This window comes from Parazoarcus communis SWub3 = DSM 12120 (assembly GCF_003226565.1).
Taxonomy (GTDB): Bacteria; Pseudomonadota; Gammaproteobacteria; order Burkholderiales; family Rhodocyclaceae; genus Parazoarcus; species Parazoarcus communis.
This window is the reverse complement of record NZ_QKOE01000006.1, coordinates 169026-226240: the sequence shown is the minus strand read 5'-3', so window position 1 is coordinate 226240 and position 57215 is coordinate 169026. Positions and strand designations below refer to the sequence as shown.

The following is a 57215-nucleotide window of genomic DNA, read 5'->3' as shown; positions in this document are numbered from 1 at the left end:
GGGCGATCAGTGCGCGCGGACGGTCCGAGTTCGAGTTCAATCGGGACTTCGCCCGGGTCTTGGTGCCGGCCTTGAATGCCCTGGGTGTCCCGACCGTGTTGATCAATCCGGACGGCGACATCGCCAGCCTGCGGGATCGGCCGCAACAGGCGGCCGCGATGGGGGCCGACCTGCTGATCTCGATCCATCATGATTCGGTTTCGGCTTTCGAACTGACACCATGGATCTGGGCTGGGCAGGTGCTGGACTACAGCGACACCTTTGCCGGCCATTCGATCTTCGTATCGCGCGAGAACCCCCAGTTGCCGGCCAGCCTGCTGTGCGCCCGGGTGATTGGCGCCCGCTTGCAGCGTCTGGGTTTCGAACCCACGCACAAGAATGCCCGCCGTCGTGCCTATGCGGATGAAACGCATGCCGTGCATTACTACGACGGACTGGCCGTGTTGCGGCACGCGCGGATTCCCGCCCTGTTGTTCGAGGCCGGTGTGATCAAGAACCGGGACGAAGAGTTGTTGCTGCGGGATCCCTTGCGTCAGGCCAGGATGGCCGATGGCATTGCTACCGCGATTGCAGCCTGTCTGCGTAACGGGGCGCCGGCGGGGTCTTGAGTGTTTCGATAGGCTAACTTTTGGCTTAGCGGCTGGATGAGTTAGCAACGCCAGGCCGGTCTTTGGGGTAGTATCTCTTCATCATGATCATCCACCAAAGACAGACGTTTTCAGGTCATCTCCGGCGGCTTGCTTAGGGTTTTCATGTTTGTCGTCGGCGTGGTGCGGGTGCATACTGAGCGCCTTGCATCGACGGGCATGAAGTCGTGCATAAACGTTTCTACATCCTCTCTGCTTTGGTCATTGGTAGCGCCGCGCTGATCGCGCAGTGGTTGCCGCAGGGGTTTTCTCAAACCTCTGCCTTGTCGCGGCTGCAGAATGGCGGCCGTTTCGTCGTGGGCTATGCGCTTGAACCGCCGTTTGTGTTCATTGATGCCGAGGGTCGTGTTTCGGGCCAGGCGCCCGCTGTGTTTCGTCACATTGCAGCAGAAATCGGTCCGGCCAGACTGCAGTGGGTGCATGCGGATTTCGGCAGCCTGATCCATGAGCTCGAAGCGGGCCGGATCGATGCGATTGCGGCAGGCATGTTCGTGACACCGGAGCGTGCACAGCGCGTCCTGTTCTCCCGGCCAACTGCGCAGGTCTGTCCCGCCTTGCTGGTTCGTCGGAATGAGGCCGGCGTGTCGTTACGCCTGCAGGACTTCCTTTCATCGCCCGCGCTGAGGCTGGGGGTCATCGCTGGTGCGGTTGAGCGGCAACTGGCTGGGCAGGCGGGGCTGCCTGCTTCGCAAGTGATCGACTTCCCGGATACGACGAGCGCAATGGATGCGTTGATGATGGGCAGGATCGATGCATTCATGCTGTCGGTGGTGTCCTTGCGCGATACGCTGGCACGTGTTTCGCACGACAGCTCCATGCTGGAGGTGGTGGAGCCCGGGGCGACTGTTGCCCTTCCTGCAGGTTTGCCGGCCTTTGTCTTCAGACGCCAGGATCACAAGTTGCGCGACGCGGTTGACCGACGCCTGGGACGTTTTCTGGGCAGCCCGATTCATCTGGAAATGGTGGCGCCCTTTGGCTTCACTCCGGCAGAGATGCCTGGACAAAACGACGTGCCGGAGTGCGGACCATGACTGGAGAGGTGGTCTGGCGCCGCCTGATTGGCCGTGGCCTGCTCCTGGCCGTGGTGGGTCTGGCGGCGTCGGTGTTGCTGTTGATGGCATGGTCGTCGATGCGCTGGGATGCGGCACTACGCGAATCGGTCGTGCCGCTGGACCGTCTGGCGCAGTCGCGTTATCACGCCAGCGAGGCGCAGGTGTTTACCGAACGCTTGTTGCGAGGTGACCGCAGTGTGTCAGTCGAGCTGGTTCTCGCCTCCCTGCAGCGCGCGCGGCATGCCGGTCGCAGCATCATCGAGCCGGAGACGGCCCTTGCCGGCATGAGTCTGGGGCGTACACCTTCGGAGAAGCTGATGCGGTCGGTCGGCGAGTATCTCGCTGCACTCGATCAGGTGACTGCCGAGGTTGAAACACGTGTCAGGCTGACGGCGGCGGAGGGACTCAGCCTGAGGCAGATCCACGCCCCATTGCAGCAGGCCAGCCTGGCCGTTGAGAGAGTACTGCTGGCCGAGCTGGCGCACCGGCGTGCGACCTTGCGCGAGATTGACATGCTCAACACCTTGCTGGTTGCCGCGCTGGCCTTGTTGCTGATCCTGCTGCGTTATCGTGCAGATGTGCTGGAAACGACCGCAAAAAGGGAGCAGGAGCGGTCCGATCAGCGCATTCGCCTGCATGCACGAGCGCTCGAGGGTACGCGCGATGGCGTCATGGTGACGGATGCGGCCGAGCGCATCCTGTCGGTCAATCGTGCCTTCCTGAACATTACGGGTTATACAGAAGATGCATTGATTGGGGCGTCTTCCCACGTGCTGCGTTCGGGGCATCACGATGCGGCCTTCTACCGAGCAATGCGCGCAGCGCTTGTGCGTGACGGCCACTGGCAAGGCGAGGTGTGGTGCCGTTTGCGCAATGGTGAGATGTGTCCGCAGTGGGTGTCGGTCAGCGCAGTTGATGACGATGACGGCAGGACGTCCCATTATGTTGCGGTGTTCACCGATATGTCGCAGGTCCATCAGTTCGAGGCACGGGTGGAGCACCTTGCGCAGTACGACCCTTTGACCGACCTGCCCAACCGCCTGTTGATCGGACATCGGCTGGCGCACTCGATCGAAGCGGCGCGACGTGATGGTACCGGGGTTGCGGTTCTGTTCATCGATCTGGACCGTTTCAAGCACATCAACGATGCCCTCGGACACGATTGTGGCGATCTGCTGCTGACCGAGGTTGCGCGGCGTCTGCAAGGGCGCATCCGTCGCGAGGACACGCTGGGGCGCTATGGCGCGGACGAGTTCGTACTGTTGATTGAACAGGTGCACGACGCGAGCGAGGCGGCGACCGTCGCCCGTGACATCCTTGCCATGTTCAACGAGCCGTTTGCACTGAGCAATGGTGAGGTGTTGTACGCCAAGGCGAGTATCGGCATCAGCGTGTATCCCGGTGACGGTGAGACGGCCGCTGAGTTGCTGCGCGATGCCGACGCTGCGATGGACCGTGCCAAACGCGACGGACGGAGCATCTTCCGCTACTACAGCGAGGACCTGACCCGCGCGGCCAACACCCGCCTGGCACTCGAGTCCCGTTTGCGTCGCGCGCTTGATGAAGGGGGGTTTCGCATGCATTACCAGCCCCTGGTGTGTCTGCGTACAGGCAGGATTCTGGGTGCCGAGGCGCTGGTGCGCCTGGCGGTAACCAATGGGCCACCCGTCGGGCCGGGGGAGTTCATTCCGGTCATGGAGGACAATGGCATGATCGTCGAGCTCGGGCGCTGGGTGCAGCGCGAAGTCTGCCGACAAGGCAAGGCCTGGCTTGACGCGGGTTACCAGTTCGATCTGCTGGCAGTCAATCTGTCACCGGAGGAGGTTCGCCGCGGCGGTGTGGTCGAGCAGTTGCGCGATGTACTGGCAGAGACCGGTTTCCCGCCCGAGCGTTTCGAGATCGAGATTACCGAGTCGGGTCTGATGCAGCGGGGTGAGGATGCGGTCGAGTTCATGCATCAGCTCAAGTCTCTCGGCATCCGTCTGGCGATTGACGACTTCGGCACCGGCTATTCGTCCTTGTCTTACCTGAAGCGCTTTCCGGTCAACAAGCTGAAGATCGACCGCAGCTTCATCATGGCCTTGCCGCAGGACCAGAGTGACGCGCAGCTGACGACCACCATCATCGAGTTGGCGCGCAACCTGGGTTTGCGGGTGCTGGCCGAAGGGGTGGAGACTGCTGAGCAGCAGCGTTTTCTGGCTGCACGTGGCTGCGACGTGTATCAGGGCTATCTATGCAGTCCGCCGGTGCCGCCAGAGCGGTTCGAACAGGCTTTCCTGGCGAGCCCGAGGGCGGCCGCCACGGGCTAGCCAGGGATCGCCTGGTTCAGGCTGCCACGGTCACCGAACCGACAAAGTTGGCCAGCTCCGGTGTCTGCGGGTTCGCGAATACGGTTCGTGGATCACCGCTTTCGTGGATGCGGCCGTGGTGCATGAAGATCAACTTGTTGCCCACATCGCGGGCAAAGCGCATCTCATGTGTCACCATGATCAGCGTCATGCCCTCGGTGGCCAGTTGGCGCACCACAGCCAGTACTTCATTGACCAGTTCGGGGTCGAGCGCCGAGGTGATCTCGTCACATAGCAGCACCTTGGGCTGCATGGCCAGCGCGCGCGCAATGGCGACCCGTTGCTGTTGCCCGCCGGACAGCTGGTCGGGAAAACTGTCGAACTTTTCCGCCAGGCCGACCTTGAGCAACATTTCCTTGGCAATGTCCTCGGCGTCACGCTTGCTCATGCCCTTGACCACGGTGGGGGCCAGCATCACGTTCTGGCCCGCTGTCAGGTGCGGAAACAGGTTGAACTGCTGGAACACCATGCCGACCTTCTGGCGCAGCGCGCGCAGGTCGCCCTTGCCGTCATGCAAGGCCGTACCGTCCACCCTCAGTTCGCCCTTGTCGATGGTTTCCAGACCATTGATGGTGCGCAGCAGCGTGCTCTTGCCCGAGCCGCTACGGCCGATGAGTGCGACCACATCGCCCTGTGCGACGTCGAGGTCGATGCCCTTGAGGACGTGGTTGCTGCCGAAGTGCTTGTGCAGGCCGGCAATCTTAACGAGCGACATGGAATTTTCTCTCCAGACTTTTCGCATATAGCGAAAGGGGATAACACAGGGCGAAGTAGCCGGCCGCAACCAGGCCGAATACCAGGAAAGGCTGAAAGGTCGCATTCGCCAGCATCGAGCCGGTCTTGGTCAGCTCGGCGAAGCCGATGATCGAAGTCACCGCGGTGCCCTTGACCACCTGCACCGAGAAGCCTACCGTGGGGGCGACGGCGATACGCAGGGCTTGCGGCAGGATCACGTGACGCATCTGCTGTGCATAGGACAAGGCAAGGCTGGACGACGCCTCCCATTGGCCTTTGGGCACTGCTTCGACACAGCCGCGCCAGATCTCGGCTAGATAGGCACTGGTGAACAGTGTCAGGCCGAGTGCTGCCGCCAGCCAGGGCGACACATCCACGCCGACCAGTGACAGCCCGAAGAACACGATGAATAGCTGCATCAGCAGCGGCGTCCCTTGAAAGACCTCGATATAGGTCTTGGCGAAAGCCTGCAGCAGCCGGTTGCGGGCAATGCGCGCAAACAGGATGGCAAGGCCGACGCCACCGCCGAGGATGAAGGCGATCAGCGACAAGGCCAGCGTCCACTTGCCGCCCTCGAGCAGGTTGCGGACGATGTCCCAGGTGGAGAACTGGACGAACATCAGCCGGCCCTCCCGACCACGTAACGCTGGCCGATCTGCATCAGCAACTGGCGGATCAGCAAGGCCATGACGAAGTACAACGCCGTGGTGACGAAGTAGGTTTCAAAAGCGCGGAAATTGCGCGACTGGATGAAGTTGGCGGCAAAGGTCAGCTCTTCGGTGGCGATTTGCGAGCACACCGCCGAGCCCAGCATGACGATGATCACCTGGCTGGTCAGTGCTGGCCACACCTTGGCCAGTGCCGGGCGCAGCACCACATGGCGGAAGATCTGGAAGCGGCTCAGCGCCAGTGAGGCGGCGGCTTCCAGCTGGCCGCGCGGGGTTGCCTGGATGCCGGCGCGGATGATCTCGGTCGAGTAGGCGCCGAGATTGATCACCATGGCCAGCACCGCAGCCTGCCACTCGGTCATCTTGATGCCCAGTGCCGGCAGGCCGAAGAAGATGAAGAACAATTGAACCAGGAAGGGGGTGTTGCGGATGATCTCTACATACACCCCGAACACGCTGTCAAAGGGGCGGATTCGCCAGGCGCGACAGATCGCGCCGACAATGCCCAGACCAATGCCGAGCACCGCACCTACCGCCGTCAGTGCCAGGGTGAAGCCGGCGCCAGACAGCAGCAGGTTGGTGTGCTCGAACACCGGAGCGAAATCGAACTGATAGGCCATGGAGCCTCCGTGGAGTCGAAGCGAAGTGCGATCTAAGCTCGTGCGCGGATCTCGGGTACCGATCGACCCGAGTCCGCGCCGGGTGGCTTACAGATCCTTCGGCAGCGGCGCGTTGAGCCAGCGCTGGGCAATGGCGTCGAGGCTGCCGTCCTGCTTGGCCTTGGCGATGATGGCGTTCAGCTTGGCGCCCAGTGCGGCCTCACCCTTGGCATAGCCGACGTAGCAGGGCGAGTTCTTGATCAGGAACTTGGCACCGAGGCGGCGCAGCTTGGTCATGTCGTTGACTGCAGCTGCAACGACGTTGCCGGTGGCGACGAACTGCACCTGGCCGGTCAGGTAGGCGGAGATGGTGGCGTTGTTGTCCTCAAAGCGCTTGATGGTGACCTTGGGCGAGGCGATTTTGGTCAGCTCGAGATCTTCCACCGAGCCGCGGGTCACGCCAACGGTCTTGCCGTCGAGTTCCTCGACCTTGGACAGGGCGACGTCCTCCGGCCCGAACACGCCATTGAAGAAGGGCGCATAGGCGTCGGAGAAGTCGATCACCTTTTCACGGTCGGGGTTCTTGCCCAGGCTGGAGATCACCAGGTCGGCCTTGCCGGTCGTGAGATAGGGAATGCGGTTGGTGCTGGTGACCGGGATCAGCTCGACCTTCACCCCCAACTCCTTGCCGATCAGGTTGGCCATGTCGATATCGTAGCCACGGGGCTTCAGGTCGGTGCCGACGCTGCCGAACGGCGGGAAGTCCTGCGGCACGGCGACGCGCAGGGTGCCGGTCTTCTGGACGTTTGCCAGGACATCGGCGTGGGCATCGGTACTGCCGATCACGCCAGCGACGGCAACGCCGGCAACAAGGCCACACAGGCTGCGGAGGAAGGGGCGGCGGGTCATGGTCATTTGAAGCTCCTGCAAGGTGAGGTCAGAGGGGAGGAAAATCGATGCCGACGCGGTTCGCCGCGGCGGCCAAATGGGAACGCATGGCCCGGTTTGCCGATGAGGCGTCACCGGAGACAATGGCGTCGATGATCAGACGGTGCTCGTCGGCCGGTTCCCAGATGCCGGCCGGATTGGAAAAAGGCAGGCGCAGGCTGTGGCCGATCTGCTCGCTGAACTGGCTGGCGATGCTCATCAGGCCGGGGTTGTCGGAGAGTTCTGCGATCAGCAGGTGAAACTGCAGGTCCCAGTCGGCCGCCATCACCAGGTCGCAGTGTTTGAGCGCGGCCTCCATGCCGTGCTGGATGGCCTCCAGGCGCTGGCGGCCGTCATCGTCGATACGCAGCGCGGCCAGCGCGGCCCAGGCGGGTTCGAGGACGGCGCGGAACTCGATCAGGGCCTGTGGGCTCATCGCCGCTGTGCCGCGCAGGGGGCGTGCAGGGTCGGGGCGCTGACCGGCGGTCACGAACACGCCCTTGCCCGGTTGCGAGCGAACCATGCCCAAGGCCTCCAGCGTCGAGATCGCTTCGCGCAGCGAGGCTCGGCTGATCGACAGTTGTTCGGACAACTCGCGCTGCGAAGGCAGGGCCGAGCCGGCGGGAAACTCCCCCTGGGTGATTCGGCGTTGCAGGGCCTGGGCGGCAATGTTGGCGATGCTGGGCATGACGCGTCCTGGTGGGTAGTGTTCTGACTGGTCAGACCAGTCAGAACACTGTTAGCAGGTGTCGTGCCAGCTCGCCGGGTTTGCCAAAATGGGCTATATCGCCCGGATCTGTGTGGAGGTGACGGGCTGCAGGCGCGTATCCGGAAACAACAACGCCCCGATCAGGGGCGTATGGTGCGGTGCATGAACCAAGCTAGTGCGTCGAGTCTGAGGCTAGTCGATCCGGTGGCCTGCATTGCGCAGGGTTTCCGAGGGGAGCTCGCCGAACATGGATTTGTAGTCCGCGGCAAAGTGGGACAGGTGCCAGAAGCCCCAGCGGGCAGCAATGTCCGCAACCGAGGCCGAGTGATCGGCCGCGCGCTTGAGGTCGCGCCGCACACCGTTCAGACGCAGTGCCCGCAGGAAGCTGACCGGATTCAGGTTGAGCACATCCTGGAAGCTGTACTGTAGCGTCCGGCGTGAGACGCGTAACTCTGCGCACAGGTCCGCCACGGTGATGGGCTCCTCGATATGCGCATTCATGTACTCGCGTGCGCGTTCCACTACCAGACGGCGGGCGTGGCCGGATGGGGTCGGACGATGTTCGGTATCCGGGTTGATCGAGGCGATCAGGCTGCCGTAGATGGCCTGCTCCAGCGCCTTGCGCATTGCAGCGTGGCGCAGCATTTCCGGCGTGGCCCGCAGGCTGGCCATTACCGTACCGAGAAAATCGCGCAGGGTGGCAGCCTGTTCGGCAGAGGCGGGCAGTACCCGCTTGCCGGCCAGTTCGGCCTCGATGTCGCGATGTTCCACCTGCAGTGCGTAGTCGTTGAGTGCCGCCGCATCGGTGGTGACAGCGAGGATCTCCTGCACCTTGGGGGTACGGAAGTCCATTTCCTCGCCACCTTTGAGCGTGATGATCGAGTTCAGGTCGAGAATCTGGCCGCAGTACCAGCCCTTGCCATCGATCTCGACCGGCACACCAAAGGTGCGGGATCCTTCCCAGGATTGCCCTGCCTCATGCACTGACTGATTGGTGCGCTCACGGAATACCTGCAGGTTGTCGAACCAGAACTCCTCGAAGTTTCCCGAGAACAGGCCTGCGGTGAGTTGGTCGTAGCGCTGCTTCCAGTGCTGCAGGCAGGACGCATGGTCGTCGGCGTCATGAGTGGTGCGCCAGCTGGCGCTGAATGCCTGGTCCTCATCTGAAGAGGTAAAGGCGGTCATGTTGGCGATGCTCCGGAAAGAGAGGTTTCCGGAAGAGTGAAGCATTGCGCATGCCAGCATGCCCAGTGAATGTTCGGTGGGGGTGCGGCAGGTGCGTAGGCGTGGGCGCCAGCAGGGGAATTGCCGCTGTTGCGGCAGCATGGCTGTTTGGCCAGGTGTACGGCATACGCCGCGTGCATTGCTGCCGCGTGCAGTGGACCTTTCATTTTCCGTCTGTCTCCCGATCGGAAATGGATTCTTGTCGTTTTGGGTTTATCCCTTTCTTTTCAGACTAATACCAAACCTCTGGTGGTGCCAACTGTTTTTTTAGGGGGGGCGCCTTGGGAGAGGCGTGCGCCGCAATGGTGCGTTGCGGCAATGGTTGAGGCGCGTTCTGCGAACGTTTTAATCGAGTCCGCGGCTTGCCGATTTCGGATAACGCCCGATTGCGCCTCCATCCCAGAATCCGCTCACCCCGTCGTTTGATCTGGATCAATTCCACAGACGACGAGCGCGCATCCCCCGGGCACGAGAGCGGGGGTCATAACAGGAACATCCCACCCATCGCCCCCGGTCCTGCCGGTGGCGGCTGCGGCCGGGGATACAAGGAGGTCAGTCGTGGTTCGACATCGCGCCCTGAAAAACTGTGTGGCTGCGCTGCTGATTGCCCTGGGTGGGGCAACTGCACACGCCGAGCTGCCAGTCGAAATCGTTACCGTGGAGCAGCTTGCTCCGCCCAACCCCTATCGCATTTACCTTTCCGATGTTTCCATCGGCCACATCGTCGATGGTCGGCTGCATGTGCTCGACGGTGAGAACATGAAGTATCTTGGTGTGGTTTCCACTGCCTACGCGGGCCAGGCCACGCTGTCACCCGACCGCAAGCAGATCTACGTTGCCACCACCTACTACTCGCGTCTGTCCTCGGGCGAGCGTACGGACACGGTCGATATCCACGACGCCCAGACCCTGACCAAGACCGGTGAGATCATCATCCCGCCGATTCACGCCCAGGCCCTGCACTACAAGGGCACGATCCGCACGTCGGCCGATGGTCGCTGGCTGTACGTGCTCAATGCCACCCCGGCGATTTCGGTGACGGTGGTCGATCTTCAGGCCAGGGCGGTTGCCTCGCAGATCGATATTCCGGGGTGCTGGATCCTGTTGCCAGCGCAGTCGGTATCGAACCGGTTCTCCACCGTCTGTGGCGACGGCACCATGCTGACCGTGAGCCTGGACGACAAGGGGCAGGTGGTCGATCAGCAGCGCAGCGCCAAATTCTTCGACCCCGACGTCGATCCGATCTTCATTCATGGCGAGCAGGACGGTGACACCTATCGCTTCGTCTCCTACGGGGGAGATCTGTACACCGCTCACCTTGGTGGCGCGGTGGCGAGCTTTGAGCCCAAGTGGTCGCTGCTGACCGACAAGGAACGCAAGGCTGGCTGGCGCCCCGGGGGTTACCAGTTGCTGGCCCAGCACAATGCCAGTGGTCGGGTATTCGTCGCGATGCACGATGGGGCCAAGGACGGTAGTCACAAGTTTCCGGCGAAGGAAATCTGGGGCTTCGATCTGAAGACACAGAAGCGGGTCACCCGCGCACCGGGCAGCAATGCCATTGCGCTGGCGGTCAGCCAGGGCGACAAGCCACGCCTGTTTGCCTATGACGGCATCAAGGGGGGAATTGCCGCCTACGACGCGAGTGCCGCGCTGAAGCTGGTCAGGCGCATGGAGGGGGTTGGCGAAACCCCGTCGCTGATGGAGCTGCACTGATGGACGCCCTGGTCATCGACCCGGTGCTGGCGCGTGCCTGTGGCGCCGCACTGGCGGTCATCCTGATTGTGGGGGCGTGGCAGAAGCTGCGCGATCTGGCGGTGTTCGAGGCTTCGGTCGAGCTCTACCGCTTGTTGCCCGAGGCCCTGGTGCCGTTGTTTGCCCGTCTGTTTCCCGTGCTGGAGGCAATGGCGGGCGTTGCGCTGCTGTTCGATGCCTCCCGTTCCCTTGGTCTGGCACTTGGACTGCTGGTGCTCGGTGCCGCAACCCTTGGCGTGGCGATCAACGTCAGCCGTGGCCATACCGAGATCGATTGCGGATGTGGTGGCGCTGAAGGTCACACCCGGCTGTCATTGGCGCTGGTCGCACGCAATCTGGTGTTGCTGGGGATGCTCGTTGCCGGTGCCCAGTTCGGTAGCGAGCGCGCCTTGGTGTGGATCGACTACCTCTCCGTTGCCGGCGGCACCTTGATGCTGCTCACCCTTTATGCGGCGGCTAACCAGCTGATCGCCAATCACCCCCATCTCGCCCAAATGAGGAGCGGATCATGAACGAAGCCCTGATGATTTCGAATGTGTTGCTATGGATCGCGGTGCTTGCCGCACTGCTTGGCCTGTTCGCTCTGGCGCGTCAGATTGGCGTCCTGTACGAGCGGGTTGCCCCGATGGGGGCGTTGATGCTCGATACCGGACCGCAAGTCGGCGAGGCCGCGCCGGTGTTCGACCTGCCGCACCTGGTCAGCAGTCGTGAGCGCGTGTCGCTGGGTCTGCCGGGCGACAAGAGCACCTTGCTGTTCTTCCTGTCGCCGACCTGCCCGGTGTGCAAGAAGCTGTTGCCCATCCTGCGTTCGGCCAACCAGTCCGAGCGTGGCTGGTTGCGCGTGGTGCTGACCTCCGACGGCGAGCAGCCCGAGCATCTCGCCTTCTATGACAAGGCTGGCCTGCAGGACTTTCCCTATGTGCTGTCGCGTGAGCTTGGTATCGCCTATCGCGTGGCCAAGCTGCCTTATGCCGTGTTGATCAACGAGCATGGTCGTGTTGCCGCCAAGGGGCTGGTGAATTCCCGCGAACAGCTCGAGAGCCTGTTCACTGCCAAGGAGCTGGGCGTGGCTTCGGTACAGGCTTATCTCGATCAGCCCGGCAAGGCCTGATTCCGACCGACAAGGAGATCTCAAGATGAAATGGCTGGATGAATTCTTCGAACGCAAGACGCGCAATGTGGCACAGCGCGCGTCGCGACGTAGTGCGCTGATCGGCATCGGCAAGTTGCTGGTGGGCTCGGCCTTCGTGTTGCCTGTGCTGCCCTTCGACCGTACCGCGCAGGCTGCGGGTGCCGCAGCGGCCAAGAAGGCGTCGGGCAAGGCGCCGACCGACCAGGACTGCGAGTACTGGCGCTACTGCGCGCAGGACGGTTTCCTGTGCAATTGCTGTGGCGGGACAGCGAGCAGCTGCCCACCGGGTACCGAGGCGTCCAAAGTGTCGTGGATCGGAACCTGCCACAACCCGGAAGACGGCAAGGACTATCTCATCAGCTACAACGATTGCTGCGGCAAGACTGCCTGCGGGCGCTGTTTCTGCAACACCAACGAGCGTGAGATGCCGGGTTACCGCATGGGGCTGCACAACGACATCAACTGGTGCATGGCCAATGACTCGACGATGTTCCACTGCACCCTGGCCACCGTCGTCGGCCTGGCCGAAACCAAGCACTGAGGCCGGCGGCGATGAGGAGGCTTGCTTCGGGGCTGGTGGTGGCAGTGTTGATGACGGCAGGCGCGGCAGCCCCCCCCGCGCTGGCGGCAGACGCAGCCTCGGGCAAGGCGCGCTACCAATACATCCTGAACTGTGCCGGCTGCCATCAGCCCGATGGCAGCGGCGCGAAGTCGGGTGGTGTGCCGACGATGCGTGGCCAGCTCGGCCACTTCGTCAGTCTGCCGGAGGGGCGCGAGTTTCTCGTCAAGGTGCCCGGTACCTCCAACTCGCCGCTCAGTGATGCGGATGTCGCACGGATGCTGAACTGGATGCTGCATGCCTTTTCCGCCGAGACCCTGCCGGCGGGTCTCGAGCCCTATTCCGAGGCAGAGGTCAGCCGCTTGCGCAGCCAGCCACTGACCGACGTCACCGCGGCCCGGCGCGCGATTGTCGCCCGTCTGGCCGAGCGTGGGGTGAAGGTCGAGTAGGTGCCTGTCAGCGTCGAATTTTTTCTGTTTCAACTGTTGAGGACACAAGCAAATGGACAAAACGACAAGAAAACTCTTCCGCCCCGCCTTGCTGGTACTGGCCGTGTCTGCCGTGCTCGGCAGTTCGTTTGCGCGCGCGGCGGCCAGTGAGGCCGAGCTTGCCAGCCTGGGCAAGACGCTGACGCCGATCGGCGCCGAAGCGGGAAAGAACGCCGATGGCAGCATCCCGGCGTGGAGCGGGGGGATGACTCAGGCGCCTGCGGGTTGGAAACCGGGCCGGCTTGACCCGTTCAAGGACGACAAGCCCTTGTTCTCGATAGACGCCAGCAATGTCGACCAGCATGCCGACAAGTTGCCGCCTGGGCAGGTCGCCCTGATCAAGGCCTACAAGGGCTACCGTATGGACGTGTATCCGACCCGGCGCAGTTGTCCGGTGCCCGAGGTGGTGGCAGAACAGACGAAAAAGAACGCGACGCTTGCCAAGCTGGGCGCCGACGGCTGGCAACTCGAGCAGGTGCTCGGGGCGGGGATTCCTTTCCCGATACCCAAGAACGGCGCCGAGGCGATGTGGAACTACAAGCTGCGTTATACCGGCATGGGCCGGCGGGCTCAGATCTCGGCGCTGATGCCGGACAAGGACGGTTCCTACACTGAAAACAAGCAGTGGGCCTATGAGATCTATCCGTTCAATGACCCCAAGGTGACCGGGCCCGCGGATGTCGGCGGGGTCGAGTCCAAGTTGCTCTATGACGTGCTGTCGCCGGCTTCGCGCACCGGTGAGGGATACCTGATCCACGCTTACCTCGACAAGCCTCAGGATGCTTGGATCTATTTCCCCGGCCAGCGTCGTGTGCGCCGCTCCCCGACCTTTGCTTATGACAATCCGATTGCCGGCTTCGACAATCTCTATTTCGTCGATCAGATCAATGTGTTTACCGGGGCGCTTGACCGTTATGACTACACGCTGGTCGGCAAGAAGGAGATGGTGGTTCCCTACAACAACTACAAGCTGATCGACAAGAGCAACAAGTTCAAGGACATGGTGGGACCGGAATACGTTAATCGCGATTTCATGCGTTACGAGAAGCACCGGGTATGGGTGGTCGAGGCGACCGTCAAGGCTGACAAGCGCCATTCCTTTGCCAAGCGTGTGTTCCACTTTGACGAGGACTCCTGGGCGCTGCTGCACGTCGACATGTATGACGCCAAGGGCAATCTGTGGCGGGTGCAGGAAGGCAGCCTGTGGGCCGCACCGGATGTCGGTGCCTGCATCACCTATGAAACCCAGATGTACGACCTGGTGGCGCGTCGCTACGTCGTGGATAACTGGACGGCAGAGGGCGAGGTCATCGACCTGAGCGCGGTCAAGGAGGGGCGCGTCAGCAACGCGACCTTCAGCCCTGACGAGATGCGCCGCCGCGGCGAACGCTGATTTCCACCCGAATCCCAGGAGAATTCCATGAATGCAAAGACGATTGCGCATCGTCGGGCGCGTGTCGCCCTGGCGCCGGCGACGCTGGCAGTTGCAGTAGCCGCAACCTTGTGGGCACCCAGCAGTCACGCCTTCCGCTTTGGCTCCGAGGAGGGGCTGTCGGGCAGCTTCGACTCGACCGTATCCTTTGGCATGAGCGCCCGCACCGGTTCGGCGGGGTGTTCGACGATCGGCAATGACAGCGGGGGGTGCAACAACGGTACCGACAATGATCTGTCGCGGGTATACAACCTGGGCAATGGTCTGGGGTATGCCAATGCCGACTTCAACTTCACCAACTTTGATGATGGCAATCTCAACTACAAGAAGGGTGATGTGTTCTCGGCAGCGCTCAAGGGCACGCACGATCTGTCCTTGAAGTATCCGGGTGGCTGGAGTGCGCTGGCCCGCGTCACCTGGTTCAAGGATTTCAAGGCCAAGGATACCCGCCGTACCGATGTGGCAAGCGAGGCCGAGGGCGACGTCACCCTGCTGGACGCCTGGGTCGCGAAGAGTTTCTCCATTGGAGAGCAGTACGGCAAGATCAAGCTCGGTAACCAGGTCATCTCCTGGGGCGAGGACATCTTCATTCTGGGCGGGGTCAATCAGATCAACGCCATCGACTTGCAGAAGTTCCATATCCCCGGCACGCAGTTGAAGGAGATCTTCATTCCCGCGCCGATGTTGTCGGGGTCCTTTGGGCTGACCGAGAAGCTGGGCATGGAGGCTTACTACCAGTTTGCCTGGAACAGCTTCAAGTTCGATCCTTCGGGTACCTTTTTCTCGACGGCGGATGTACTTGGCAAGGGCCGCCGCGTCGCCTACCTGCCGGGATCGATCTGTAACGACTTCGGCTTGTCCGGTCCGTGCGGTGACCAGACCGCGCTGACGGACCCGGAGCGCATCGCGCTGGGGACGGCGGTGCCGTATCTGGGCAGTGAAAAGCCCAAGCGCGGTGGGCAGTATGGGGTGAACTTCCGCTACACCGCAGACGAGATCGATACCGAGTTCGCCTTCACCTACCAGCGCTACCACGACAAGTTGCCCTTCCTGGGTTTCACCGGCAACAGCGCTGGCGCCGTCACCGGCTACTACGTGGCCTACGGCGAGAACAAGGATCTATACGCCATCTCTGCCAATACCAAGCTGTTCAACGTGGCGGTGGGGGCGGAGCTGTCCTACCGGCCGAACGACAGCGTTGGCATCGATCCCACGGTTCCTTTCGGTTCGATCTTCGGTGGGTCCTTCGACAAGAACAGCGTGTATGACGTGGGGCGTCATCCGGGCTATGTCGAGGAGGAGAAGTACCAGTTCCACCTGACCGGTTTTTATACCTTCTCGCACAATGATCCGCTGGGCGGGCTGGCGAAGGCGGTGGGGGCAAGCGATGGCTTCATCCTGACCGAGGCTGCGGTCACGCATTACCCCGGGCTCGATACCAGCGGGCGTACGCCTTACTTCCTGCCGGACTATTCCCTGCCGGACAAGACCTCGTGGGGTTATGTGTTCGAGATGGGCCTGAACTACCCCAATGCCTTCGGCAGCGGCGTCACCCTGACCCCGCAGATCGACTGGTACCACGATGTCTCCGGCACCAGCCCGAATGCGATTCCCTTCGTCCAGGGGCGCAAGGCACTGACCTTGTCACTGTTCGCCAACTATCGCGACAGCTGGAAGGCGGCGATTCAGTGGGTGAACTTCCACGGTGGCGGAGCCAACAACCTGATGCGCGATCGCGACTTCATCGCCGCCAGTGTTTCCTACTCGTTCTGATGCATGACCAGGGGGCCGGGTAGCGCCTGGCCCCCGGCTCCCGAGACTTTCCAACATGATCGAGAAATCGGTGCTCGCCCTGCAGCGTTTCTGCTTCAGGTTCCGCCTGCCCATCCTGCTGGCGCTGCTCGCCTTCACCGCACTGATGGCGGTGTTTGCGGCCCGCCTGCACATGAGTGCTGGCTTCGACAAGCAGTTGCCGCAGGACCACGAATACATCCAGACCTTCAACCAGTACCGCGATGTGCTGTTTGGCGCCAATCGCATCATCGTCACCGTCGAAGCCAGCAAGGGTGATATCTGGAACGAGAAAGCCCTGACCCGGCTGTACGACGTCACCCAGGCCCTGTTCTTCATGAAAGGCGTGGACCGGCGCACGGTGACCTCACTGTGGACGCCGAACACCCGGGCGGTGCAGATCACGGAAGAGGGCATGAAGGCCGAAGACGTGATCGGGGGGGACGTGACCGTCAAGGCACTGACGCCCGACAACATCGCCGCAATCCGCGAACGCACCATCGTCGGCGGCTTCATCGGCAGCCTGGTGGCCAATGACTCCTCATCGGCGATGGTGGTGGCCGAGCTGGCCGACCCCGATCCGCAGACCGGAGAACGCCTCGACTACTTCGAATTCAGCCAGCGCCTGGAAAAAGAGCTGCGTGCAGCATTCTCCGACGAGGACATCCGCATTCGCATCATCGGTTTCGCCAAGCAGATGGGCGACATCTCGGAGGGGGCGACCAGCGTCATCGAGTTCTTTGCGCTGGCCTTCCTGCTGACCACCGCGGCCGTTTATTGGTATACCCGTTCGTGGGTGCTGACCTTCCTGCCGCTGGCCTGTTCATTGGTGTCGGTGGTGTGGCAGTTCGGCACCATCACCCTGCTGGGTTTCGGGCTGGACCCGCTTGCCATCCTGGTGCCATTTCTGGTGTTTGCCATCGGCGTGTCGCATGGCATCCAGCAGGTGAACTACATCGCCAAGGAGGTGATCAACGGTGCCGACGGTTACACCGCGGCCAGCCGCAGCTTCACCGGTCTGCTGGTGCCGGGTACGCTGGCGCTGATCACCGCCTTCGTCGGCTTCGCCACCCTGGTGCTGGTACCAATTCCGATGATCCGCGAGCTGGCGATCACGGCATCGGTCGGTGTGGCCTACAAGATTGTCACCAACCTGATCATGCTGCCGGTACTGGCCAGCTATTTCCGGTTTGACGATGCTTTCGTGTTGCGGGCGAGCAAGGTCGAACATCTGCGTAACCGGATGATGGCGGCCCTTGGTGTGCATATTGCCAGCCCGCGCAATGCGGCCATCGGTACCCTGGTGTGCATTGTGCTGATGGCGGTGGCCGTGTGGCAAAGCCAGGGGCGCCATGTGGGCCATGTGCTGCCGGGTGCGCCCGAACTGCACGACGACTCACGTTACAACCGCGATGTGGAAGCGGTGGTCGAGCACTACAGCCTGGGCCTGGACCTGCTGACGGTGGTGGTGGAAACGCCGGCCGATGGCTGCTACCGACAGGACGTCATGAGCCACGTCGATCGCCTGACCTGGTATCTGGCCAATGTACCCGGGGTGCTTTCGGCACAGTCCTTGCCGACACTGACCAAACTGGCCGCCTCCGGCGTGAACGAGGGCAATCCCAAATGGGCAGCGCTGCCACAGGATGAGCTGACCCTGGGTGAAGCGGTGCGGCAGGTTCCGGAGGGGCTCCGCCTGTTCAATGCCGACTGCACCTTGCTGCCGGTCAACCTGTATCTGTCGGACCACAAGGCCTCGACCATCGAGGGGGTGGTTGCGGCGGTCAAGGAGTTCCGCAGCAAGGAGCCCTTCGACGGCGTCACGATCCGTCTGGCAAGCGGCAATGCCGGGGTGCAAGCGGCCACTAATGAGATCGTCGAGCATTCCGAGCTGCCGATGATGCTGTATGTGTACGCCACCATCCTGGTGCTGGTATTCCTCGTCTATCGCGACTGGCGGGCGATGCTGGCCTGCTGCGTACCGCTGACCCTGGCAACCTTCCTCGGCTATTGGTTCATGAAGGAGCTCGACATCGGCCTGACCGTTGCCACCTTGCCGGTCATGGTACTGGCGGTCGGCATCGGCGTGGATTACGCCTTCTACATCTACAACCGCTTGCAGATGCATATGGCGCACGGCGAGGACATCGTCACCGCGTTCAAGCAGGCCTTGCGCGAGATTGGCGTGGCGACCGTGTTCACCGCGGTGACGCTGTCGATCGGGGTGGCGACCTGGTCATTCTCCGCGCTCAAGTTCCAGGCGGACATGGGCATGCTGCTGACCTTCATGTTCATGATGAACATGATCATGGCCATTACCTTGCTGCCTGCGCTGGCAGTGACCATCGACATGCTGATTCCACGTCGCGGCCCGGTACGGGCGCCGCTGATGGCGCACTGAGGAGAAGCGACATGATGAAACGAAGCCTGGCTGGTGCGTGCTGCACGCTGATTGCAAGTTGTATGGCGGCCACACTGAGCGTGCCGGTCCTTGCCGCAGGCCCGGCCGCAGTGCCGGCAATGAAGGCGCGGCTGGCCGCCAAGGTGCCCATGACCGGTCTGGTCAGGGCGGGAGACGCACTGCTCGCCCTGGGCGACTACGGTACCGTCGTGCGCTCGATCGATCACGGCCGGAGTTGGCAACAGGCTGTGGTGCCGGTGAATACCTTGCTGACGTCCGCACATTTCATTGACAGCCAGCGTGGCTGGGCAGTGGGGCATGGGGGCACCGTGCTGGCAACGACCGATGGGGGGCTGAACTGGGTTCTGCAGCAGATCCTGGAGGACAAGCCTGTGTTGCTGTCGGTGTATTTCGCATCGGCGGATGTCGGTTATGCGGTCGGTGCCTATGGTTCGGCCTGGCGAACCGGCGATGGCGGACGCTCGTGGTCTGCGATGACGGTGGGTGAAGGCGACGACGCTGACATGCACCTGAATCAGCTTTTCGCCACGCGTGATGGAACCTTGTTCATTGCCGCGGAGATGGGGCTGGCCTTCCGCTCGGAAGACGGTGGCACGCGCTGGCAAAGGCTTGAGACCGGCGTATCCGGGTCGCTGTGGAGTGGGCTCGAAGGTGCTGGAGGCGAGGTGGTTCTGCTGGGCATGAGCGGTCGGGTACTGGTCAGTCAGGACCGGGGCGACAGCTGGCAGGTGCATGAGGATGCAAGTGGTCAGTCGCTGACCGGTGCGGTGCAGGCCGCAGATGGCAGTTTGCTGGTTGTGGGCGCGGGTGGGCTGGTGCTTCGGGGGCGTGAGCGCTTTACCGCGGAGATTCGCGCCGATCGCCAGAACCTTGCCGCCGTCCAGCGTACGGCCGACGGTGCGGTGGTGGTGGCGGGGCAGCTCGGCGTCGAGCGTCTTACGACCGATCGATGACTAGGAGAGAGAAAGGATGCTGACCCGACTGATTGCGCTGTTACGCGGAGAGCTTCAAGCCGAAGCCAACGAGACCGGGCCGTTCGAGCGTCGCCATATCGCAGTGGCTGCCTTGCTGCTGGAGGCGATGTACGTCGACCATCAGGCTACGCCCGCCGAGCATGGGGCGGTCATCCGCCTGTTGCGCGACCATTTTCACCTCCCCGAGGAGACAGCCCGCCAACTGGTGCAGGTTGCCGAGGAGCGCTTTGCCGAAGTGCTGGACGACTGGGAGTTCGCCGAGGCGGTACGTGCGGGATTCAATCCGGCCGAGCGTCAGGAGATCCTCACCATGCTGTGGGAGGTGGCCTATGCCGATGGCGCACTCGTACAGATGGAACACCGTCTGCTGAACCGCCTTGCACGTCATCTGGATCTCGACATGGCCGTCATCGAGCAGGCACGTGCAACGGCTGCCGCGCGCAGTGGCCTGATCCGCAAGGCCGCGGACGATAGTTGACTCGCAATCATCATAAAAGAACGACACAGGAGACACCCGCATGACACACCCTTACGACGCTCTGATCAGTACGTCCACCCAGCCGTTGCAGGGTGGCTCCGGCGTTGTTGTCACGCAGGTCTCCAGTTACGTACACGGGGCATCAGCACAGCCCCTGATCGGTGAGACCATCGGTCGCTTTTTCGACGACGCCTGCCGTCGCCATGCTGATCGCGAAGCCCTGGTGGTTCGCCACCAGGGGGTGCGACTGACCTATGCCGCGCTGCGGCAACGGGTCGATGCGCTGGCTTGTGGCCTGAGGCGCCTGGGTCTGGAGAAGGGCGACCGGATCGGAATCTGGTCGCAGAACACGCTTGAATGGGCCTTGACCCAGTTTGCTACCGCCAAGGCCGGCCTGGTGCTGGTGAACATCAACCCGGCCTATCGCCGCGCTGAGCTGGCGTATGCCGTGAACAAGGTAGGCTGCCGGGCGCTGATCCTGTCGCCATCATTCAAGGCCAGCGACTATCTGGCCATGCTGGCCGATCTGGCGCCTGAACTTGCGTCCTGTCGTCCCGGTGCCTTGCAGGCAGCCAGTCTGCCAACCCTGGAGATGGTCATCCGCATGGGCAAGGAGAGGACGCCCGGCATGCTGAACTTTGACGATCTGATGCGAACGCCGGATGCCACGGAGCTTGACCTGCTGGCAGGCCGGGGCGACGTGTTGCAGTTCGATGATCCGATCAACATCCAGTTTACTTCAGGCACGACCGGGCAGCCAAAAGGCGCGACACTGTCGCATCACAACATCCTGAACAACGGATTTTTCGTCGGTGAGGCCATCCGCCTTCAGGCGGGGGACCGTCTGTGCATTCCCGTGCCGCTCTATCACTGCTTCGGCATGGTGATGGGGAATCTGGGCTGTCTCACGCACGGCGCCACCATGGTCTATCCGGCAGAGGCCTTTGACCCGCTCGCGGTGCTCGAGACCATGGCGGCGGAGCGATGCACCGCGCTTTACGGGGTGCCGACGATGTTCATTGCCGTGCTTGATCATCCACGGTTTGCCGAATTCGACCTGTCGTCGCTGCGCACCGGCATCATGGCCGGCAGCCCGTGTCCGATCGAGGTCATGAAGCGGGTCATCGGGCAGATGAACATGCGCGAGGTAACGATTGCCTATGGCATGACGGAGACTTCGCCAGTCAGCTTCCAGAGTGCCACGGACGATCCGGTGGAGCGTCGCGTGTCCACGGTGGGTCGGGTGCAGCCTCATTGCGAGGTGAAGATCATCGACGGTGAAGGGCGCATCGTGCCGCGCGGCACGCCCGGCGAATTGTGCACCCGGGGTTACTCGGTGATGCTCGGTTACTGGGGCGATGAGGCTCGAACCCGGGAGGCCATTGACCCTGCAGGCTGGATGCGGACCGGTGATCTCGCCACGCTCGATGAGGAAGGGTTCTGCAGGATCGTCGGCCGGATCAAGGACATGGTGATCCGCGGTGGTGAGAATATCTATCCGCGTGAGATCGAGGAGTTCCTCTACCGTCATCCACAAGTACTGGATGTGCAGGTCGTCGGGGTACCCGATCCAAAGTACGGGGAGGAGTTGTGCGCCTGGATCATTGCACGGAGCGATGATCTGACCGAGACGGAGATCCGGGCCTTCTGCCACGGGCAGATTGCACACTACAAGATTCCCCGCTACATCCGCTTTGTCGAGGTCTTTCCGATGACCGTGACCGGCAAGATCCAGAAGTACCTGATCCGGGAGCAGATGAAGCGGGAACTTGAGGGGGACACGGACCTGCCCGGTTGATCATCGTGTCAGGTTGCACGTGGGGGATGCGGTCGCCGGTTCCAAACCGGTACGGGTGGCTGTTATCCTCAACAACACAACCAATCAGGTGCGACACGATTCGATGGACAAGAACCCGCCAGCCTGCAACCGGTGCAGAGACAATGCACCACTCGATTTTTCCTTTTCGATGGCATTCCAGCCCATTGTCGATATCGCTGCGGGCGAGGTCTGGGGCTGGGAGGCGCTGGTGCGGGGAGAGCATGGCGAAGGGGCGCATTCGGTGCTGTCGCGGATCACCGACGACAACCGTTATGCCTTCGACCAGCAATGCCGGATACGGGCGATCGAGCTGGCTCATCGGCTCGGCATGCCGGGGCGTCTGAGCATCAATTTTCTGCCCAATGCAGTCTACGAGCCCAAGGCCTGCATCCGTGCGACGGTGGAGGCGGCAAGCCGGGTGGGCTTTCCGCTCGAGCGCATCCAGTTCGAGATTACCGAGGTTGAGGAAGTCGGCACCGACGGTCATCTACGACGTATTGTCGATGAGTACCGTGCAATGGGGCTGGGTACCGCAATCGATGATTTCGGCGCAGGCTATGCCGGACTGAACCTGCTGGTGCGTATCCAGCCCGATGTGCTCAAGCTCGACATGGACCTGATCCGCAACATCGATCAGGACAGGGTGCGTCGCCTGATTGTCGGCCAGATGGCTGCGCTTGCACGCGAGCTGCCCTGCCTGCTGATTGCCGAGGGGATCGAAACGCTGGAGGAGGCGCATTGCCTGCGTGAGCTCGGCATCACCCTGCATCAGGGCTATCTGTACGCCAGACCCGCATTCGAGGCGCTGCCGCAGCCTGCGGCCGAGGTGATGACCGCGTTGCGTGCGGCGTGAGTTGGATGCCGGCGTAGTCGATTGTCGATGATCCGACGCCCGGATGAAAACTCGGGCGCGTCCCGTGTCCGTCTCGATTGAATCGACCGCCGGTCCGAACGTGATTCAGCCCTGAAGCAAGGTTGGGGCGAAGCCGACGCGGAAGATGCCCCACTGCTTGCCGTTGACCTGGATCGGCATCGACAGGTCGCACAGCACCTCTCCGGTATCGCGGACGTAGGTCTGCAGCAGCGCATGACCACGGTTCTTGAGTGCCCGGCGGCAGGTGGGATCGTCGTAAATCCGTTTCTGGCGGCTGAACGCCAGATCGTGCTGAGGGTCGCCGTTGGGCTCGGCAGAAAATCGCTTGTTATGCACCGGCATGTAGCAATTGACGTCGAAGCCGCCGCAGAAGGCGACGCCGGGCACTTCGGTCAGCATACCTTCGTAAATGTCCTGCAGATCCTTTTCCACTGCCTTGTCGTAGCTGGTGCTGTATTTCTGTGGCACGGTGCCCGGAATCGGCTGGTAGCGGGTATCGAACACATTGAGCGCACCGGCACGGCTTTCCAGGTAGCGTGCAGTCTGGTCACGGTATTTCTCGGCAAAACCGATCAGCCGGTCGTAGGCGGATTCGCCGATGCGGAAGCGCGAGGACAGGGCGTGCAATGATTCGGTGTGGTCACGAAGCGCCTCGGACATCCGCCCGGATTCCACCATCTGTGACGAGACCTGCTCCGACAGGCTGGTGATCTCGCCCACCAGCCCATGCACTTCCACATTGCTGTCGTGGATGTGATGGATGGAGTCGGTGATGTCGATCAACTGTGCGCTCATCTGCTGCAACTCGCCGACCATCTTGGCGAAGTTCGAGGATGAGCGCTGCACCACCTCCCGGGCCAGCGAGGCGTCTTCGGTCACCCGCCGGGTTTCGCTCTCGGTGGTGGCGACCAGGGCGAGCATCTTGTCCGAGTTGCGGGTGATCACGCCGGTGGCGGTCTTGACCTTTTCAGCCAGTTTGCGCACCTCGTCGGCGACCACGGCGAAGCCGCGCCCGGCTTCGCCCGCACGGGCGGCCTCGATGGCGGCATTGAGGGCGAGCAGGTTGGTCTGGTCCGAGATGTCATTGATCAGCAGCCCGATGTCGCGAATCTGCACCGAGTTCTCGCTCAGTTCCGCAACTGTGCCGGCAAAGGCCTGTACCTTGTCGCTGACGTTGCGGATACGCTCGGTGACGTCCATCAACTCCTGCTGACTGGTACTCACGGCGGCCAGGTTGCTGGTGGTTGCGCTGCGCACGCCATCGGCATTGACCATGACCCGGTCGACCGCCGCGCTGGCGGTCTGACTGGCACTGAAGATGGAGGCGGCGAGTTCGCGCTGGCGGCTCGCACTGGTCGCGGTCTGCTGGATGCGCTGATTAAGCCGGGCGGCGTTGACTGCGATGCCGGTTCCGGTGCTGCGCAGTTCGGTCACGACTTGACGGACGCGACCGGCGAAGCGCTGACGGCCCAGTTCGGTCTGGGTGCCGATGTCCGGACGATCCGCGTCTGTATCAGGCTCGCCCGTCTGTGGTGGTGGTGCCGTCTTGTCGCCAAAACCGGTCAGCGTGGCCAGCGCGGCCAGCACGAGACCACTTGCGGCGAGCGTGATCGCGACCCCACCCTGCATGTTGCCCGAGGCCGCCTGCCAGGCGAGCACCCCGTTGATCGGCACGATGGCAGCAGGCAGCCACCTCCGTGCGCTGCCCTTGCGAACCGCGTCAGTCATCCTCTTCTCTCCTTTCTTGTGCGCGATGTGGCAGCTCTCTGGGGCCGCCTGATCGCGTTTGTTGCAGCTACCGGATCATATCGGCAGCGTCGGCTGATTCTTCAACTTTTTTCAACGCCGTCCGTGATGCAGGTGTTTGAGTGGTAACTGGGTGGTGTGCTTGACACCTGACAGCACGATGTTCGATTTGACGTTGCGCACGCCCGGCAGGCGCATCAACTGGTGCAGCAAGAAGTCCGACAGGGCGGGCAGGCTGGGGGTGAGCACGCGCAGCAGGTAGTCTGCATCGCCACTGACTGCAAAGCATTCGAGCACTTCGTCCATGGTGCCGACCTGCTCATCGAAAGTGCCGGTTTGCTGTTCGCCGTGACGCTCGAGGGACACGCTGACGAATGCGGTGACGCCCAGTCCCAGTGCTTCTGCCCGTAGCAGGGCGACATAGCGTTCGATCAGGCCTTCCTGTTCAAGGCGCTGGATGCGGCGGCTGACCTGGGAGGCAGACAGGTGGATGCGCTCTGCAAGCTGCGCGTTGGAGGCCCGCCCATTGGCCTGGAGTTCAGCCAGCAGCTGGAGGTCGAAACGGTCGAGTTCGATCATGAGGTTCAGGTGTGCGTGGTTGGTCTGAATCATGCACGATATGTGCATTTTATGGTGGATTTGTGCTGAATTTTGCACGCATCGTGGGGTCTGGGAGGCATAGCATGTGCGTTTGTTTGTGCGTCCCGGGAGCCTTTCCTGACGCCGACGATCGAAAGCACAAGGCCGGTCGCTGTGGGCAGCGTGCCGGACTAAAACAGGAGACATGCCCATGACTGCGCTCGCCTCGACCAAGGCTGCCGTGCCTGCCATCCGTAGTGACTATCGCCTGACCGACAACTATGCCGCGACCACGGGCCAGGTGTTCCTGACCGGTACCCAGGCCTTGGTCCGGTTGCCGCTGATGCAGGCGGCGCGGGATGCAGCAGCTGGATTGAATACAGGGGGCTTCATCAGTGGCTACCGCGGGTCGCCGCTGGGGGCTTACGATCAGCAGTTGTGGAAAGCCAAGGGCTTGCTCGATGCGCACCGCATTCGCTTTCTGCCCGCAGTCAACGAAGAGCTTGGCGCGACCGCGGTCCTCGGGTCGCAGCAGGTCGAGGGCGATGCCGAACGGACTGTCGATGGCGTATTCGCGATCTGGTATGGCAAGGGGCCGGGTGTCGACCGGGCGGGCGATGCGCTGCGTCACGGTAATGCCTACGGCGCTTCGCCTCATGGCGGTGTGCTGGCAGTGATCGGTGACGATCACGGTTGTGTGTCGTCGTCGATGCCGCACCAGAGCGATTTCACGCTGCAGGCCTGGGGCTTGCCGGTGCTCAATCCTGCCAATGTCGCAGAGTTGCTCGAGTTCGGCTTGTATGGTTGGGCGCTGTCCCGCTTCTCCGGGTGTTGGGTGGGCTTGAAGGCCATTTCCGAGACGGTCGAGAGTGGTTCGACCGTTGATCTGGATCGACTGCACGGCCGTTTCGAGGCCCCGGTCGACTTTGTTCCACCTCAAGGGGGGCTGCACTACCGCTGGCCCGATCTGCCCAGCCTGGTGATCGAGCAACGGCTGGCGGCGAAGCTGGATGCCGTGCGCGCTTTTGCGCGGGTGAACGCCATTGACCGCCTTGTATGTCCCGCGCCCTCAGCGGACATCGGCATCGTCACCTGCGGCAAGGCGCATCTGGACATGCTCGAGGCCCTGCGCCGCCTGGGTTTGGGCGTGGCCGATCTGGAGGCCAGCGGTATCCGGGTCTACAAGGTTGGCCTGAGCTTCCCGCTCGAATCCAGCCGGATGCAGGCGTTTGCCCAGGGTCTGCGCGAGGTTCTGGTGATCGAGGAGAAGGGGCCGGTGGTCGAACAGCAGATCAAGACGCTGTTCTACAACGTGGCCGATACCGTGCGTCCGCGGGTGATCGGCAAACAGGATGCCGATGGGGCTCCGCTGCTGTCGGCGCTGGGCGAGTTGCGGCCATCGCGGGTGATGCCGATGCTCGCCGACTGGTTGGCGCGTCACCGGCCGCAGCTTGATCGACGGGCGCAGGTAGTGGACTTCACCGCGCCTCAGTTGCTCTCCAATGCGGCTGACGGGGTGCGGCGGATTCCCTACTTCTGTTCCGGTTGTCCTCACAATACCTCGACGCGGGTGCCCGAGGGGTCGCACGCACAAGCCGGCATCGGCTGTCATTTCATGGCGTCCTGGATGCCTGACCGCGAGACCACGGGGCTGATCCAGATGGGGGGCGAGGGTGTGGATTGGGTGGCGCATTCGGCCTTCACCCGCACCCCACACGTGTTTCAGAATCTGGGTGATGGCACCTATTTCCACTCGGGTTTTTTGGCCATCCGCCAGGCGATTGCCGCGCGCGCCAATGTGACCTACAAGGTGCTGTACAACGATGCGGTGGCGATGACTGGCGGGCAACCGGTCGACGGGACGGTCACCGTGGATGCGATCGCCCGCCAGGTCGAGGCGGAGGGCGCGCGCAGGGTCGTGGTGGTCAGCGATGAACCGGAGAAGTATGCCGGTCACGAGGGGCGGTTTCCGCGCGGGACGAGCTTCCATGCGCGCAGCGAGCTCGATGCGGTTCAGCGTCAGTTGCGTGAGGTGAAGGGCGTGACCGTGCTGATCTATGACCAGACTTGCGCGGCCGAGAAACGCAGACGTCGGAAGAAGAAGGCATACCCCGATCCGGACCGCCGCCTGTTCATCAACAGTGCGGTGTGCGAGGGCTGCGGTGACTGTGGCAAGCAGTCGAATTGTCTGTCCATCGTGCCGCTCGATACCCCTTTCGGGCGCAAGCGCATGATCGACCAGACCTCGTGCAACAAGGACTATTCCTGTGTCGAGGGCTTCTGCCCCAGCTTCGTGTCTGTGGAGGGGGGGCGTTTGCGCAAGGCGGTGGGCGCGACTTTCGATGCAGCCGCGCTGGCGGCGCGTGTAGCCGCCCTGCCCGAGCCGGAAAACCATGACTGGACCGGCCCCTACGACTTGCTGGTGACCGGCGTGGGCGGGACCGGCGTGGTGACGCTGGGGGCCTTGGTGACGATGGCGGCGCATCTGGAAGGCAAGTCCGCCTCGGTGCTCGACTTCATGGGTTTTGCCCAGAAAGGGGGGCAGGTGCTGTCCTTCGTGCGCCTGGCACAGGATCCGGGGGCCCTCAACCAGGTACGCATCGATACCCAGCAGGCGGATGCGCTGATTGCTTGCGACCTGGTCGTCGGGGCCAGCAACGATGCCCTGCAGACGGTGAAGCAGGGGCGTACCCGAGTGGTGGCCAACCTGCACGAGATCCAGACCGCCCGCTTTGTGCTCGACCCGGAGGCGGATCTGCATGTCGATGCCTTGCTCGAAAAGATTCGCCATGCCGCCGGTCCCGAGCAGGTGCGGACTTGCGATGCGCAGGCGCTGTCGGAGCGCTTGCTGGGCGATACCGTGGGGGCAAACATGCTCCTGCTTGGTCATGCCTGGCAGTTGGGGCTGGTGCCGGTCTCGCAGGCCGCCTTGAGGCGCGCGATCGAGCTCAACGGGGTGGCTGTCGAGACCAATCTGCTCGCTTTCGGCATCGGACGCCTCGTCGCGGTCGATCCGCATGCGCTCGACCGTCTGGTGGGTGCCTCGTTGATGGGCGAGGCGGTGCTCGGTCACGAGGACGAGCCACTGGCGGCCGTGGTCGAACGTCAGGTCGCGCATCTGACCGCCTATCAAGGAAAGACGCTGGCGCAGCGCTACCTGAAGCTGGTCGAGACCGTCGAACAGGCCGAACGTGCGATCGTCGGGCCGACTGCGCCCTTGCGGCTGACGGTCGCGGTGGCGCAGGTGCATGCACGTCTGCTGGCGGTGAAGGATGAGTACGAGGTTGCCCGGCTGTACACCGACGGTGCTTTCGAGCAGTCACTGGCGCAGCAGTTCGAGGGCGACTTTCGGCTGCGCTTCCATCTTGCGCCGCCTTTGCTGGCCCGTCCGGGGGCGAACGGCCGGCCGCGCAAGCTGAGCTTCGGTCCGCGGCTGATGCCGGTACTGCGTTGGCTGGCAAAGGCGCGCGGCTTGCGGGGGACGGTGTTCGACCCCTTCGGGCGTACCGAGGAGCGCCGTATGGAGCGCGAGCTGGCGCAGGATCATGCAGCATTGGTGAGCGCCATCCTGTCGCGTCTGTCCACCAGCACGCTGGATGCGGCGGTTGAGCTGGCGGCATTGGCGGGGGAGATTCGTGGCTTTGGTCCGGTCAAACTCGCCAGCCTGCGCAGGATCAAGGCGCGTGAGCGTGATCTTGCCCACCGGCTGGGAATCGATCTGCCGGTGGGGGAGGTGACAGCGGGTTTGCTGGCGGCGGCGCGTGGGCGTGCTGCCTTGCAACAAATTCCGGTTGTCCGTGCCCACTGATCTACCGGATCGGGGCGACTCCGTTTATCCTGTCGGGCTGCGATTGCAGTAAAGATCCGACGCCTCACAAGCGTCCTTTCGCCATGGCGGCATCTGTTGCACTGCGGGCATTCCCTGCCGGCAGTGTGCAGCTGCCCTGCCACATACGAGACCCATGGCCTTGCCCGAACTTGTTGTCCACAAGACAGCTTCAGGGCTTGGCCTGTAAGGCCCAAGCGGCCTTGCAGGCGCGCCGATGCGATGGGGTGGTCCAGGTAGATGACGCGCAGGCCCAGTTGATTAACGACAACGAGAGACCTAAGACATGACCGAACTAGTGAACTGCGGGCGCCTCAAGGTGGCAGCCGAACTGAAGCAATTCATCGAAACCGAAGCCCTGCCGGGCACCGGTGTCGATGTCGCCGCCTTCTGGGCGGGGTTCGATGCGCTGGTGCACGACCTGGCCCCCAAGAATCGCGCCCTGCTGGCCGAGCGCGATCGCCTGCAGACCGAGCTCGATACCTGGCACCGGAACAATCCGGGCCCGATTACCGACATGGGCGGCTACCGTGCCTTCCTGACCGCGATCGGCTACCTGCAGCCGGTGCCGGCTGATGTGGCGGTCGATACGTCCAACGTCGATAGCGAGATCACCTCGCAGGCCGGCCCCCAGCTCGTGGTGCCGGTGATGAATGCACGCTACGCGCTCAATGCCGCCAATGCGCGCTGGGGGTCGCTGTATGACGCGCTGTACGGCACTGACGCGATTCCCCAGACCGATGGTGCAGAGATCACCAAGGGTTATAACCCGGTACGCGGCGCAAAAGTGATTGCCTTCGCCCGCGGCGTGCTGGATCAGGCCGCGCCGCTGGCCGGCGCGTCGCACGCGGATTCGACCGCCTATGCGGTGGTGGGTGGCAAGCTGGCAGTGGCCCTGAACAACGGCAGTACCGTCGGTCTGCAACAGCCGGAAAAGTTCGTTGGCTTCCAGGGTGACGCGGCGGCACCGAAGGCGGTGCTGCTGAAGAACAATGGTCTGCATATCGAAGTGCAGATCGATCGCAGCGGAGCCATCGGTTCAACCGATGCCGCAGGCGTGAACGATCTGCTGATGGAAGCTGCCCTGTCGACGATCATGGACTGCGAGGACTCGATCGCCGCGGTGGATGCAGCGGACAAGGTGGTGGTGTATCGCAACTGGCTGGGCCTGATGCAGGGTACGCTGACCGAAACGCTGGAGAAGGGGGGCAAGACGCTGGTCCGCCGGCTCAATGCCGATCGCGAATATACCGCGGCGGACGGTTCCGCATTGCGTCTGCATGGCCGCGCGCTGTTGTTCATTCGTAATGTCGGCCACCTGATGACCAATCCGGCAATCATCGATGGCGAAGGTCACGAGATTCCCGAGGGCATTCTCGATGGCGTGGTCACGACCCTGATTTCATTGCATGACCGCGCACGCAAGGGCAACTCGCGTACCGGCAGCATGTACATCGTGAAGCCCAAGATGCATGGCCCGGCCGAAGTTGCGTTTGCCGACGAACTGTTTGGCCGTGTCGAAGACCTGCTCGGTCTGCCGCGTTTCACCATGAAGATGGGCATCATGGACGAGGAGCGCCGTACCAGCGTCAACCTGAAGGCCTGCATCGCCGCGGCGAAGAACCGGGTGGCCTTCATCAACACCGGCTTCCTCGACCGTACCGGCGACGAAATGCACACCGCCATGGAGGCCGGCCCGATGATGCGCAAGGGCGACATGAAGAGCAGCGCCTGGATCCAGGCCTATGAGCGCAGCAATGTGCTGGTCGGCCTGGCCTGCGGCCTGCGCGGCAAGGCCCAGATCGGCAAGGGCATGTGGGCAATGCCCGATCTGATGGCAGCGATGCTGGAGCAGAAGATCGGTCATCCCAAGGCGGGTGCGAATACCGCCTGGGTGCCCTCGCCGACCGCAGCCGTGCTGCATGCGCTGCATTATCACCAGGTCGATGTCCAGGCCGTGCAGCAAGAACTGGAAAAGATCGATCTGGCTGCGGAGCAGGGCGATCTGCTCGATCGTCTGCTGACCGTGCCGGTGGTCGCCAAGGCCGAGTGGACCGAGACCGAGCGCCAGCAGGAACTCGACAACAACTGCCAGGGTATCCTGGGGTATGTGGTGCGTTGGGTGGAACAAGGCGTGGGCTGCTCCAAGGTGCCGGACATCAACAATGTCGGTCTGATGGAAGACCGTGCCACTTTGCGCATTTCCAGCCAGCACATTGCCAACTGGCTGCGTCATGGCGTGGTGACGCCGGCTCAGGTCGAGGAGACCCTGCGGCGCATGGCTGCCGTGGTCGATGGTCAGAATGCCGGTGATCCCGCCTACCGGCCGATGGCCCCCAACGTCGAGACGTCGACGGCCTTCCGTGCGGCCCGCGACCTGATCTTCGAGGGTTGCGTGCAGCCCAGCGGCTATACCGAACCGCTGCTGCATCGCTATCGTCAGTTGTTCAAGGCCAAGGGCTGACCGCCCCGGGGTCTTGATCGACACGCCGGCTCCTTCGGGGGCCGGTTTTTTTTCGTCTGCTGGCGGCGTGCAGCTTTCGGGGTATCCTCTGGCCAGTCTGTCGTCCGACCTTTTCCTATCCGTGAGTCTGCCTGCCGATATCCGTTTTCCTTCGATCGATGGCTTGCGTGCATTCGAGGCAGCCGCGCGGTTGGGGTCCTTCGAGCGTGCGGCGCTCGAGCTGAGTGTGACGGCCAGTGCCGTCAGCAAGCGGCTGGCGACGGTCGAGGAATTGCTTGGCACCCAACTGCTGACGCGTAATGGGAAGACACTGGCGTTGACGCCGACCGGCAAGGAGTATCTCGAGCAGGTCCGTTCCGCACTCGGCCTGCTCGCGGCCATGCCGCTGCATCGTCGCGCGGCGCAGCGCATCGAGCGGCTGCGGGTGGTAGCGCCGCCGACTTTTGCCCGGCAGATCATCGTGCCGGCACTGGAGGGGTTCACCCGGGCGCATCCGCGCATCGAGCTTGAGCTGGTGCTCAGCGTTCCCTATGTCGACCAAGGCTCGGGAGGCGATGCCCAGCTGGAGGTGCGGCATGGTGATCGTGCTGCGCATGGTGGAGACTGTCTGATGCGGGATGTCCTGGTGCCATTGGCGTCGCCCGCACTGTTGGCGCGCGTCGGGCCGGTGGGCAAGGCTGCGGATCTCGCCCGCCTGCCCTTGTTGCGTACACCGCTGGAGCCCTGGGCGCCATTGTTCGAGGCGGCGGGGCTTGCTGCACTGGAGGAGCCGGCCCAGGGGCCCCGGCTGGTTGATCTGGGGCTGGTGCTCGAGGCAGCTGCCTGTGCTCAGGGGGTGGCGCCCGGGCGGCCGACGCTGGCACGTGCCTGGTTGAGGTCGGAAGGTCTGGTGCCGTTGTTCGGGCTGAGGGTCGTTGCCCGCACTCAGTACTACATTGCCACCGCGTCGCCGCAGGGGGCCGCGGCAGCGTTCGCCGCATGGTTGCGCCAGGTTTGTCGTGAAGCGGAGTATGAGGCCGCGGAACTAATTTCGCGCACCGGCTGAAAAATCTTCCGGCTGCCGGGCGGCCGATTGTCCGATGATGTCTTCCATGCGGGGAAATCGTCCCGGCATCGTATTCATGATTCGACACGGAGACATCAGATGAGCAGCCCCATCACCTGCATCGAGGATTTGCGCCGGCTGGCCCAGAAGCGGGTACCCCGCATGTTCTACGATTACGCCGACTCCGGCTCGTGGACCGAGACGACCTATCGTGCCAACGAATCCGACTTTCAGCCGATCAAGTTGCGTCAGCGGGTGGCGGTGAATATGGAAGGACGCAGCCTGCGTACGACGATGGTGGGGCAGGATGTGGCGATGCCGGTCGCGATTGCGCCGACCGGGCTGACCGGGATGCAGCATGCCGATGGCGAGATCCTTGCCGCGCGTGCGGCGCACCGCTTTGGCGTCCCCTTTACGCTGTCGACGATGAGCATCTGCTCGATCGAGGATATCGCTGCACATACCCAGGCGCCGTTCTGGTTTCAGGTGTACATGATGCGCGACCGCGATTTTGTCGAGCGGCTGATCGACCGGGCCAAGGCGGTCAATTGTTCGGCGTTGATGCTGACGCTGGATCTGCAGATTCTCGGGCAACGCCACAAGGACATCAAGAACGGGCTTTCCGCACCCCCGAAGCCCACGCTGGCCAATCTCGTCAATCTGGCGACCAAGCCGCGCTGGTGTCTGGGCATGCTGGGCACGCCACGGCGGACGTTCGGCAATATCGTCGGCCATGCGAAGGGGGTGGGCGACATGTCCTCGCTGGCGAGCTGGACGGCAGAGCAGTTTGATCCGGCACTGAGCTGGGCGGATGTGGAGTGGGTCAAGAAGCGCTGGGGTGGCAAGTTGATCCTGAAAGGCATCATGGACGCCGAAGATGCGCGGTTGGCCGTGGATAGTGGCGCGGATGCGCTGGTGGTGTCCAACCACGGCGGTCGTCAGCTCGACGGCGCGCCGTCGTCGATCCATGCCTTGCCCGCCATCGTCGAGGCGGTGGGCGGTGCCATGGAGGTGTGGATGGATGGTGGCATCCGCAGCGGACAGGATGTGATCAAGGCGCTTGCGCTGGGGGCCCGCGGTACGCTGATCGGACGCCCCTTCCTCTACGGGCTCGGGGCGATGGGCGAAGCCGGGGTCACCAAGTGCCTGGAGCTTATTGCGCGGGAGCTGGACATCACGATGGCGTTCTGCGGACGCACGGACATCAACACCGTCGGACGGGATATCCTCGTGCCGGGCAGCTTTCCACTGGCGAGCTGACGCGGATGGGCGCTTGGCGCAAGGCCGGGTGTGCACTTCGGGATCGAAACAGTGCAGAATTCTGACTCCCCGCCTGCAAGGATGCAGTTAGCCGGGTGAGTGGCTGGCCCGCCGGGTCGGGGAGACCGGACGTATCCCTCCTTCCTGATCCGGTGTGGTGATGCCCTGGCTGCAACGGCGCGGCCTTCCGCCCCGTTTCCTTGTCAGCCAGGTTCCTTGCGTGAAGCTTTCTGCTGTTCTGTCCGCTTTAATGGGCGCGTTGGCGCCAAATCAACAACGAGTCAATGGTGCAGAGCGTCTGCGGGGTGCGTTTGGCGCCTTGATCGGCATCCTGGCGACTGCGCTGCTCGGGCGATGGCTGGTCGGATCAGAGGCCTTGCTGCCCTGGGTCATCGCGCCGATGGGGGCTTCTGCCGTACTTCTGTTTGCCGTACCTTCCAGCCCGCTTGCCCAGCCGTGGGCCATGCTGGGCGGAAACATGGTTGCGGGACTGGTCGGTGTCAGTTGCGCCCAGGGCCTGCTGCGGGATCCCGCCCTGGCTGCTGCGCTGGCCGTGTCGCTTTCCATCGGTTTGATGTTTGCCCTGCGTTGCATTCATCCACCGGCTGGCGCGGTTGCCCTGACTGCGGTAGTCGGCGGGCCGGTCATCCATGACCTGGGATATGGGTTCGTCTTGTATCCGGTGTTGTTCAACTCGATGTGCCTGTTGCTGCTGGCCGTGACATACAACCGGGCGACCGGGCGTACCTATCCGCAGGCCGGTACGAGTGCGGCAGCGGTGCCTGCTGCGCACCAGGTGGCATCGCGCGTGAGGGTGTCGGACGCTGACATCGATACGGTGCTTGACGAATACAATCAGGTCCTGGATGTGAGTCGCGATGACTTGCTTGGCTTGTTCGCCCGTTTGGAGGAGCAGGCTTATCGACGCCGTCTCGCCTCGGTAAGGTGCGAGGACATCATGACCCGTGAGGTTGTCACCGTTGAGTACGGCACCTTGCTTGAAGATGCCTGGGCGTTGATGCAGGCACAGGGAGTGAAGGCCTTGCCAGTGGTGGACCGGGCCAGGAGGGTGCAGGGCATCCTGACTCTGGCAGACTTCCTTCGTCTTGCCGGCCTCGGTCCCCATCGTGGCATGCACGAGCGCTTGCGAAGGGTGGTCAGGCGCAGCGGCCGGACGCATTCGGATAGGGTGGAGTTTGTCGGCCAGGTGATGACGGCTGCGGTTCAAACTGCGGGTGAGCGAACGTCCGTGGCCGAGATCGTCGGGCTGCTTGGCCGCGAAGGCCATAGCCATGTACCGATTGTGGATCCCGAGGGGCGACTGGCCGGTATCGTTGCCCCCCGCGACCTGATTGGCGCCTTGTATCAGGGGCCGTTGGCGGGGCTGGAGGCTGGAGGCGTGTGACGGTCATCAAGCTTCGACAGGCATGAGGCCCACGCCTGTCACCGACCCCGGGCCGTCAGGCCCCGGGGTGGCGTGGAGGGCAGATTACCAGAGCTGCCACCAGGGGCGATTGTCCTGCGGTCCGCCGGCAAAGTAGACGCTGTCGGGGAAGTTCTTGCGCATGATCCGGTCGGTGTCGTCACGCAGGTCGTTCATGCCCAATGCGTCGTAACTCTTGAGCAGCAGGAACAGGGCTTCTTCGATCGCCGGCGCCTGGGGGTAGTTGGTGATGGCCGCCTTGGCGCGGTTGACTGCGGCAATGTAGGCGCCGCGGCGGTAGTAGTAACGCGCGACATGCACCTCGTGCTGGGCCAGCGAGTTGACCAGATACTGCATGCGTTGGCGGGAGTCTTCGGCGTAGCGGCTTTCCGGGAAGCGGGTGGTGAGCTCGCGGAAGGTGTCGAAGGCTTCACGTGCGCCGCGCGGGTCGCGCTCGGACAGGTCCTGGTTGGACAGGCCGGCGAGCAGGCCAAGGTCCTCGTTGAAGTTCACCAGGCCCTTCAGGTAGTAGGCGTAGTCGACGTGAGGATGATTGGGGTGCAGCTTGATGAAACGGTCTGCTGCAGCGAGCGCGAGCGCGGGCTCCGACGACTTGTAGTAGGCGTAGGCAACCTCGATCTGCGCCTGCTGGGCAAAGCGACCATAGGGGTAGCGTGCCTCCAGCTTTTCGAACAGCTTGATTGCCTGGTCGTAGCCGCCTTCGGACATCGAGGCCTTGGCTTCCGAATAGAGCTTTTGCGCGTTCCAGCCGGCGGTTTCGTCGATCTGGTCGGGCAAGCCGCTGCAGCCTGCAAGGGCCAGGGCGCCGATGAGCGTGAGTTTTGCCGCTAAACTTCCGAAGGTGAACCTGACCATCGATAACACTCGCGTGAATGAACTAGAAGATTATAGCCCAGCGGATGCCGAGGACTCGTGCGACACGTTGATGATTCCGCACGATATGGCCGGATTGCGTCTTGATCAAGCGCTGGCGCGCCTGTTTCCCGAACATTCCCGTAGCCGGCTGCAGGCCTGGCTGAAGGATGGCCGGATCCTGCTCGAGGGTGGGGGCGCCGACGCCAAGCAGAAAGTGTGGGGCGGGGAGCGGCTGCAGGTCGAGACCTTGTCGACGCCCGACGCGGTTGCAGGGCAGGCGGAGGATATTCCGCTGAATATCGTGTACGAGGATGAGCATCTGCTTGTGATCGACAAACCGGTCGGCCTGGTGGTGCATCCCGGTAGCGGAAACTGGAGCGGAACCTTGCTCAATGCCTTGCTGCACCATGCGCCGGCCCTGTCCGGTGTGCCGCGCGCGGGCATTGTTCACCGTCTGGACAAGGACACCAGTGGTTTGCTGGTTGTGGCCAAGACGCTGGAGGCCCAGACCGACCTGATCCGGCAACTGCAGGCGCGATCGGTCAAACGGCAGTATCTGGCCTTGGTCCAGGGCTGTGTTGATCGAGGGGGCAAGGTCGATGCACCGATCGGGCGCCATCCGGTGCAGCGGATCAAGATGGCGGTGGTCGGCAATGGTCGTCCGGCGCTGACGCATTACCGGGTGTGTGAGCACCTGGGGCGGTCGACCCTGATCGAGTGCCAGTTGGAGACGGGACGGACACATCAGATCCGCGTTCATATGGCGCATATCGGTCACCCACTGGTCGGTGATCCGGTCTATGGCGCGCGGCGGACGGGAGACCCCGTACTCGACGCGTTTCCCCGGCAGGCGCTGCACGCCTTTCGTCTGGGGCTGGTGCATCCCGCGAAGGGACAGCTCATGGAGTGGTCGGCGCCGCTGCCGGATGATTTCTCGATATTGCTGGATTCCCTGGGAGGGCGCTACCGTCCATGAGTATCGATCAACCGCTTTTGCCCGTCATCGTGCCGGATTGGCCGGCACCACGACAGGTGCGTGCGCTTGTGACCACCCGTCGGGGTGGCGTGAGTGTGGCGCCCTATGACAGTCTGAATCTTGGTCTGCACGTGGGGGATTGTGCGCAGTCCGTCGCCGAGAACCGTCGGCGCCTCAGAGGGCTGCTGCCTGCCGAGCCGGTGTGGCTGGATCAGGTGCACGGTCGAACGGTCGTGGATGCCGATCATGCACTTGGCGTCCATCAGGCAGATGCCGCGGTGGCACGCCGCAGCGGCGTAGTCTGCGCGGTGATGACGGCCGACTGCCTGCCGGTGTTGTTCTGTGACGATGCCGGCTCTGTGGTGGGGGCGGCTCATGCCGGCTGGCGTGGTCTGGCGGCGGGCGTACTGGAGGCGACGGTTGCGGGCATGGCGGTCCCCTCCTCCTGCGTGCTGGCCTGGCTGGGTCCGGCGATTGGTCCGGCCGCTTTCGAGGTGGGAGACGATGTGCGCGATACCTTCATCGCGGACGATCCGGGGGCAGCCGAGGCCTTCGTCGGGCTGGCGCAGCCGGGAAAATGGCTGGCGGACATCTACGCGCTTGCGCGTAGACGCCTGTTGCGGGCGGGTGTAGTCAGGGTGTACGGGGGTGGAGCCTGCACCGTGGGCGAGCCCGACCGGTACTATTCCTTTCGCCGTGATCAGAGAACAGGACGTTTCGCGTCAATGGTTTGGCTGGACTGAGGTGGCCGCTGCGGACGATGATGTCGAAGTACGGTGTTCTGGCTATTGATTGCCACTGGAATCGGCACTATCGTTGAGGCCTTCGCTTGCTTCCCGCGCCTTCTGGCGCCGGCGCCGGGCGGAGGTGCCGAAGAGCCAGATGAATAACGCCATGGGTGCGATTCCGTAAAATATGAACGTCAGCACGCCGCCCACTACGGTGTCGTCGGACACTGCAGCGAGCGCTGCGACATAAAGCCAGGCGATTGCAATCAGGTACATGGCTCGATTCTAACCGCAGCCATCCTGAACTCGCGCCAGATACGGATTTTTGGGTGTGGCACGTTCGTGCCGCGCCGGCCTTAGGAGGGGCTGATGTCCGATTCGAAAGACCCATTGCCGCCGGCTGCGTTGCAAGCGATGTTGCTTGCCGGGCAGACGATGGCGCAGAACTTCTTCGACGCCGTGGCCAAACAGCATGCGGCCATGCAGGACTCCTCCGGGATTGCCGCGGCCCGTTTGCCGCTGCCCGAGACTGAGGCGTTCTCGCGCATGCAGCAGGATTTCGCTGCGCGACACGTGACCTTGTGGTCTTCGTTGCTGGGCCGGCCGTCGGGAGCGCCTGCGGAGCCGGTGGTGCAGCCCGAGGCGGGTGATCGTCGCTTCAATGCGCCGGAGTGGTCGGAAAGTCCGGTATTCGATTACCTGCGTCAGGCTTACCTGATCAATGCCGGCTTCCTCAAGCAGGTGGCCGATGAGATGCCGATTGCCGACGGCCGGGCCAAGAGCCGGATCCAGTTCCTGACCCGGCAGTACATCGATGCGCTGGCGCCGACCAATTTTGCCGCAACCAATCCCGAATTCATCAAGAAGGCGATTGATACCCAGGGTGAGAGCATCACTCAGGGCATCAAGAACCTGATGGCTGATCTGGAGAAGGGACGCATCTCGATGACCGATGATGCGGCCTTCGAGGTCGGGCGCAATCTGGGCGTGTCGCCCGGTGCGGTCATCTATGAAAACGAGTTGATGCAGCTGATCCAGTACGCGCCACTGACCGACAAGGTCGCGCAGGTGCCGTTGCTGATCGTGCCGCCGTGCATCAACAAGTTCTACATCATGGACTTGCAGCCGGAAAATTCGTTGGTCCGCTTCGTCGTCGAGCAGGGTTTCACCGTGTTCCTGGTGTCCTGGAAGAACGCGGGGCCGGCCGAGTCGCAGATGACCTGGGACGACTATCTCGAAAAAGGGCCGCTCGCCGCGCTGGATGTGGTGCGTTCGGTGACCCGGGTGAAGAAGCCCAATGTGCTGGGCTTCTGCGTTGGCGGCACCATCCTGACCTCTGCGCTGGCCGTCGCCAAGGCACGAGGAGAGGACCCCGTCGCAAGCCTGACCCTGATGACCACGCTGCTCGACTTTGCCGATGCAGGAGAGTTGGGTTGCCTGGTGGACGAAGCCGGCGTGACGGCACGCGAGGCGGCCATCGGCAAGGGGGGGCTGCTGAAGGGGCAGGAACTGGCCAATGTATTCTCCTTCCTGCGCGCCAACGATCTGGTATGGCAGTACGTCGTGGGCAACTACCTCAAGGGGCAGAAGCCGCAGGCGTTCGACCTGCTTTACTGGAATTCGGATTCGACCAACCTGCCTGGCCCATTCCTGACCTGGTATCTGCGCAACATGTACCTGGAGAACAATCTGCGAGTGCCGGGCAAGCTGCGGATGTTGGGGCAGAAGGTCGATCTCGGCAAGGTGGACATGCCGGCCTATCTGCTGGCTGCGCGCGAGGATCACATCGTGCCGTGGGCCAGTGCCTATCTGGCGCGCAATCTGCTGGGCGGCGAAACCACCTTCGTGCTGGGCGCCAGCGGCCATATCGCCGGGGCGATCAATCCGGCTTCGAAGAACCGTCGCAGCTACTGGACCAATGCGGCGAAGGTGGCCGACCCCGAGGAGTGGCTGGGGCAGGCGGTCGAACAGAAGGGCAGCTGGTGGTTGCACTGGGCCGAGTGGCTGAAGGCCTTCGGCGGCAAGCAGGTGGCTGCTCGAGGTCGGCTTGGCAGCACGAAGTACGAGCCGATCGAACCGGCTCCGGGGCGTTACGTAAAAGAAAAAGCATGACCGCGGCGCGCTTCGGCGCGCCTTGAAGTCGAATCTGGCGACGGGTCGGGTGGGGCCGGCGTCAGAGCACGCGAAGCCCCCCCGAACATCCGATTGGGAGGAGGAAATACTATGTCGAGAGTTGCACTGGTGACCGGTGGTATGGGTGGGCTGGGCGAGGCGATCTGCATCAAGCTGGCCGCGCTGGGCTACAAGGTGGTGACGACGCATTCGCCGGGCAATGCCAAGGCGGCCGAGTGGCTGCAGGCGATGAACAACATGGGCTACGGCTTCAAGGGCTATCCGTGCGATGTGTCGGATTTCGACTCGTGCAAGGCGTGCGTGGAGCAGGTGACCAAGGATGTCGGTCCGGTGGATGTGCTCGTGAACAACGCGGGCATCACCCGTGACATGACCTTCAAGAAGATGACCAAGGCCGACTGGGATGCGGTGATCAGCACCAACCTGGATTCGGTGTTCAACATGACCAAGCAGGTCATGGATGGCATGGTCGAACGCAAGTGGGGCCGGGTGATCAACGTGTCCTCGGTCAATGGTCAGAAGGGGGCTTTCGGGCAGACCAACTATTCGGCGGCCAAGGCCGGCATGCATGGCTTTACCAAGGCGCTGGCGCTTGAGGTGGCGCGCAGTGGAGTGACCGTGAATACGATCTCGCCGGGGTATATCGGTACCAAGATGGTGATGGCGATCCCGCAGGAAATCCTCGACTCCAAGATCCTGCCGCAGATTCCGGTATCGCGTCTCGGCAAGCCGGAAGAGATCGCCGGTCTGGTGGCTTATCTGTCGTCGGAGGAGGCCGCGTTTGTGACCGGCGCCAATATTTCGATCAACGGCGGGCAGCACATGTTCTGATCGTCCCGTGCTTCGCAAGCGAGCCTGTCCCGGTGGGGCAGGCTTTTTTTTTGCTCATTTTGCGACGCAGCACTCGTAAGAAACTGTGACTATAATGCGGCTGTTGCGTGGCTGATGCGCTGCCGCAAGACAGGTGCGGACAAGGGTGGCTTACGGGCTGCAATGTCCGAAAACGATAAACGCTGCAGAAGGATTCGATGATGTCTCAGAAAGTCGCACTCGTTACCGGCGCCATGGGCGGCCTCGGCACTGCAATCTGCCAATCCCTCGCCAAGGAAGGCATGAAGGTCGTCGCCAACTGTCTGCCCGCGTTCCCGCAAAAGGACGAGTGGCTGGCACAGCAGAAGGCCCTCGGCTTTGACTTCGTTGCTGCCGAAGGTGACGTGTCGGACTACGAATCGTGCAAGGCCATGGTCGAGAAGATCGAAGCCGAAGTCGGTCCGATCGATGTGCTGATCAACAATGCCGGTATCACCCGCGACAAGTTCTTCCCCAAGATGGAGAAGGGCCAGTGGGATGCGGTGATCAACACCAACCTGAACAGCCTGTTCAACGTGACTCACCATATCTCGCCGAAGATGGCTGAGCGCGGCTGGGGTCGCATCGTCAATATCTCGTCAGTCAATGGCGTCAAGGGTCAGGCTGGCCAGACCAACTATTCCACCGCCAAGGCTGGCGTGCTGGGCTTCACCAAGGCACTGGCAGCCGAGCTGGCCACCAAGGGTGTAACCGTCAACGCGATCGCGCCAGGCTACATCGGCACCGACATGGTGATGGCGATCCGCGACGACATCCGTCAGGGCATCATCGACACCGTGCCAATGAAGCGTCTGGGCAAGCCGGAGGAGATCGGCGGTCTGTGCGCCTACCTGTCGTCCGAGCTGGCTGGTTACATTACCGGTGCCACGATCAACATCAATGGTGGCCTGCATATGTGCTGATGCGGCATCCGCAAGGACCGCGTCTCAGCGCAACCCCGTCGCAAGGCGGGGTTTTTCTTTTCGCAGCGCGGTATAATTTTTATACAAGCGAGAGCGGAATCCACCGCCGCCGAGGAGGAAGTCACCATGGCCGATCAATCGCGCCTGATCAAGAAATACCCGAACCGCCGTCTTTACGACACCCGTACCAGTTCTTACATCACCTTGTCTGACGTGAAGGAGCTCGTGTTGGGCAATGAAGACTTCCAGGTGGTGGATGCCAAGACCGGCGAAGACCTGACCCGCAGCATCCTGCTGCAGATCATTCTCGAAGAGGAGGCCGGTGGTGCACCCATGTTCACCAGCGACCTGCTGTCGCACATGATCCGTTTCTACGGCAATGCGATGCAGGGCATGATGGGCAAGTACCTTGAGAACAATATCAAGGCCTTTACCGACATGCAGGGCAAGCTGCAGGAGCAGGCACGCAGCATCTACGGTGAAAACAGCCCGGTCAGCCAGGACTTGTGGGCCCAGTTCCTGAATTTCCAGGGTCCGGCGCTGCAAAGCATGATGGGCACCTACGTCGAGCAATCGAAGAAAATGTTCCAGCAGATGCAGGAGCAGGTCGAGAGCCAGACCCGTAACATGTTCACCGGCTTCCAGTTTCCGGCCTATGGTCAGCCGACCGGCGCCGAAGACAAGGCGGATGCCACCGCCTCGGCCGCCAAGAGCCGTACCGACAAGTAAATCCCTTGCGCACCTTCCGATCCGGAAGGTGCGCCGACCCGACAGGCAGCACGCCCATGACTTCTCCCAAACTCCCGGACGTGCCGCGTGTCGGTTTCGTCAGCCTTGGCTGCCCCAAGGCAACCGTTGACTCCGAGCACATCCTGACCCGCCTGCGGGCCGAGGGCTACCAGATCTCTGGCAGCTATGATGAGGCTGACATTGTCGTCGTCAATACCTGTGGTTTCATCGACGCAGCAGTGGAGGAATCGCTCGACGCCATTGGCGAGGCCCTGGCCGAGAATGGCAAGGTGATCGTGACCGGCTGTCTGGGTGCCAAGGACGATGTGGTGCTGGCGGCGCATCCGCAGGTGCTGGCCGTAACGGGCCCGCATGCCACCGAAGAGGTGATGCATGCCGTTCACAAGCATCTACCCAAGCCGCACGACCCCTTTGTTGATCTGGTGCCGCCGCAGGGTATCCGGCTGACACCGCAGCACTATGCCTACCTGAAGATCTCCGAGGGCTGCAATCACCGCTGCACCTTCTGCATCATTCCGTCGATGCGTGGCGATCTGGTGAGCCGGCCGATCCATGAAGTGATGCGTGAAGCCGAGGCGCTGGCCGAATCCGGCGTCAAGGAGATTCTGGTGATCTCGCAGGACACGTCGGCTTATGGGGTGGATGTGAAATACCGTACGGGCTTCTGGAACGGCAAACCGCTGAAGACCCGCTTGGTGGATCTGGCCAACGCCTTGGGTGAGCTCGGCATCTGGATCCGGATGCACTACGTCTATCCTTACCCCAGTGTCGACGACCTCATTCCGCTGATGGCGGAGGGCAAGATCCTGCCCTATCTGGATGTGCCCTTCCAGCACGCCAGTCCGCGCATCCTGAAGGCGATGAAACGGCCCGCCAATGCCGAGAATGTGCTCGAGCGGGTACGCAAGTGGCGCAGCATCTGTCCGGAGCTGACCATCCGTTCGACCTTCATTACCGGCTTCCCCGGTGAGACCGAGGAGGATTTCGAGCAGTTGCTCAACTTCCTGGAGGAGGCGCAACTGGATCGCGTCGGTGCGTTCGCATACTCACCGGTAGAGGGTGCCACCGCCAATGAGTTGGCCGATCCCGTGCCGGACGAGGTGCGCGAGGAGCGGCGTGCGCGCTTGATGGATTTCCAGGAGGATATCTCCACGCAGCGTCTCGAGGCCAAGATTGGCCGTGAGATGACCGTGCTGGTTGATGACGTGGATGAGGATGGTGCCCTGGCGCGCTCGCCGGGCGACGCGCCGGAGATCGATGGCCTGGTGATCATTCCGGATGGTGATGACCTCGCGCCGGGGGATTTCGTGCGGGTCCGGATCACCGACTGCGATATTCACGACCTCTACGCCGAGCGTATCGGCGACTGACCCAGGGTCGGGTAATGGGGCCGCCGATGGATCTTGCAGTCGCTCCGCCCCAGGTGTCCGGCAGTCCGGTCATCGGGCTGGCGCTGGGTAGCGGTGCCGCACGCGGTTGGGCGCATCTTGGCGTATTGCGGGCGCTGGCCGCCGAGGGGGTTGAGCCGCAGATCATTTGCGGTTGCTCGATTGGTGCCTTCGTTGGCGCCGCGGCTGCGACCGGTGACCTGGCCAAGCTGGTGGATTGGGCAGAGTCGCTGAAATGGCCCGATGTGGTCGCTTTGCTCGATGTCAGTCTGCGCAGTGGCTTGATCAAGGGTGAGCGGCTGATCCAGTTTTTCGAACGTAAGTTCACTGACCGCGATTTCGCCAGTTTGCCCATTCGTTTTGCCTGCGTCGCTACCGAGTTGCAGTCGGGTCGTGAGATCTGGCTCCACCAGGGTAGCGTCGCAGAGGCGGTGCGGGCGTCGATTGCGCTGCCAGGGCTGATGACGCCAGTCATGCGCGAAGGTCGTTTGCTTGTCGATGGCGGGCTGGTGAATCCAGTGCCTGTGTCCTTGTGTCGGGCGATGGGGGCAGACATCGTGATCGCGGTGGACCTTGGCTCAGACATGGTTGGCAAGGCCTGGAGACGTCGTGGTTCGGAGCCGCCCTTGCCTCCAGAGGAAACCGAGGCGGGGTGGGGCGATCGATTGCTTGCCCGCTTCGGCTTGGGCGGGAGTGCAGAGCCGGCAGCGCCTGCTGATGCCTTGCCTTCACTGGTCAGCGTGCTCAGTTCGAGCATCAACATCATGCAGGTGCGCATTGCACGGAGCCGGCTCGCGGGTGAGCCAGCCGATGTGCTGATTTCCCCAAGGGTCGGGCAGTTGGGGCTGATGGACTACCATCGTGCTGCCGAGGCGATCGCCGAGGGTGAGGCGGCAGTCGGGCGCATACGCCCACTGCTCAGATATGTACTGGGGCGGGCCGATGAGACGGACGCCTGATCGGGAGGCGTCGATGGAGGCTCTGCAAGCGGCCTTGGTGGAGATCGTTGGCTCGGATCACGTACTGTGTGGCGAGCAGGAAATGGCGCCGTACCTGACTGACTGGCGTGGGCGCTACCATGGGCATGCATTGGCAGTGGTGCGCCCGGCTACCGTAGAGGCCGTTGCTGCGGTGGTGCGGATCTGCGTTCAGGCAGGGGTGGCCGTGGTGCCCCAGGGTGGGAACACCGGCTTGTGCGGGGGGGCGACGCCCTTGGAAACGGGGCGCTCTGTCGTGCTCTGTCTGGGGCGGATGCGGCAGGTTCGTGCGCTGGATGCTGACAACAACACACTGTGCGTCGAGGCGGGCGTCACGCTGGCCGAGGTGCAGATGATGGCGCAGGCCGCGGACAGGTTCTTTCCGCTGGCGCTGGCCTCCGAGGGCAGCTGTCAGATCGGTGGCAACCTGTCGACCAATGCGGGTGGGGTGCAGGTGCTACGTTACGGCAATATGCGTGACCTGGTGCTGGGGCTTGAGGTTGTACTGCCCGATGGACGTATCTGGGACGGGCTGCGTGGTCTGCGCAAGGACAACACCGGTTATGACCTCAAGCACCTGTTCGTCGGTGCCGAGGGTACGCTGGGTATCATTACTGCAGCGGTGCTCAAGCTCTTTCCGCCCTTGCGTCGTCGTGCGACGGCGTGGCTGGCGGTACCCGACCCCGCAGCGGCCGTCGCCGTGCTGTCCCGGCTGAGGGGGGGCTGTGGCGACCGGGTCAGTGCTTTCGAACTGGTTGGTCGGCCGGCGCTCGAGTTGGTGCTGGAGCACATCGAGGGGGCGCGCGATCCGATGTCTGGTCCGCAGCCTTGGTATGTGCTGGTCGAGCTCTCGGATACGCACGAGCAGGCCCCGCTGGAGGCCTTGCTGGAGCAGACGCTGGAAGTTGCGATGGAGCAGGGAGAGGTCCTTGATGCAGCGATCGCCACAAGTCTGGCGCAGGCTGAGGCGCTTTGGGCGTTGAGGGAGAATATCTCCGAGGCGCAGCGCCTGGAGGGGATCAGCATCAAGCACGATGTTGCTGTGCCGGTCAGTCGGATCGCCGAGTTCCTGGCGTGCGCTGGAGAGCGTTTGCGCCGGGCGTGGCCGGAGGTCCGTATTGTTGCGTTCGGGCATATCGGCGACGGTAATCTGCATTACAACCTCTCCAAACCAGAGTCGTCGGCAAATGAGGCCTTCATTGCGCGAACCGCAGAGGTCAATGCCGTCGTGCATGATCTGGTGCATGCCCTGGGAGGTTCGATCTCCGCGGAGCACGGTCTCGGGCAGCTCAAGCGTGAGGAGATACGCCGCTACAAGAGTGAGGTGGAACTGGACTTGATGCGGTCAATAAAGCAAGCGCTCGATCCGGCAGGCTTGATGAATCCGGGCAAGGTTCTGTAAGTCAGTGGTATGCGATCAGGATGTGTGGTTGGGGAAAGTTCAAATTTTGATTGCAGAGGCTTTACAAGCGATAAACCGCCCCCTATAATGCGCGCTCTTTCGACGGGGGTATAGCTCAGCTGGGAGAGCGCTTGCATGGCATGCAAGAGGTCAGCGGTTCGATCCCGCTTACCTCCACCACCGAAAGTTGCTGTTTGTAGTACCAGGTCCCCATCGTCTAGAGGCCTAGGACACCGCCCTTTCACGGCGATAACCGGGGTTCGAATCCCCGTGGGGACGCCAGATTTCAGCGTGGCTGCGGATGCAGGCATGCAAACCGGCAGAGATGTCGGGCAGGTTTGCGCGGAGTGGTAGTTCAGTTGGTTAGAATACCGGCCTGTCACGCCGGGGGTCGCGGGTTCGAGCCCCGTCCACTCCGCCAATTACACCGTAGGGCTTCGGCTCTGCAGGTTTCGAAAAAAATGTTCGAAACCATTGCGGTGAGCTTGAAACAGAGGCTATAATCGCCGGCTTGTTGTGGGGGTATAGCTCAGCTGGGAGAGCGCTTGCATGGCATGCAAGAGGTCAGCGGTTCGATCCCGCTTACCTCCACCAAAAGGTTCAGGTCCCCATCGTCTAGAGGCCTAGGACACCGCCCTTTCACGGCGATAACCGGGGTTCGAATCCCCGTGGGGACGCCAACAAGGCGAGATCGGCGCAGCGCAAGCCGGTCTGCCGCGACAAGCGAAAATGTCGCAACCGTTCAGCGCGGAGTGGTAGTTCAGTTGGTTAGAATACCGGCCTGTCACGCCGGGGGTCGCGGGTTCGAGCCCCGTCCACTCCGCCACCTATCAAGCACAAAGGGAATCTCCGGATTCCCTTTGTGCTTTTTGTCGTTCTGGTTTTTATCATCGTTGGCGGTGCTCGGGGTTGGGGTTTCGGGTGCCGTGCGGGGTGCGGGGGTTGCCTATGTCGCGTGAGCTTGTGACGCGCAACTAAGGGTGGTCTGTCTTGTTTGGGCGTCGTGTCTCTGATCCTGTCCTGGGCTGGAAAAGATCTCCGGAATCGTTTACATTTCTTCCATACGCTACAGTATGGATCCAGATGGATCGCGTTCGTTAACAAGGAGACATGCAGGCATGACTATCAGCAAGATTGGCGTCGTTGGCGCAGGGACCATGGGCAACGGCATCGTGCAGGCCTTTGCGGTAGCAGGCTATCCGGTAGTGATGACCGATATCGCCGATGCTGCCTTGCAGCGTGGTGTGGCGACGATCGGCGCGAGTCTGGACCGTCTGATCAAGAAGGAAAAGATGACGGCTGCGCAAAAGGATGAGGCCATGCAGCGGATCTCGGTATCGACCGAGATGGTGGCCTTGGCGGATTGCGATCTGATCATTGAGGCGGCAACCGAGAATCTCGAGCTCAAGCTCAAGATCTTTGCTCAGCTTGATGCTGCGGCCAAGGCAGATGCCATCATCGCCAGCAACACTTCGTCGATCTCGATCACCAAGCTTGCGGCGTCGACCCGGCGTGCTGATCGGGTCATCGGCATGCACTTCTTCAACCCGGTACCGATGATGGCGCTGGTCGAGTTGATTCGAGGCCTGCAAACCACCGATGAGACCTATGCAAGGGTCGAAGCCGTTGCCAAGGCCGTTGGCAAGACGCCGGTTCAGGTGCGCAACAGTCCGGGTTTTGTCGTCAATCGCATGCTGTGTCCGATGATCAACGAAGCTATCTTCGCGCTGGGCGAAGGGCTGGCAACGGCGGCCGAAATCGATGAGGCGATGAAGCTGGGCTGCAATCACCCGATCGGCCCGCTGGCGCTGTGTGACCTGATCGGGCTAGATGTTGAGCTGGCGGTCATGCAGGTGCTGTTCGAGGGCTTCAAGGACCCCAAATACCGTCCTGCGCCCTTGTTGGTGGAGATGGTCGAGGCGGGCTATCTGGGGCGCAAGACTGGCAAGGGCTTCTTTGACTACAGCAAGTAAGTCTTACGGTAGCAAACAAAACGGCCACCCGAGGGTGGCCGTTTGACTGTGCGTCGGAGGCTGTTCAGCGACCGGAGCGCATGGCGTCGAAGAACTCTGCATTGCCTTTGGTCGCCTTGACCTTGTCCAGCAGGAATTCCATCGCATCAATGTCATCCATGCCGTAGAGCAGTTTGCGCAGGATCCATACTTTTTGCAGGATGTCCGGCTTCATCAGCAACTCTTCGCGTCGAGTGCCCGAGCGATTGACATTGATTGCTGGATAGACACGTTTCTCTGCCATGCGGCGATCGAGGTGGAGCTCCATGTTGCCGGTGCCCTTGAACTCCTCGTAGATCACGTCGTCCATGCGGCTGCCGGTGTCGATCAGCGTCGTGGCCAGGATGGTCAGCGAGCCACCTTCCTCGATGTTGCGCGCAGCGCCAAAGAAGCGCTTGGGCTTTTGCAGGGCATTGGCGTCGACACCGCCGGTCAGTACCTTGCCGGAGGCGGGTACCACCGTGTTGTAGGCACGTGCCAGGCGGGTCAGGGAATCGAGCAGGATGACGACATCCTTCTTGTGCTCGGTCAGGCGCTTGGCCTTCTCGATCACCATCTCGGCAACCTGCACATGACGCGATGCGGGCTCGTCGAAGGTCGAGGCGACAACCTCTCCCTTGACCGAGCGCTGCATCTCGGTGACTTCTTCCGGGCGCTCGTCGATCAGCAGCACGATGAGGTCGACATCAGGATGATTGGCGGTGATCGCATGGGCGATATGCTGCAGCATCACCGTTTTGCCGCTCTTGGGCGGGGCAACGATGAGGCCGCGTTGCCCCTTGCCGATCGGCGCAATCATGTCGATGATGCGGCTGGTGGTGTTCTCTTCGCCGCGCATGTCGCGCTCGAGCTTCAGGCACTCGTTGGGGTGCAGCGGCGTGAGGTTCTCGAACAGGATCTTGTGCTTGCACTCCTCGGGAGGGCGGCCGTTGATCTTGTCGAGCTTGGTCAGTGCAAAATAGCGCTCGCCGTCCTTCGGGGTGCGGATCTCGCCCTCGATGGTGTCGCCTGTGTGCAGGTTGAAGCGACGGATCTGCGACGGCGACACGTAGATGTCGTCGGTGCCAGCCAGATACGAGGTATCGGGCGAGCGCAGAAAGCCGAAGCCGTCGGGCAGCACTTCAAGCGCGCCGTCACCGCAGATCGGTTCGCCCTTGCGGGCCCGGTTCTTCAATAGCGCGAAGACGAGTTCCTGCTTGCGAAGCCGGTTTGCACCTTCGATTTCATTTGCGACCGCCATCTCGAGCAGTTCACTGACATGCAGTGCCTTGAGCTCGGAGAGATGAAGCGCCGGAACGGTCGATTCGGTGGACGAACCCGTCTCGCCGGACGATTCTGCATCAAACAGATCGTCGTCGGACGGAGTGGCAGTGGGGGGATTACCGTCGCGGTGCCGGGGACCCCGGCGGCGGGCGCGTGAGGCACCGCGAGAACGGGCCGGAGCGGATTCCGGCTTAGATGTTGCTGTCAATGAAGGCGGTCAGTTGAGATTTGGACAGGGCGCCAACTTTGGTCGCCTCGATGTTGCCGCCTTTGAACAGCATCAGCGTGGGGATGCCACGGATGCCGTACTTGGCGGGGGTTTCCTGGTTTTCGTCGATGTTCAGCTTGGCGACCTTGAGTTTCCCGGCGTAGTCCTTGGCGACTTCGTCCAGGATGGGGGCGATCATCTTGCAGGGACCGCACCACTCGGCCCAATAGTCGACGAGTACCGGCGTCTGGGACTGCAGCACCTCGGATTCGAAGTTGCCATCAGTCACGTAATGGATATGCTCGCTCATGATTCCTCGCATCAGGGGGAGAGGTTTTGCGTATTGCTTGGGGAGATGAAGGGTTGCTGGGAACCCGTTCGGCCGGGTGCTGGAGTCGCGCCCGGAAGAAAGTTTTCAGAAAGTTATGCGATGACGCGGGTCACGTCAAGCAATTCAGCAAGTCCGCCCGGCAGAATGTGGCGCAGGCGTGGCGAAAATGTGAATCCCTGGACTATATTGTCGGCTGTGTGGATCTTCCGGCCTTTTGCCGGGAGATCTGGCCGACCCGTCGAGAGTGATCTAGCAATGACCTATGTTGTAACCGAAGCGTGCGTGCGCTGCAAATACACGGATTGTGTCGATGTATGCCCGGTGGACTGTTTTCGCGAAGGGCCGAACTTTCTCGTCATCGATCCAGATGAGTGCATTGACTGTACTTTGTGCGTTGCCGAGTGTCCGGTCGAGGCAATCTATGCCGAGGATGATGTGCCGGCGGGGCAGGAGGCATACATCGCCCTGAACGCAGAGCTTGCGCGGCAGTGGAAGCCCATTGTCGAGCGCAAGGCCCCCCTGCCCGATGCCGACGAGTGGGCCAAGGTCAAGGGCAAGCTTGATCAGTTGCAACGTTGAGTTTCCATTGCCGTCGAGTACGGGGCTTCCCGGGTTCCGGTGGCGCATAACTTGCACTAAGATGCTGGCAGCACATACACCAAGATAATCTTCACCGGGAGCAGACATGCTGGTAAGCGAGATTCTGGCCATCAAGGGCAAGGTGCTTTATACCATTGCGCCCAATCGCAGCCTGTCCGAAGCGGTCACGATCATGACTGAACAGGACGTCGGGTCGCTGGTCGTATTTGACAAGGGGCAGATGGCCGGCATGCTGACCTTCCGCGAAGTGCTGCAGGCCGTACACCGCGGCGGCGCTGACTGGGCGGCCTTGACCGTCGAGCAGGCGATGCTGGCGGGGCCGATGGTGGCCGCGCCCAATATGGAAATGGACGAGTTGCGCCGGCTCATGGTTGATCATCACCAGCGCTACCTTCCGGTCATGGACGGTACGACCCTGCTGGGGGTGGTCAGCTTCCACGACGTTGCCAAGGCAGTGCTCGAAGAGCAGAGCTTCGAAAACCGGATGCTGAAGAACTACATCCGCAACTGGCCCGCCGAGGAGGCGGGGCGCTGACACCGGTTACTGAAGCCCGGTAGCGGGCTTCGCTGAGGACTGCCGGGGGTGATGTTGCCCCCGGGGCGACATTCGCCACAGACGAATGCGCCAAGGGTTGGAAACAGGATGGCCTGTGGCCATGCCTGCGCCTGGGGAGGGCGGGTCGATGCAGACGTTTCTGTGTCGATCTTTTTTCCAACAGCAGGAGGAGGCAAAATGGATAAGATCTGGCTCAAGCAGTACCCCGAGGGGGTGCCGGCAGAGGTCGACCTGAATCAGTTCGGTTCGCTTGGCGACCTTTTCGAGCAGAGTGTCTCGAAATTCGCGGCACGTACGGCCTTTGTCTGTATGGGCAAAGGCATCAGTTACGCCGAGCTTGATCGTCTGTCGGCGCAGTTTGCGGGCTTCCTGCAAGGCGAGCTGGGCCTTGAGCCGGGTGCACGGGTGGCGCTGATGATGCCCAATCTGTTGCAGTACCCGGTTGCAATGTTCGGGGCCTTGCGGGCCGGATACACCGTCGTCAACGTCAATCCGCTCTACACTGCGCGCGAACTGGAGCATCAGTTGCGCGACGCCGGCGCTGACGTCATCGTCATCCTGGAAAACTTTGCGAACACGCTGCAGCAGGTGCGCGAGCGTCTGCCCTTGCGACACGTCGTCGTCACCAGTGTGGGCGAGATGCTGGGCTTCCCGAAATCGCTGATCGTGGATTTTGTTGTCCGCAGGGTCAAGAAAGGGGTGCCGCCATGGTCCTTGCCCGGCTGCATCCGCTTTTCCGGGGCGCTGTCGAGTGGTGGGCGGCATGCGCTCAGGCGCGTGGCTGTGGGGCATGATGACATTGCCTTCCTGCAGTACACCGGAGGGACTACCGGGGTTGCCAAGGGCGCCATTCTGAGCCACGGCAACATCGTTGCCAACCTGCAGCAGGCGCATGCCTGGATCAAGCCTTTCCTGCATGAAGGGGAAGAGGTGATCATCACGGCCTTGCCGCTGTATCACATCTTCTCGCTGACCGCGAACTGTCTGACTTTCCTGAAGATCGGTGCGACCAATGTGCTGATCACCAATCCGCGCGATATTCCCGGCTTCGTCAAGGAGTTGGCCAAGTATCGATTCACCGCCATCACCGGGGTCAATACGCTGTTCAATGCCTTGCTGAACAATCCGGATTTTGCGCGGCTGGATTTCTCTGCCTTGCGGATCTCGCTGGGTGGCGGGATGTCGGTGCAGCAGGCAGTGGCCGAGAAATGGAAGCAGGTGACCGGCTTGCCCTTGATCGAGGCGTACGGGCTGACCGAGACCTCTCCAGCAGTCACCATCAACCCGCTCAACCTGCCTGCCTTCAATCACTCGATCGGCTTGCCGATTTCGTCGACCGAGGTCAGCCTGCGTGATGACGATGACGTCGAACAGCCCATCGGTCAGCGTGGGGAACTCTGCGTGCGTGGGCCACAGGTGACGCGGGGTTACTGGAATCGGCCGGAGGATACCGCACGTGCGTTCACGCCGGACGGATTCTTCCGTACCGGGGACATTGCAGTCATGGATCAGGACGGTTTCGTGACCATCGTCGATCGCAAGAAGGACATGATCCTGGTGTCCGGATTCAATGTCTATCCCAACGAGGTGGAGGATGTTGTTGCCAGTCACCCGGGTGTGATGGAGGTGGCGGCCATTGGTGTGCCCAGTGAACACTCGGGTGAGGCGGTCAAGGTGTTTGTGGTGCGCAAGGATCCGGCGCTGACGGAGGCGGATCTGATCGCGCACTGCCGGAAGAACCTGACCGGATACAAGGTGCCGCACCTGATCGAGTTCAGGGACGAGCTGCCCAAGACCAATGTTGGCAAGATTCTGCGACGCATGCTGAGGGACGAGCATCAGCAGAACGGCGGCGCATGAGGGGCAGCATGCGAGAAAATGCTTGTGTTGTTCTCTGTTTCGTGATTTTATGTCGCCTGTAAACTTTATGGCCCGACCATGACTCGTCGTTTCCTGTCCCTCGATGTAATCGTCGTACGCGTAGTAGTAGGCGTAGGCGTGCGCGCGTCGTAGCGGGTCAGGACAGAACGAACCAAATCCAGAACCCCCGCCGGCGCGCAAGGCCGGCGGGGGTTTGTTTTTTGTGCCGCCGGTCGATACGCCGCAAAACGTCCTTGAAAGGAGAAGCAGATGAATCAGATGACCGGCGCCCAGTTGATTGTGCGCCTGCTCGAGCGCCAGGGTGTGCGTACCATTGCCGGGATTCCCGGTGGTGCCATCCTGCCCTTGTATGACGCGCTTTCGGGCAGTGACATCATCCATCACGTACTGGCACGCCACGAGCAGGGGGCGGGCTTCATGGCGCAGGGCATGGCGCGTGTGTCCGGCAAGCCCGAGGTGTGTTTTGCCTCCAGCGGTCCGGGGGCAACCAATCTGGTGACGGCGATTGCCGACGCCATGCTCGATTCCATCCCGTTGGTGGCGATCACCGGGCAGGTGCCGCTGCCGATGATCGGTACCGATGCTTTTCAGGAAGTCGACATCTACGGCATGACGGTGCCGATCACCAAACACAACTTTTTGGTCCGTTCCGCGCGGGAGTTGCTCGAGGTGATTCCAGAAGCCTTCCGGATCGCGATGTCGGGCCGGCCTGGCCCGGTGCTGGTTGATGTGCCCAAGGATGTGCAGAACCAGATCATCGAGTTCGCGCAGTTTCCGCCAGTGGCAGTGCGAAGCCCTTCGCCGGTGGTGCAGGTTGAGCAGATCGAAGCCGCGGCCAGGATGATCAACGAGGCTGAGCGTCCGGTGTTGTATCTCGGTGGTGGCGTGATCCACTCCGGTGCAGCACAGCAGGCGGTGAATCTGGCCGAGCAGGCGGGCTTGCCGACCACGATGACGCTGATGGCGCTGGGTTCGATGCCGGTTGATCACCCCTTGTCGATCGGCATGCTGGGCATGCACGGCGCGCGCTATACCAATTTCGTGCTGGAAGAGTCCGATCTGCTGATCTGCGTTGGTGCGCGCTTCGATGATCGCGCCATTGGCAAAGCGGCACAGTTCTGTCCGAACGCGAAGATCGTGCACGTCGACGTTGATCCGTCAGAACTGCACAAGATCAAGAATGCTCATGTGGCGATCAATGGCGATGTGGCGGAAGTGCTTGATGCCTTGTTGCCGCGGGTCAAGGTGCAGCTGCGCGAAGGCTGGCTGGCTCGCGTGGCAGCGCTGCGCACCGCTTTTCCAATGCAGTTCCCCGAGCAGGACAATCCGCGCAGTCACTATGGTCTGATCCATGCAGTGGCGGAAGCGCTGGACGACGAGGCGGTCATCACTACCGATGTCGGTCAGCATCAGATGTGGGTGGCGCAGGCCTACCCCTTCCGTCGTCCGCGGCAGTGGCTGACTTCGGGTGGCCTGGGGACCATGGGCTTTGGTATGCCGGCAGCGTTGGGCGCGGCGATGGCAGCGCCGGAGCGTACCGTGGTGTGCTTCTCCGGTGACGGCAGCTTCATGATGAATATCCAGGAGTTGGCGACGCTCGCCGAGCAGCAGCTTAACGTCAAGATCGTGCTGATGAACAACAATGCGCTGGGTCTGGTGTACCAGCAGCAGAATCTGTTCTATGGCAAGCGCGTGTTCGCTTCACGCTACAAGGGAGAGCCTGACTTCCTGCGTATTGCAGAAGGGTTCGGCATTCCCGCGATCGACCTCGATGCTGCGGCCAATCCGCAAGCGACCCTGGCGCAGGCCTTGCAGACGCCTGGGCCGTGTCTGATCCACGCGTCGATCGACCGTGAACAGTTTGTCTACCCCATGGTGCCGCCGGGTGCGGCCAACACCGAGATGATCGGAGGCTGATGATGATCGAACAGGTTGCCGAACCCCTGCAGCAGGCCAGCTTTGCCAAGGTGGTGCTGGAGCTCGATGTGAATAACCATCCCGGTGTGATGAGTCACATCTGCAATCTCTTTGCCCGCCGTGCGTTCAATATGGAAGGGATCCTGTGCATGCCGCTGAGCAGCGGCGACAGAAGCCGGATCTGGTTGCTGGTGTTCGAAGATCAGCGGCTGGAGCAGATGATTCGTCAGCTCGAGAAGCTGGAGGATGTCCTCCATGTCCGTCGTCATGGCGCAGAGCACGAGGTCTTCGAGCGTCTGGAGGACTTCTTCCACTGATCTCCTCGCCGGATGCACCTACTGAGAATCCGGTTGCGCCCCTTCGGCCATCGTCGAAGGGGCGTTTTTCGCTGTGTTAAACTCGCCAGCCTTTCACGCCTGATCGCAAAGAGTGCCTCATGTCCGGCAATACCTTCGGTAAGTTGTTCTGCGTCACGTCCTTTGGTGAATCCCACGGCCCCGCCATCGGCTGCGTGGTTGACGGCTGCCCGCCGGGACTGCCGATCACTGCGGAGGAGATCCAGCTGGAGCTGGATCGCCGAAAGCCAGGGACGTCGAGGCACGTCACCCAGCGCCGTGAGCCTGACGAGGTGGAGATCCTCTCAGGTGTGTTCGAGGGTGTCACCACGGGCACGCCGATCGCCTTGTTGATCCGCAACCAGGATCAGCGCAGCAAGGACTACGGCAACATCGCCGAGACCTTCCGCCCTGGCCACGCCGATTATCCCTACTGGCAAAAATACGGTGTCCGCGATTTTCGTGGGGGCGGGCGCTCGTCGGCGCGTGAGACAGCCGTGCGCGTGGCGGCCGGCGCGATTGCCAAGAAGTGGCTGGCCGAGCGTTTTGGTGTGGTGGTGCGTGGCTACATGGCGCAGCTCGGTCCGATCGAGATTCCGTTCGAGTCGTGGGACGAGGTCGGGTGCAATCCGTTCTTTGCGCCGGGGGCGAGCAAGATCGAGGCGCTCGAGCAGTACATGGATGATCTGCGCAAATCGGGCGATTCGGTTGGTGCGCGCATCAACGTCGTTGCCAGCGGTGTGCCGGTGGGCTGGGGCGAACCGGTGTTCGACCGTCTCGACGCCGACATCGCCTATGCGATGATGAGCATCAATGCGGTCAAGGGGGTCGAGATCGGCGCGGGTTTCGAGTCCGTTTCCCAGCTTGGGACGCAGCATGGTGATGAGATCACCCCCGAAGGCTTTCTGTCGAACAATGCCGGTGGTGTGCTGGGTGGTTTGTCCACCGGGCAGGATATTCTTGTCAGCATGGCAATCAAGCCGACTTCGAGCATTCGTCTTGACCGCCGTTCGATCGACCGTCAGGGTGGGCCGGTGATCGTCAATACCCATGGCCGTCACGACCCGTGTGTGGGTATCCGGGCCACGCCGATCGCCGAGGCGATGCTCGCACTGGTTCTGATCGACCATGCCTTGCGTCACCGGGCCCAATGTGGCGATGTGCTGACCGCAACTCCCCGTGTGGCGGGGCTGGCACCCAATGGCGTTCAGCCGGTGCCATCTCCCGGGCAGCCTGCGCGCGGCTGATGCGCGCAGGCGGTCGGTGTGCCGGTTTGCATTCGGCGGGTCACGTCTGCCCGGCACCGAGTGTGGACAGCATGCCGTGGCCGCAGGATGACGTGCGTCGGGTGGGGTGAGCCTTCATGCTGCCTTACCGACGCCTGTCCGCTTACTACTTTTTCTACTTCGCCTTTGTCGGCGCGTTCTCTCCCTACTTCACGTTGTACCTGCAGGATCTGAGCTTCTCTGCGACCGACATCGCCATCCTGATGTCGCTGATGCAGGTCATGCGGGTGCTGGCGCCCAATCTATGGAGCTGGCTGGCAGAACATACCGGGCTGCGGCTGCCCATTGTCCGGCTGTCCGCACTGATGAGTGTGGCGGGTTTCGCGATCTTCTTCTTTACTGAAAGCTTCACCGGCATTTTTGTCGGCATGGCCCTGATGGCATTCTTCTGGAGTGCATCCTTGCCGCTGGTGGAGACCTTGACCTTTGCCCATCTGGGGCGGGAAGGTCATCGCTATGGCAGCATCCGTGTCTGGGGGTCCGTGGGCTTCATCGTGGCGGTGCTGGCACTTGGGTATGTGCTGGATCATGTGCCGATTCGCGGGGTCCTGTGGGCGATCGTGATGATACTGGTGGGGATTCTGGTGTGTGCGGTGCTCATGCCGGACGCCCGGGTGGCGGCACCGGGCAGGGCGGTGATCAGCCTGGGCGCCACGCTGCGCAATCCTGCCGTGCAGGCCTTGCTGTGGGCGTGCTTCCTGATGTCTGCAGCGCATGGCGTGCTCTATGTGTTCTATTCCATCCTGCTGGCTGACGAGGGTTACGGCAAGGCGGTGATCGGTTGGTTGTGGTCTCTGGGGGTGATTGCCGAGATCGTCGTGTTCATGTTCATGCCGCGCCTGATGCAGCAC

General features: G+C 62.3%; 49 protein-coding genes and 6 tRNA genes (2 of these 55 cut by a window edge). 43 read left to right on the top strand and 12 right to left on the bottom strand.

All coding sequences use genetic code 11. The features are described 5' to 3' along the window. From DNK49_RS11165 to DNK49_RS24975, 3 genes are all read left to right on the top strand, one after another. Positions 1 to 608: the 3' portion of an N-acetylmuramoyl-L-alanine amidase family protein gene (locus DNK49_RS11165; protein WP_243632317.1), read on the top strand. The gene continues 70 nt to the left of window position 1, outside the view; the window shows 608 of its 678 coding nt (coding positions 71–678); its start codon lies off the left edge, out of view; it ends in the stop codon at positions 606 to 608. 206 nt (positions 609 to 814) lie between these two features. Next, positions 815 to 1678 carry a transporter substrate-binding domain-containing protein gene (locus DNK49_RS11160; RefSeq protein ID WP_165843304.1) on the top strand — a complete coding sequence of 288 codons (864 nt, stop codon included), beginning with the start codon at positions 815 to 817 and terminating at the stop codon, positions 1676 to 1678. Next, positions 1675 to 4008, top strand: a complete 2334-nt coding sequence (locus DNK49_RS24975) for a putative bifunctional diguanylate cyclase/phosphodiesterase (protein ID WP_110524503.1) — start codon at positions 1675 to 1677, stop codon at positions 4006 to 4008. The genes DNK49_RS11160 and DNK49_RS24975 overlap by 4 nt, the downstream gene beginning before the upstream one ends. 16 nt (positions 4009 to 4024) lie before the next feature. On the opposite strand, the gene DNK49_RS11150 is transcribed toward DNK49_RS24975, so the two are convergent. The 6 genes from DNK49_RS11150 to DNK49_RS11125 all read right to left on the bottom strand — a co-directional run bounded on the left by DNK49_RS11150 (position 4025) and on the right by DNK49_RS11125 (position 8870). After that, positions 4025 to 4762, bottom strand: coding sequence for an amino acid ABC transporter ATP-binding protein (locus DNK49_RS11150; RefSeq protein WP_110524501.1), 738 nt, complete (start codon positions 4760 to 4762; stop codon positions 4025 to 4027). After that, positions 4749 to 5402, bottom strand: coding sequence for an amino acid ABC transporter permease (locus DNK49_RS11145; RefSeq protein ID WP_110524499.1), 654 nt, complete (start codon positions 5400 to 5402; stop codon positions 4749 to 4751). Before DNK49_RS11145 ends, DNK49_RS11150 begins: the two co-directional genes overlap by 14 nt. Then, complete coding sequence (locus tag DNK49_RS11140; RefSeq protein ID WP_110524497.1) at positions 5402 to 6070, bottom strand: amino acid ABC transporter permease; 669 nt, start codon at positions 6068 to 6070, stop codon at positions 5402 to 5404. The genes DNK49_RS11145 and DNK49_RS11140 overlap by 1 nt, the downstream gene beginning before the upstream one ends. Positions 6071 to 6157: 87 nt before the next feature. Further along, positions 6158 to 6964 (bottom strand): transporter substrate-binding domain-containing protein, encoded by an 807-nt coding sequence (locus DNK49_RS11135; protein ID WP_207806953.1) that lies wholly within the window; start codon positions 6962 to 6964, stop codon positions 6158 to 6160. A gap of 22 nt (positions 6965 to 6986) precedes the next feature. Next, positions 6987 to 7664, bottom strand: a complete 678-nt coding sequence (locus DNK49_RS11130) for a FadR/GntR family transcriptional regulator (RefSeq protein ID WP_110524495.1) — start codon at positions 7662 to 7664, stop codon at positions 6987 to 6989. Positions 7665 to 7877: 213 nt separating this feature from the next. Beyond that, positions 7878 to 8870: a helix-turn-helix domain-containing protein gene (locus tag DNK49_RS11125; protein ID WP_243632316.1), complete on the bottom strand. Its 993-nt coding sequence runs from the start codon at positions 8868 to 8870 to the stop codon at positions 7878 to 7880. Positions 8871 to 9467: 597 nt separating this feature from the next. Here DNK49_RS11125 and DNK49_RS11120 point away from each other — a divergent pair. The 12 genes from DNK49_RS11120 to DNK49_RS11065 all read left to right on the top strand — a co-directional run bounded on the left by DNK49_RS11120 (position 9468) and on the right by DNK49_RS11065 (position 22609). After that, positions 9468 to 10622, top strand: coding sequence for an amine dehydrogenase large subunit (locus DNK49_RS11120; RefSeq protein WP_110524493.1), 1155 nt, complete (start codon positions 9468 to 9470; stop codon positions 10620 to 10622). Continuing rightward, complete coding sequence (locus DNK49_RS11115) at positions 10622 to 11173, top strand: MauE/DoxX family redox-associated membrane protein (protein WP_110524491.1); 552 nt, start codon at positions 10622 to 10624, stop codon at positions 11171 to 11173. The genes DNK49_RS11120 and DNK49_RS11115 overlap by 1 nt, the downstream gene beginning before the upstream one ends. Further along, positions 11170 to 11772 carry a methylamine dehydrogenase accessory protein MauD gene (gene mauD / locus DNK49_RS11110; RefSeq protein WP_110524489.1) on the top strand — a complete coding sequence of 201 codons (603 nt, stop codon included), beginning with the start codon at positions 11170 to 11172 and terminating at the stop codon, positions 11770 to 11772. Before DNK49_RS11115 ends, mauD begins: the two co-directional genes overlap by 4 nt. A gap of 25 nt (positions 11773 to 11797) precedes the next feature. Continuing rightward, positions 11798 to 12334 carry a methylamine dehydrogenase light chain gene (locus tag DNK49_RS11105; protein WP_110524487.1) on the top strand — a complete coding sequence of 179 codons (537 nt, stop codon included), beginning with the start codon at positions 11798 to 11800 and terminating at the stop codon, positions 12332 to 12334. An 11-nt stretch (positions 12335 to 12345) separates the two neighbouring features. Further along, a complete protein-coding gene (locus DNK49_RS11100; RefSeq protein ID WP_110524485.1) occupies positions 12346 to 12801 on the top strand; it encodes a c-type cytochrome in 456 nt (151 codons plus the stop codon). Between the two features lie 52 nt (positions 12802 to 12853). Next, positions 12854 to 14233 carry a DUF1329 domain-containing protein gene (locus DNK49_RS11095; RefSeq protein ID WP_110524483.1) on the top strand — a complete coding sequence of 460 codons (1380 nt, stop codon included), beginning with the start codon at positions 12854 to 12856 and terminating at the stop codon, positions 14231 to 14233. Positions 14234 to 14260: 27 nt separating this feature from the next. Further along, positions 14261 to 16045 (top strand): DUF1302 domain-containing protein, encoded by a 1785-nt coding sequence (locus DNK49_RS11090; RefSeq protein WP_110524481.1) that lies wholly within the window; start codon positions 14261 to 14263, stop codon positions 16043 to 16045. 55 nt (positions 16046 to 16100) lie between these two features. Continuing rightward, entirely contained in the window at positions 16101 to 18464 is a 2364-nt protein-coding gene (locus tag DNK49_RS11085) for an efflux RND transporter permease subunit (protein WP_110524479.1), read from the top strand. An 11-nt stretch (positions 18465 to 18475) separates the two neighbouring features. Beyond that, positions 18476 to 19438, top strand: coding sequence for a WD40/YVTN/BNR-like repeat-containing protein (locus DNK49_RS11080; protein ID WP_243632315.1), 963 nt, complete (start codon positions 18476 to 18478; stop codon positions 19436 to 19438). A gap of 16 nt (positions 19439 to 19454) precedes the next feature. Then, a complete protein-coding gene (locus DNK49_RS11075) occupies positions 19455 to 19937 on the top strand; it encodes a tellurite resistance TerB family protein (RefSeq protein ID WP_110524477.1) in 483 nt (160 codons plus the stop codon). Between the two features lie 40 nt (positions 19938 to 19977). Beyond that, entirely contained in the window at positions 19978 to 21735 is a 1758-nt protein-coding gene (locus DNK49_RS11070; protein WP_110524475.1) for an AMP-binding protein, read from the top strand. 169 nt (positions 21736 to 21904) lie between these two features. After that, positions 21905 to 22609: an EAL domain-containing protein gene (locus DNK49_RS11065; protein ID WP_207806952.1), complete on the top strand. Its 705-nt coding sequence runs from the start codon at positions 21905 to 21907 to the stop codon at positions 22607 to 22609. Positions 22610 to 22714: 105 nt separating this feature from the next. On the opposite strand, the gene DNK49_RS11060 is transcribed toward DNK49_RS11065, so the two are convergent. Further along, positions 22715 to 24358, bottom strand: coding sequence for a methyl-accepting chemotaxis protein (locus tag DNK49_RS11060; RefSeq protein ID WP_110524473.1), 1644 nt, complete (start codon positions 24356 to 24358; stop codon positions 22715 to 22717). 111 nt (positions 24359 to 24469) lie between these two features. Next, entirely contained in the window at positions 24470 to 24988 is a 519-nt protein-coding gene (locus DNK49_RS11055; RefSeq protein ID WP_279386416.1) for an Lrp/AsnC family transcriptional regulator, read from the bottom strand. A gap of 178 nt (positions 24989 to 25166) precedes the next feature. Between DNK49_RS11055 and DNK49_RS11050 the strand changes: the two genes are divergently transcribed. The 5 genes from DNK49_RS11050 to DNK49_RS11030 all read left to right on the top strand — a co-directional run bounded on the left by DNK49_RS11050 (position 25167) and on the right by DNK49_RS11030 (position 34955). Further along, complete coding sequence (locus DNK49_RS11050) at positions 25167 to 28763, top strand: indolepyruvate ferredoxin oxidoreductase family protein (RefSeq protein WP_110524471.1); 3597 nt, start codon at positions 25167 to 25169, stop codon at positions 28761 to 28763. 304 nt (positions 28764 to 29067) lie between these two features. Beyond that, the gene (locus tag DNK49_RS11045) at positions 29068 to 31245 is read left to right on the top strand and encodes a malate synthase G (protein ID WP_110524469.1); all 2178 of its coding nucleotides are present in this window, start codon (positions 29068 to 29070) and stop codon (positions 31243 to 31245) included. A gap of 121 nt (positions 31246 to 31366) precedes the next feature. Beyond that, a complete protein-coding gene (locus tag DNK49_RS11040) occupies positions 31367 to 32290 on the top strand; it encodes a LysR family transcriptional regulator (RefSeq protein ID WP_110524467.1) in 924 nt (307 codons plus the stop codon). Positions 32291 to 32389: 99 nt separating this feature from the next. Further along, on the top strand, positions 32390 to 33550 hold the full coding sequence (locus DNK49_RS11035) for an alpha-hydroxy acid oxidase (protein ID WP_110524465.1): 1161 nt from the start codon (positions 32390 to 32392) through the stop codon (positions 33548 to 33550). Positions 33551 to 33770: 220 nt separating this feature from the next. Next, positions 33771 to 34955 carry an HPP family protein gene (locus tag DNK49_RS11030; protein ID WP_207806951.1) on the top strand — a complete coding sequence of 395 codons (1185 nt, stop codon included), beginning with the start codon at positions 33771 to 33773 and terminating at the stop codon, positions 34953 to 34955. An 84-nt stretch (positions 34956 to 35039) separates the two neighbouring features. Here the strand turns inward: DNK49_RS11030 and DNK49_RS11025 are convergent, their stop codons facing one another. Further along, a complete protein-coding gene (locus DNK49_RS11025) occupies positions 35040 to 35849 on the bottom strand; it encodes an outer membrane protein assembly factor BamD (protein WP_110524461.1) in 810 nt (269 codons plus the stop codon). Positions 35850 to 35919: 70 nt separating this feature from the next. On the opposite strand from DNK49_RS11025, the gene rluD reads away from it, so the two are divergent. Both rluD and pgeF read left to right on the top strand, forming a co-directional pair. Then, positions 35920 to 36825: a 23S rRNA pseudouridine(1911/1915/1917) synthase RluD gene (gene rluD, locus DNK49_RS11020; protein ID WP_248279926.1), complete on the top strand. Its 906-nt coding sequence runs from the start codon at positions 35920 to 35922 to the stop codon at positions 36823 to 36825. Next, positions 36822 to 37568 (top strand): peptidoglycan editing factor PgeF, encoded by a 747-nt coding sequence (gene pgeF / locus DNK49_RS11015; protein WP_110524457.1) that lies wholly within the window; start codon positions 36822 to 36824, stop codon positions 37566 to 37568. The genes rluD and pgeF overlap by 4 nt, the downstream gene beginning before the upstream one ends. A 42-nt stretch (positions 37569 to 37610) precedes the next feature. Here the strand turns inward: pgeF and DNK49_RS11010 are convergent, their stop codons facing one another. Further along, complete coding sequence (locus DNK49_RS11010) at positions 37611 to 37829, bottom strand: hypothetical protein (protein WP_110524455.1); 219 nt, start codon at positions 37827 to 37829, stop codon at positions 37611 to 37613. A gap of 93 nt (positions 37830 to 37922) precedes the next feature. On the opposite strand from DNK49_RS11010, the gene phaC reads away from it, so the two are divergent. The 14 genes from phaC to DNK49_RS10940 all read left to right on the top strand — a co-directional run bounded on the left by phaC (position 37923) and on the right by DNK49_RS10940 (position 47948). Then, complete coding sequence (gene phaC, locus DNK49_RS11005; RefSeq protein WP_110524453.1) at positions 37923 to 39665, top strand: class I poly(R)-hydroxyalkanoic acid synthase; 1743 nt, start codon at positions 37923 to 37925, stop codon at positions 39663 to 39665. A 111-nt stretch (positions 39666 to 39776) separates the two neighbouring features. Continuing rightward, entirely contained in the window at positions 39777 to 40517 is a 741-nt protein-coding gene (gene phbB, locus DNK49_RS11000) for a beta-ketoacyl-ACP reductase (RefSeq protein WP_110524451.1), read from the top strand. A gap of 200 nt (positions 40518 to 40717) precedes the next feature. Then, on the top strand, positions 40718 to 41458 hold the full coding sequence (gene phbB / locus DNK49_RS10995) for a beta-ketoacyl-ACP reductase (RefSeq protein WP_110524449.1): 741 nt from the start codon (positions 40718 to 40720) through the stop codon (positions 41456 to 41458). A gap of 126 nt (positions 41459 to 41584) precedes the next feature. Beyond that, complete coding sequence (gene phaR / locus DNK49_RS10990) at positions 41585 to 42187, top strand: polyhydroxyalkanoate synthesis repressor PhaR (protein WP_110524447.1); 603 nt, start codon at positions 41585 to 41587, stop codon at positions 42185 to 42187. 56 nt (positions 42188 to 42243) lie between these two features. Beyond that, positions 42244 to 43578 (top strand): 30S ribosomal protein S12 methylthiotransferase RimO, encoded by a 1335-nt coding sequence (rimO, locus tag DNK49_RS10985; protein WP_110524445.1) that lies wholly within the window; start codon positions 42244 to 42246, stop codon positions 43576 to 43578. Between the two features lie 26 nt (positions 43579 to 43604). Then, entirely contained in the window at positions 43605 to 44555 is a 951-nt protein-coding gene (gene rssA, locus DNK49_RS10980) for a patatin-like phospholipase RssA (protein WP_243632314.1), read from the top strand. 13 nt (positions 44556 to 44568) lie between these two features. Next, entirely contained in the window at positions 44569 to 45975 is a 1407-nt protein-coding gene (locus tag DNK49_RS10975; RefSeq protein WP_110524441.1) for an FAD-binding oxidoreductase, read from the top strand. Positions 45976 to 46079: 104 nt separating this feature from the next. Further along, positions 46080 to 46155: transfer RNA gene (locus tag DNK49_RS10970), tRNA-Ala, on the top strand. A gap of 26 nt (positions 46156 to 46181) precedes the next feature. Beyond that, positions 46182 to 46257, top strand: a tRNA-Glu gene (locus DNK49_RS10965). Between the two features lie 62 nt (positions 46258 to 46319). Further along, positions 46320 to 46396 (top strand) — tRNA-Asp (locus DNK49_RS10960). Positions 46397 to 46493: 97 nt separating this feature from the next. Further along, a tRNA-Ala gene (locus tag DNK49_RS10955) sits at positions 46494 to 46569 on the top strand. 10 nt (positions 46570 to 46579) lie between these two features. Next, positions 46580 to 46655 (top strand) — tRNA-Glu (locus DNK49_RS10950). Positions 46656 to 46724: 69 nt separating this feature from the next. Then, positions 46725 to 46801 (top strand) — tRNA-Asp (locus DNK49_RS10945). 292 nt (positions 46802 to 47093) lie between these two features. Continuing rightward, complete coding sequence (locus DNK49_RS10940; protein ID WP_110524439.1) at positions 47094 to 47948, top strand: 3-hydroxybutyryl-CoA dehydrogenase; 855 nt, start codon at positions 47094 to 47096, stop codon at positions 47946 to 47948. A gap of 64 nt (positions 47949 to 48012) precedes the next feature. Here the strand turns inward: DNK49_RS10940 and rho are convergent, their stop codons facing one another. Together rho and trxA are read right to left on the bottom strand one after the other, a co-directional pair. Further along, entirely contained in the window at positions 48013 to 49335 is a 1323-nt protein-coding gene (gene rho, locus DNK49_RS10935; protein ID WP_279386419.1) for a transcription termination factor Rho, read from the bottom strand. Between the two features lie 106 nt (positions 49336 to 49441). Then, positions 49442 to 49768, bottom strand: a complete 327-nt coding sequence (trxA, locus tag DNK49_RS10930) for a thioredoxin TrxA (protein WP_110524435.1) — start codon at positions 49766 to 49768, stop codon at positions 49442 to 49444. A gap of 276 nt (positions 49769 to 50044) precedes the next feature. On the opposite strand from trxA, the gene fdxA reads away from it, so the two are divergent. The 7 genes from fdxA to DNK49_RS10895 form a co-directional block, all read left to right on the top strand. Next, the gene (gene fdxA, locus DNK49_RS10925; protein WP_110524433.1) at positions 50045 to 50368 is read left to right on the top strand and encodes a ferredoxin FdxA; all 324 of its coding nucleotides are present in this window, start codon (positions 50045 to 50047) and stop codon (positions 50366 to 50368) included. Positions 50369 to 50474: 106 nt separating this feature from the next. Then, positions 50475 to 50924 (top strand): CBS domain-containing protein, encoded by a 450-nt coding sequence (locus DNK49_RS10920; RefSeq protein ID WP_110524431.1) that lies wholly within the window; start codon positions 50475 to 50477, stop codon positions 50922 to 50924. A 198-nt stretch (positions 50925 to 51122) separates the two neighbouring features. Further along, a complete protein-coding gene (locus DNK49_RS10915) occupies positions 51123 to 52805 on the top strand; it encodes a long-chain-fatty-acid--CoA ligase (protein WP_110524429.1) in 1683 nt (560 codons plus the stop codon). Positions 52806 to 53075: 270 nt separating this feature from the next. Next, complete coding sequence (gene ilvB / locus DNK49_RS10910) at positions 53076 to 54743, top strand: acetolactate synthase large subunit (RefSeq protein WP_110524427.1); 1668 nt, start codon at positions 53076 to 53078, stop codon at positions 54741 to 54743. After that, complete coding sequence (gene ilvN / locus DNK49_RS10905; protein WP_110524425.1) at positions 54743 to 55060, top strand: acetolactate synthase small subunit; 318 nt, start codon at positions 54743 to 54745, stop codon at positions 55058 to 55060. Before ilvB ends, ilvN begins: the two co-directional genes overlap by 1 nt. 119 nt (positions 55061 to 55179) lie before the next feature. Next, positions 55180 to 56325 (top strand): chorismate synthase, encoded by a 1146-nt coding sequence (gene aroC / locus DNK49_RS10900; RefSeq protein WP_110524423.1) that lies wholly within the window; start codon positions 55180 to 55182, stop codon positions 56323 to 56325. 116 nt (positions 56326 to 56441) lie between these two features. Next, a protein-coding gene (locus DNK49_RS10895) for an MFS transporter (protein ID WP_110524421.1) crosses the window boundary here: on the top strand, positions 56442 to 57215 show its 5' portion. It continues 384 nt past the right edge of the window; only the first 774 of its 1158 coding nucleotides appear in the window; its start codon is at positions 56442 to 56444; the stop codon falls past the right edge of the window.

Bases quoted from the DNA above. Each gene is read 5' to 3' on its own strand.
- DNK49_RS24975 (WP_110524503.1), top strand. From the start codon at position 1,675: ATGACTGGAGAGGTGGTCTGGCGCCGCCTGATTGGCCGTGGCCTGCTC.
- DNK49_RS11150 (WP_110524501.1), bottom strand. From the start codon at position 4,762: ATGTCGCTCGTTAAGATTGCCGGCCTGCACAAGCACTTCGGCAGCAAC.
- DNK49_RS11145 (WP_110524499.1), bottom strand. From the start codon at position 5,402: ATGTTCGTCCAGTTCTCCACCTGGGACATCGTCCGCAACCTGCTCGAG.
- DNK49_RS11140 (WP_110524497.1), bottom strand. From the start codon at position 6,070: ATGGCCTATCAGTTCGATTTCGCTCCGGTGTTCGAGCACACCAACCTG.
- DNK49_RS11135 (WP_207806953.1), bottom strand. From the start codon at position 6,964: ATGACCATGACCCGCCGCCCCTTCCTCCGCAGCCTGTGTGGCCTTGTT.
- DNK49_RS11130 (WP_110524495.1), bottom strand. From the start codon at position 7,664: ATGCCCAGCATCGCCAACATTGCCGCCCAGGCCCTGCAACGCCGAATC.
- DNK49_RS11125 (WP_243632316.1), bottom strand. From the start codon at position 8,870: ATGACCGCCTTTACCTCTTCAGATGAGGACCAGGCATTCAGCGCCAGC.
- DNK49_RS11115 (WP_110524491.1), top strand. From the start codon at position 10,622: ATGGACGCCCTGGTCATCGACCCGGTGCTGGCGCGTGCCTGTGGCGCC.
- mauD (WP_110524489.1), top strand. From the start codon at position 11,170: ATGAACGAAGCCCTGATGATTTCGAATGTGTTGCTATGGATCGCGGTG.
- DNK49_RS11105 (WP_110524487.1), top strand. From the start codon at position 11,798: ATGAAATGGCTGGATGAATTCTTCGAACGCAAGACGCGCAATGTGGCA.
- DNK49_RS11100 (WP_110524485.1), top strand. From the start codon at position 12,346: ATGAGGAGGCTTGCTTCGGGGCTGGTGGTGGCAGTGTTGATGACGGCA.
- DNK49_RS11095 (WP_110524483.1), top strand. From the start codon at position 12,854: ATGGACAAAACGACAAGAAAACTCTTCCGCCCCGCCTTGCTGGTACTG.
- DNK49_RS11090 (WP_110524481.1), top strand. From the start codon at position 14,261: ATGAATGCAAAGACGATTGCGCATCGTCGGGCGCGTGTCGCCCTGGCG.
- DNK49_RS11085 (WP_110524479.1), top strand. From the start codon at position 16,101: ATGATCGAGAAATCGGTGCTCGCCCTGCAGCGTTTCTGCTTCAGGTTC.
- DNK49_RS11080 (WP_243632315.1), top strand. From the start codon at position 18,476: ATGATGAAACGAAGCCTGGCTGGTGCGTGCTGCACGCTGATTGCAAGT.
- DNK49_RS11075 (WP_110524477.1), top strand. From the start codon at position 19,455: ATGCTGACCCGACTGATTGCGCTGTTACGCGGAGAGCTTCAAGCCGAA.
- DNK49_RS11070 (WP_110524475.1), top strand. From the start codon at position 19,978: ATGACACACCCTTACGACGCTCTGATCAGTACGTCCACCCAGCCGTTG.
- DNK49_RS11065 (WP_207806952.1), top strand. From the start codon at position 21,905: ATGGCATTCCAGCCCATTGTCGATATCGCTGCGGGCGAGGTCTGGGGC.
- DNK49_RS11060 (WP_110524473.1), bottom strand. From the start codon at position 24,358: ATGACTGACGCGGTTCGCAAGGGCAGCGCACGGAGGTGGCTGCCTGCT.
- DNK49_RS11055 (WP_279386416.1), bottom strand. From the start codon at position 24,988: ATGATTCAGACCAACCACGCACACCTGAACCTCATGATCGAACTCGAC.
- DNK49_RS11050 (WP_110524471.1), top strand. From the start codon at position 25,167: ATGACTGCGCTCGCCTCGACCAAGGCTGCCGTGCCTGCCATCCGTAGT.
- DNK49_RS11045 (WP_110524469.1), top strand. From the start codon at position 29,068: ATGACCGAACTAGTGAACTGCGGGCGCCTCAAGGTGGCAGCCGAACTG.
- DNK49_RS11035 (WP_110524465.1), top strand. From the start codon at position 32,390: ATGAGCAGCCCCATCACCTGCATCGAGGATTTGCGCCGGCTGGCCCAG.
- DNK49_RS11025 (WP_110524461.1), bottom strand. From the start codon at position 35,849: ATGGTCAGGTTCACCTTCGGAAGTTTAGCGGCAAAACTCACGCTCATC.
- rluD (WP_248279926.1), top strand. From the start codon at position 35,920: ATGATTCCGCACGATATGGCCGGATTGCGTCTTGATCAAGCGCTGGCG.
- pgeF (WP_110524457.1), top strand. From the start codon at position 36,822: ATGAGTATCGATCAACCGCTTTTGCCCGTCATCGTGCCGGATTGGCCG.
- DNK49_RS11010 (WP_110524455.1), bottom strand. From the start codon at position 37,829: ATGTACCTGATTGCAATCGCCTGGCTTTATGTCGCAGCGCTCGCTGCA.
- phaC (WP_110524453.1), top strand. From the start codon at position 37,923: ATGTCCGATTCGAAAGACCCATTGCCGCCGGCTGCGTTGCAAGCGATG.
- phbB (WP_110524451.1), top strand. From the start codon at position 39,777: ATGTCGAGAGTTGCACTGGTGACCGGTGGTATGGGTGGGCTGGGCGAG.
- phbB (WP_110524449.1), top strand. From the start codon at position 40,718: ATGTCTCAGAAAGTCGCACTCGTTACCGGCGCCATGGGCGGCCTCGGC.
- phaR (WP_110524447.1), top strand. From the start codon at position 41,585: ATGGCCGATCAATCGCGCCTGATCAAGAAATACCCGAACCGCCGTCTT.
- rimO (WP_110524445.1), top strand. From the start codon at position 42,244: ATGACTTCTCCCAAACTCCCGGACGTGCCGCGTGTCGGTTTCGTCAGC.
- rssA (WP_243632314.1), top strand. From the start codon at position 43,605: ATGGATCTTGCAGTCGCTCCGCCCCAGGTGTCCGGCAGTCCGGTCATC.
- DNK49_RS10975 (WP_110524441.1), top strand. From the start codon at position 44,569: ATGGAGGCTCTGCAAGCGGCCTTGGTGGAGATCGTTGGCTCGGATCAC.
- DNK49_RS10940 (WP_110524439.1), top strand. From the start codon at position 47,094: ATGACTATCAGCAAGATTGGCGTCGTTGGCGCAGGGACCATGGGCAAC.
- trxA (WP_110524435.1), bottom strand. From the start codon at position 49,768: ATGAGCGAGCATATCCATTACGTGACTGATGGCAACTTCGAATCCGAG.
- fdxA (WP_110524433.1), top strand. From the start codon at position 50,045: ATGACCTATGTTGTAACCGAAGCGTGCGTGCGCTGCAAATACACGGAT.
- DNK49_RS10920 (WP_110524431.1), top strand. From the start codon at position 50,475: ATGCTGGTAAGCGAGATTCTGGCCATCAAGGGCAAGGTGCTTTATACC.
- DNK49_RS10915 (WP_110524429.1), top strand. From the start codon at position 51,123: ATGGATAAGATCTGGCTCAAGCAGTACCCCGAGGGGGTGCCGGCAGAG.
- ilvB (WP_110524427.1), top strand. From the start codon at position 53,076: ATGAATCAGATGACCGGCGCCCAGTTGATTGTGCGCCTGCTCGAGCGC.
- ilvN (WP_110524425.1), top strand. From the start codon at position 54,743: ATGATGATCGAACAGGTTGCCGAACCCCTGCAGCAGGCCAGCTTTGCC.
- aroC (WP_110524423.1), top strand. From the start codon at position 55,180: ATGTCCGGCAATACCTTCGGTAAGTTGTTCTGCGTCACGTCCTTTGGT.